Source organism: Caballeronia zhejiangensis (genome assembly GCF_000698575.1).
GTDB classification, from domain to species: Bacteria; Pseudomonadota; Gammaproteobacteria; order Burkholderiales; family Burkholderiaceae; genus Caballeronia; species Caballeronia zhejiangensis.
In genome coordinates, this window is the sequence record NZ_JFHD01000024.1 from 1 (window position 1) to 57,043 (window position 57,043).

Consider the following 57,043-nt stretch of genomic DNA (forward strand, 5'->3'; position numbering starts at 1 on the left):
TTATCTGTTCGTTGGCTCCGACAGCGGGGGCGAGCGGGCCGCCGCGATGTATAGCTTGATCGGAACGTGCAAGCTCAACGAAATTAACCCGCGTGCCTACCTGGAATACGTCCTGACCCACATCGCTGATCACAAGATCTCTCGCATCGACGAACTGCTACCCTGGAACGTGGCCGACAAGCTGAAACCAGCCAACCCGCTCACACTATCAACCGGCTAGATCTAAATAGATTTGGATAGATCGTGTCCATGATCGCCAATCGTGGGCACGATCTCTCGTGATCGACACGAATTCCATCACGCCATCACCAACACCATCTTGCCTCACTCGCGCGCGCATGAGGACACGGCCCAGCCGAGCCGCTTACAAATAACACCGACTCGTAGCTTCTTGACTCTGAGCGGCGTGGCCGCGCATCCAGCGCAACCGCCAGTGCGAAGCTCGGAATCAGCGTAGAACTTGTCTTTACATCCAAAGCTCACTGAGCGCGAGAGCTATAGCAAATGCGCCTTGGCCACCGCGACTAAACCCTGATTCCAGTCCAAGGACGCAATCATGTTTTCGAGCAGTTCTTGGCCCATTTCGTTTTTTTCGTAATAGTCTGGGCCTCGCTCGACAAGCCACTGTAGCGTGCGAGAGCAGTCGTGGCTCGACGCCAGCATCCATTCCTTCCGCTCTTCGTAGTGCCGCTGTCTAGCGGCCTCGTACTCGTCTTCGCTACCTCCAAGGAACGCGAGGTCTTCACGCGCGTCCTTCTTTCGAATCATTATGTTGTCAATACGCCACTTTTGCAGGGCCTCGGTAATTCCTTGATTGCCGACGACTGCGAAGTTGAAGCCTAAGCTTTCGATTGCGCCAGAGCGTTCAGCGTCGTTATTTTCAATCCCGTCTGAAATGAATTTACCAAATCTTGCCTCATATCCTTTCATTCCTCCTTCGAAGCGGCTTAGCCCGGTAAGGACAGCGGCAGCAACACGTGCGGTTCGAGCGTCCGCGACCCAAATGTCATCCAAAACATCGCATAGAAATTCACGGAGCATTTCTCGACGTCCTTCGTCTTTGCCTCCGCGAATTATTTCAGCTAAGCGTGCCGTGTTCGCGCGCTTGAAGTCCATTTCTTCCAAGATCAGGCGTAAGTCTCCTTTTTCCTTCACGAGAGGTAGCTTTTCGCTTAAAGGGATCGCCCGAAACACTTCTTGATTGAGGGAAGTTCGATAGAGACGAGAGCGAAAATAGTTCTCGACGAAATTGGAAACGCCTTCAACCGCTTGGTTGGCAACAGGAGTCGCGAACGCCACAACCCAGCCAAGTTCTGGGTTCTTTGCTGCCAAACCTAGTAAGCCATTTGAAAGTGATTGGCCCGCAACCTTGGTGACAGTTTTAAGGCGTTTCGGCTCAAGCTTCACGGCATCACCTCCGAGCTAATGTTCTCTCAATCCTACCGTGAAGTCGTGTACCCGTTAAATTGTTTCTGTGGGGAGCACACCTAGGGAAAGCAGCGGGGTTGAGGGCTAGCGTGAAGGCTTGGACCACACTGGTTTAGCCATTTGTCGGGGATCGGACGTGGTCCAGCTGCCTTTCGCTTACGTCTTGGACCGATAGAAACTTTTCACCGGCCTCGCATAGGACGATTTCGCACGAGCAAGGGATGCAGAGAACATGCTCGATCTACGCGAACCTCTTGTCGTCAACGGAGCACCTCCTTCGCTTATGAGGTGCGCTACCTAGCCAACAATACATACGAGTCGTGACGTGCCAACGCGCGAAAACATTGCGCGTCGGCGTTCGTTAAAACAGAACGCGCCGTTCTCAAGTCTCGAAGATGCGTTGCACGAGTGTTGATTTTCGCCCCTTCACGGACCCTGCGAAACCGCCCATCGACGCGTCTACAGTCGAACAATCTTGTGAGTATTTCTGGACTTGCAGCAAACCTCATGTGTCGTCGGTGTCGCACTCAAGAAACAGGCTCACTTGGAGCGCTGCGATATGGACGGTCAGCGACTGCGTCCAAAAGACTGCGCGTTATCGGGCGGGTTGGAAGCGCCGGCTGTACCATGTTCAAACAGGGTCGACCGAAGAAAAACGAAGGGAAGACCGACGCAGTGCTTCCCGCCACTATTCGCGCGCGCCCCCACGACTTCCATACACAATCTGTCGAGAAGAGACATGAACAAGCCCTGTATTATTTCGGTTGCCATCACAGGATCACTGCCGCGCAAAAAAGACAACCCGGCAGTTCCCATTACAGTGATTTAGCAGGTCGAATCGACTCAAGCGGCGTTCGAGGCTGGTGCGACGCTTGTACACCTCCATGTGCGCAACGACGACGAGACGCCCACGTCGAATTCAGATCGATTCGCGCTGGTTCTGGAGGGAATCCGTAAGCACGCGCCAGGCATGATTACACAGGTGTCCACCGGCGGTCGTTCCGGTGCCGGCAATGAGAGAGGAGCCATGCTTTCGTTGCGACCTGATATGGCGTCACTGGCGACGGGTTCCGTCAATTTACCGACTCGGGTCTACGACAATCCGCCGGACTTGATCAATTGGCTTGCCTCGGAGATGAAAGCCTACGGAATCAAGCCAGAAGTGGAGGCGTTCGACCTATCGATGATCTTCCACGCAGCTGCGATGCAGGCGGCAGGCGCCATCGTTGGTCCGTTGCACATCCAGTTCGTGATGGGCATTAAGAACGCAATGCCAGTTGATCGCGAGGTGCTTGAGTTTTACGTGCGAACCCTACAGCGCCTCTCACCCGATGCAACTTGGACTGGCGCCGGCATCGGACGGCACCAAGTGACGATGGCTCGGTGGTCTCTGGAGCTTGGAGGGCACTGTCGAACTGGGCTGGAGGACAACGTGCGAATGGACAAGAACACGCTTGCGCCGTCGAATGCAGCGCTCGTTCGTCAGATCGCTGAGCTCTGTCAAGAGCTTGGTCGTCCAGTTGCGACTGCCGCTCAAGCACGGGAAATTCTAAGCCTAAACTGAGCGACTTCCGAAACAGAAACAGAGTAGGGAGGAAGGGGCGTGAGGCTCGGCGACGCATTTGAGCGTTGCCGCCTTCTTTGCATAGTTGCGCCTAGGGCGCCCTGCTCAACCGTGGGCAATTCTAGCGATTGTTCGCGCACCGAAACCGAATTGGGTGAAAGAGACAAACTGGTGTAGCAGCCTCGACGCAATGCGAAGATGGCGGAGGCTTGGTTGTTGCAGCGCCTGGCAATGAAGGAGCGTTGCAGCTGGGTTTCCCTGTTGCGAGAGAACGGTTGTTTCGGCAGAAGCAATGGGCTGTTCTATGACGTCCCCCAAGGATTGTTATCTTGGTCTGCTTGTCGGTATGTTGACAGTGGTCTCCACAGTGCCAGGCGGCTAATTTCGGGGAAGGAATAGGACGGCTATGGCGTGTCTGGCAGTCGCAGCTAAGTGGCCTGTCCGAGGTCAGCTTGAGGAAATGCAGGTCTTTAGGATCACCTGAGAACAAGGCTCGGAACCGTTGCTATGAGAGGATTGCTATACACCGCGTGTAGCTCGCTTGGACTGGAAGCGGCCCGGCAGGGCACGAGGGAGCTACCTTCCTAACACGAGGTCAAAAAATGAAACGGTTTGTACTGTTGTTCATCGGAGACGGCGAGAAGCCGGCGGGCGATGTAAAACGCATCATGGCGCTCCCCGGACATCAAGGTAATTGATGCAGAGAATGCCAACATGATGGTGGTTGAAGGGCCAGTTGATGTCCAAAGAAAGGTCAATAGAATGGCGAACTGGATAGCGAGTGAACAGACGGTCATTCCTAGCCCACAACCACATCGTTATTTCTGAACTTAATCGACATGATTGAAGAGGCCGCGTGTGCGGCCTTTTTTCATGCATCAAACAACATGCGATAACCCATGATTGATCTCTAGGCGTGTCGCCGATACCATACACCAACGAGTTTTGAGGTTGGTTGGCGCGCACCATATAAATGGCGAACACCATCACGGATAGGGCAACGTAAGCCACGCGAATCAAACGCCCAAGTTCTCGCTGGATTTCAAGCGGCAGATCGTGAGGGCGGCGCTCGGTCCGGAGGCATCTGCCGCGCTCATCGCACTTGCGCACGCCAGCAATGCCAACCTGCTGTTTAAATGGTGGGCTCCGCTATCGGGCAGACGACTGCGGTGTCCTGGCTCGTCATCAATTGAACGTGGTCAACGACCAGCGCGCGGTGAGCATTACCTCGTCAGAGAGCGCCATCGTTCAGGCTGTGGGCGCGGTTGACACCGCTCGACAAGGGTAAGCCTGTGAATCTGCCGCTGCGGACATATCCGCACTTCACCTGCTTCGGTGAGGTTAAAGGACGTTCCCGTGTAAAGCCGTTTTCACATCAAAATCCCAATACTCACACAACCGGTCGATCCATAGCCAGCGAAATGCCGGCTTCGCGGACATGTGGCCGCAATTTAAAGTCTCGCTATACGGTTCATCTTTAACTGCCAGCCCTCAGTACCATGACCCACACGCCCAAGCTCGCTTGCGAACAAGGCCACTATCAATACTGGACCACGAGCGATGTTTACACCTTTGCCGTCTTCAACACCCGGTCGGGATGTGAGGAGCAGGATATTGAATTGCGTGCAACCCCGAATTTTGAGCGCTGGGAACGGTTCGTTACAGCGTTTTTTGAGGCACTGAATCACGCTGGTGAATCCTTGGTTGCAATGCCCAATTTTCGACCCGTTGACCATGCGTTTTTACGACGTCGGCTTGCCGCTGGTTTCTTGAAAGACTACATCGAAGAAAAAGCCAAGCGTCACCAAGCGCTGGATGTGTTGCTAAAAAATGGCCTCACCTTCGATGAGGCGTGGGCAATGATAAATGGTGTACGCTAGCGACCGCTTGCTTTGCTTGGTGCTGTTTGTCAGCGACGGGCTATCCGGACTTTCATGTGGAAACCGCTTCGCACGCAGCTCCATCTCACTGAAGCTGCTCATGCACTGAAATACGAATCGGACACGCTTGAGTCGGCGGGACTACTTGCGGCTTGGCGAATCGTTCAGCATGCTCGCATACCAGCCCAAAAGGAGTAAATCACGCGACGCCCTCCGGATGTCTGTTTGGCCGGAGAACGTCTCCGGCCCCGACTCCGCGCTGCATTGACGTCGGCGTGCTGAAGATGCCCGGACTGCCGGCACTTGAACGTGACTGAGCGCTGCGGTTTTCGTCCACGTTTCCGCAGGCTGAATTCGGCTCGGATGGTTACACGGCGATGACCTTGGTGCAGCGAAACCCGAGACGCGATTAAAGTTTCCTAAGCTTTGCTTCTATGGATGTAAGTTTGCGACTGGCGGCTGTTGAAAAAATTTCGTGGAACACTTAAAAAATCATTAGACCAGCCGTTAACCTCTATAGATCAAACTCTATAGAAGGGATTCATGGCGAAAATCTACTTGGTCGTCGTCAAACCCGATCACGTTGCATCTAGCGTTGTCGACACCGATCATCTTCCGGCAGGTGTAAATTCAGATTTTGTTGAACATCCGTGGCAACAGGGTGCAGATATCATGACCTATCTCCAAGAGGATCTCGGCCGCACGGCGTCCTGCCTGGATGAATTGGCAAGTAACAACTTGAGCTTGAAAGCGAAGGAATTTTTCTCGAGTATCGCAAGCCTTTGGGAAAATCTCCCGCCACCTGCCGATGGAGGAGCCAAAGACGGTATTTTTGCATGTATCGATACCGGAGAAAAGGAGAGTCACTTTCTCCGGACCTCACCAGAGGTGGCTTTAAAAATGTATCGGGATCTTCGCCAAATTCATCGACGAAACAAATAGTTATGTCTATCGTGCACCCACGGTGACTGCGCACGATCAATACATGAGTTTGAAAGTCCGAGAACTTTGGGTCGCTTGCGGCGACGCTTCATAGATTCGTGTCGCCGCAATGTTTGTAACCCTAACCGATCCTGTATTTTTGTAATGTCTTCCCCATGTTCAAGCGAGTTTGTTGCCGCTGTTGCCCATAGCCTGTGAACGCCTAATCTCTGCACTTTAATCTGTACGCTTACGATGAACCTGCGACCGGAATTGGACATCAGCGTTTTTGACCGCCGGCTCAAACAAAATGCACGGAAATCCAACCGCTCCACCATAATCGCTGCCGGCCTCGCATAGCAACGCCAGTTCAGGCAGCGAGTTACTTCGCTTTTGAGCCGGCCACGCAACACGCTGACGTCGCTTGTCGCTGATCACTTGGTCGGACCGGCAGGAACGGAAAGACGACCAGCTATGCGATGCACTTTACTTCTTGGAGTTTTAAAAGCTGTTCCCGTCTCGGCGGACGAGATCAACGGTTTACTCGACGCCGAACTCGAAACAGCTTGCGCCTGTGCACGAGACGAGGCGCAGGAGACCAACCATCCCGAGATCAGTACAAGAGCGGCTGCCACTCCGATCACGCTCTCAATCACAAGCCATCTACGTTGTTTTTTTCGATATGCCGCGAGTTCCGCCACGGACTTTGCGGTTAGTTCGTTTGCCCGCGCAGCATCGACCTTTGCTGACATAAGCTGGAGTTTCAGAGCGTGCACGAAATTGCGCAATTCCTTCAACTCACCGCGGATAGTTTGCGAGGAGGTTGCGAGTTGGTCTGCTCGTTCCTGCTGGGCTGTATTGGCCACTCTCAGTCCCGCCGCTTCCTGCTCCGCCTTATCGAGGAGCTTACGGGCGTGTTCACGCTCTGCCCGGAGGTCTGCATTTGCCGTGAGTAGCTTCTGTTCCAATCCCTGGACCAACACTTCAAGATAGGGTTTGGAGCGCCTGTCGCTGATCACGGTTCCTGCCAGAAAGTTGCCGGCCTTCTGAAGAGTGCTACATACCCAGGCAATATGCTTCTCCTCTCGATCCTTTGTGCTCTCATCTTCATATTGATATTTCGCGAAGTCAGGTAATTTGACTTCAACGACAGGCAACTCCAGCTCCCTTAAGCGCTTTTCCTTCTCTGCCGGCACGAAGTGCTGATGATAGACCTCAACATATACTTCACCGGCCCACCGCATTGCCAGATCTGTCGGTGAAGTGAACCGTAGGTATGCATCAGCGAAGTAAGCGTTGCCATCACGCTCGATTTTCTTCTCTATTTCACCATGTTCAACACTGACTTTGTGACGGCCGAGGTCACCAAGCCTGAGCTCAGTTTCTGTCAGTCTCGCGATCGCTTTTTTGAATAGTAGATGTGACAGTGATTCACCCGGCCCACCTTTGGACTCGTCAGCTTTGTTTCGATATTTAAAAAATGTCGTGCCGCTCTTCAGAACCACGTGGTCCATTGGCAATCTCGCTCCCGACCTGTGCGGGCTCCAATATGTTTTGCCAAGCGGCTTGCCCCCATGCGGAATTCGCGCAATGCGTTCCTGACAAGCGCTCACATGGTCTGATCCAGTGGCATTTACATACGCCCAAGGGTGCTCTACATTAGCCATCTTCTTATTCCGTACGTTCTGGCGCTTCACGCATTTATTTAGTTCACTCGACCTGAGGTCAATCGGATTGCTGACTACGCAATGTGCGCTTTGCAGGCGTTCGCGCTTCAATCCATTTTAAAAAACGGAACGAAGCTCGCGGACGTATTTCGACGCGGTTCGTCGTAGACTGAGTTCGGTTCGATAGGTCAGCGCCACCTACATTACATTAGTATGCTTATCGAATTGAGTGTTTATTATTCCCGTGCAGACAAGAATCTTTCTTCTTAAAAGAAGACTGAGGAGCTCAATATGGCGTTATGCATATCGAATGCCCATGGTTCGTCAGTAGGCGGTTAGCGCTTGAGTAGTCCCGTGGGCAAGCACGGGACCACGCCATCCGCCGGGTTGTAAGGCGTTACGCTCTGCGCTCTGGGCATTTTGAGCAGTCCTGGAGCGCACCAGACGAGGATCGTCCCAAAAACAAGGCACGACGAGAAGTCGTGCCTTATCAAACCAGTAGAAGAGTTCTCTTCGCGAGTCGTCAGTGGATACCGCTTGCGCCTGCAGAAGCTGCCGTTGTCAGAACCGTCCCTCGGCGTACTAGTTTGGCTTGAGCGGAGCCTTTATACTGCTCTGTTACCAAGATGTGGACGAGTACCTGACTAAGAGGAATTCTAGGAATGTCTGTGGTTGCCTGCAACTGGACAATACCGCTTGCAGCTAAATCAATCATTTTGTCCCATCCCTCTTCGAGGGTGTTGGTGCTAGTCCGCCCTCTGAGCAAGTTGGTCTTCGGCGCTTCGCTCGAAATGTGAGCTTTCCCGAAAGCAACCGTCTTGCTGCGACCAAGACCATTCACCACCTCAAAAGCATACGGAACAACCTGACGCTTGAGCCATTTGTCGAGCGCCTGCCACACCTCTGCATCGGTCACATCTGCAAGCCAATAAATCTGGGTGCCGCCAAGTTGAAGACGAAGTGTAAGGATGTCGAGGTCGTCGATCGCCATTTTTCCGAAGCCGAAACAGGTCGACTCGTGTTCCGTGCCAATCGCTTTGAAGGTTTTGGCATTCGTGGGCGACGTGAGAATCGGCAGGTCCGAGGGTAGTCGGCCTTTGAGGCCGTTTGCGATGCCTATGTGACGGGCAAGGCGGAGTTCGCTGAAGGCAAACAGCGTGTCACTTGCGTGCTGCATTTGAGAATGTCCTGTCTAGTTGAGCTGTTGGCTGCATCTGCTACTGCGACGTGATTTACCCGCGTACGTCGCGCTCGGCACCATGGGCATGGTGCGCGAGTACGTCCAGTCACGCTACATATAGCGAGTGCCATCGAACCGACGCTTTATCTAAAATTTTGCCTTCGTTGCGGTTGGTCGAAGATCCACGCGGCGCGCGCTAGGGCGGCGAGCAGCGCAGGATGTAGGCTGATTGTGAAGCTGGTCAGCGGACATCGGATAGGCAAGGTCCCGCTGCGAATCCCTGCGCGTTCATTTTCCTTGCTACTTTCGGTAACCGCTGCGCTTAGCTCAACCGTAACCAGGATTCGTCAATTTCCGACGCAAGTTCATCAGATTTAGGTTACGACGCGTGCAACTAGAAGGGAATGTCAACAAGGTCTATCATCTCAGCGGCGCTCTCGGCGCGGCTTGACTGGCCGCTTTCAAGGAACGTTTGACGCCAAGCGTCAAGCCGTGCCATCACGGCTGTATCGAAGGTTCCGGTAGTGCGCACAAACTCTTCGCCGAATTGTTCTTTCGCGCGAGCTTTCAAACCGCTGTGGGTCTCAGCGGATGTGATGGTGCGGACATAAGGATCGACCCATATTTCGGCCTCGTTCGGGGTCAGAAAGGAAACGATTCCCTTTAGGACGCGCAGTGTTCCAAAAGTATGGACGCGGGTAGGTCGCCCAAGGAGGAACTCCGTGACAAGCGGTTGGTGTTGTTTTGCCACATATTCGATATCTGACGCGACGAAAAACGCCTCGCAGTAGCGGGCGACGAAATCGCCATCCTCCTCACGGAGGATTCTGACAAACTCCGCCGCGACTCTGGTTTGGACTTCGTGTGATACCTGCTCCAGCGCGACTCGGAACGCGCCACGGAGCCGCTCCGGCTCGTCATCGAAGAAATCTGATTCGTAGTTTCCCGTCATGTATGCGTCCGGAATCAGACTCAGAACCAGCCGCTCCCGCTGACTTTCGTTTGCCTCGAGAATGAGGTGTTTAACAATGGTCGTTGAGTTCGCATCACGTCGCACCTTCGACACAATTTGTTCAGCGGTCAGCCCGACCGATTTCCTCCTGCTTCGAGCCAATTCCTCGACAATCATCTCGATGAGTGTTTTCGCGATTGTGGCACTGCTCTGGTCCGGCGCTGGCTCCTCTAGGCGTACCACGCGGCCTGGATGAATTAGATTCCTGTACGATCGGATCACACTACACAGGTCTGCGGTCCGATCCGACAAAACTTTCTCTTGGCGACAAATCGTGATGGCTTCGGCAAGGTCCATTCGAAGGGGGTCTTTTGGAGACCGCGACGGATGGCTGCTTGAAAGCAAATAATCGATCAACAAAGACTCTACAACACTGCCTGCGAGTACTTGGACGCTCTTCCACGCTCCTACCTCTAGACATCGCTCCATTTCGGAAAAATCGCGCTCAAGAGAAAGTCTAAATTCTTTAAGTGATATGAAATCGAAGCTTGCCAAAGGAGTTCCCCGGTTTTGCGGATCGGTTGCGAATCTGGTGTCAGTGCGAAGCATATTGTAGTCAGACGCGGCAGGTCTTCTGTTCTTGGCCTCCGAGGCGCGGCTAGCGTAATTCTAAATCATGCATCGAAAGCGACAGTAGGGTGCGTCCTATACAGATTCAACGCGAAACTGTTGATTTGTTTGCAAATTCTGTATCGCGCGCAAGGAGGTACTTATGACGCTTCAAGAGGTCTACCGCCGCAAGACGGGCGCAGCAAGCGAAGCAACGGAAGCGGTTGGCGCCGTTGAAAGCCTTGAGCTCGAGTTAGCCCTAAGCGCCATTGCAAACTTCGCGCATGCGGATGCGACCGTGGTAGCACATTGCCTTGCCCTAATTTGCGATTGTGAGATTGATTCCTTGCGAGCGGCATTGGCCGACCAGCCGATTCTCAGCTGTTGGCGAAATCAAAAACCTTGGCGTCTAGGTCTTGAGATTTGGGAGCAAGAGACTAGTCTCACAAAGAGGGATTGCCATGACTAGCCCATCCAGCGTTGACAATATCAAGATGCTGAAAGAACAATGCGTAATCATAGTCGGCGCAACAATCAGGGAAAGGCTGCTGGCTGAGACTGCGGCGACTGAGGATGAACGCAGTTTGCGCAAGCACGCTGCGAATCAAATGCGCCTAGCCGCCGATAGCCTTGCTCACGGCATTGCATTTTTGAGGTCTGTACACTGATGTTGGTGGGCATGCTCCAAATGAACACGCGAAATCGTCTTTATCAGATCTTCGGGCATCTGCGCGCTAGGGAGTCTGCATCAAGATGGCGACGAAATAGCGCCCGCATTTCTTAGGCCTGCTGGGATCAAGTCCGTCATGCGAGCGCCACTTGGCGAATAAAACGGAGTGCCTGCATCAGGAAACGAAACATCCCTCAACGACAGATTTTCCGATTGGACAATCCGTATATCGTAGATGCCGCAGCCGAACTCATCAACGGGCTCTACGCTCAGCACTTATCAAGCACCGCGTGCGAGTCGCAGGCTGAAGGTTCTCCAGACCTAAACGCCGGGTTGTTGCGTGCAAGCGTCCGTCTCGACGGAGCATCCGCAATATTCGACGTGCTCACGCGAGGAGACCTCTCTATCTAACAGAGGGCAATACCTAAACGTCGGTGCCATCACGAAACGGGGTAATGTCGGGTTCAACGACTTTTAGGGCTGAGTGCATCACTGCAACCTCTGTAGTAAAGATTTCTTTTGCAAACACGAACTACGGGTTCAGTTTTGTTTGCACCGTGTTTGCTAAGTCTTTGATTCCAAAGAGTACGAAAGCGATGGTTCAACCGGCGGCACCAGTCAGGTGTCGCGCAAGCGAAGCCGGGCGTGTGATTGCCGAGGGCACAGAGGTCAGCGTAGACGTAGTGTGGAAAGAAAAAACAACGTAGATTCAACGGGTTAGGGATCTGAAGTCAGGTTTGTTTGCAAATGCGGGTCTGAGGGAATTGGTGGCAGGACAGTTTTAATAGCATCAAAACGCAAGAACAGGTCTGTTTGCTCCGAAACAGTTTTTCTTTGCAAACAACCATCGAGCTGAACATCGTTGCGGATATCGACTCGTTGCCATCGCTTTTGCTTATCGCGCATTCGGGCAGAGCCTGCACGATTCTGCCTTCGTCCGCGATCGTGCAATGGAACGAGGCGTTGCTGCCGAAAATGCGCAGAATCGTCGATCCGATCATCAGGCGCCCGGCCAGCATTTGCTGGCCCAACGATGCGCCGATGAACTCAGCGACCGTCGCCGTGCGCGAGACGTTGATCGAGTTGATCGCCGAGCACATTGACCGCGATCGCTGGCAAGGCGTGACGATGCGACGAACCTAGATCGCCTTCGCCGCGCGCAAGCGTTCGATGGCTTCGCTGTTCAGCCCCAGTTCGCGCAACACGGATTCCGTGTGCTCGCCGAGCGCGGGCACGGCGTCCATGCGCGGTTCATCGGCGCTGAAGCGTCCGGGCGGATAGAGCGCGGGAATCTTGCCGGCGGGCGTATCGACCTGTGTCCAACGATTGCGCGCTTCGAGCTGTTCATGCTTCCAGACATCGTGCATGTCGTTCATCTGCGCATTCGCGATGCGCGCTTCTTCAAGCCGTTCGATGACCTGTGCGGCCGTCAATGAGGCGAATGCATCGACGATGAGGCGCATCAACTCGTCGCGATGCTGCGCGCGAAGGCTGTGTGCACAGAAGCGCTCGTCGCGCTGAAGCTCGGGCATACGAAGAACGATTTCGCAAAACTTCTTCCACTCGCGCTCGTTTTGCAGGCCAAGCATGACGGTCTTGCCATCGCCTGCGGGGAAAGGGCCGTAAGGGAAGATCGTCGCGTGCGATGCGCCCGCCTTGCGCGGCGGCGTCTGACCGTCGATCGCGTAATAGAGCGGATAGCCCATCCATTCGACCATGCTTTCGAACATCGAAATGTCGATGCGTTTGCCGCGCCCGGTGCGTCCGCGTTCGATGAGCGCCGCGAGTATGTTCGTGTAGCCATACATGCCGGCGGCGATATCTGCGATCGAGCAGCCTGCTTTCGCCGGTGCGCCTTCCGAACCCGTGATGCTCAGAAAACCCGCTTCGCTTTGAATCAGCAAGTCATACGCTTTCTTGTCGCGCATCGGGCCATCGGAACCATAGCCGGAAATGTCGCACACGATGAGCCGCGGATAGCGCTCCTTCAACGCGTCGTAATCGAGGCCGAGCCGTTGCGCCGCGCCGGGCGCGAGATTCTGCACGAATACATCGGCATCGGCGAGCAGCTTGTGCACGACATCGAGTGCTTCAGGATGCTTGACGTCGAGCGTCACGCTTTCTTTCGAGCGGTTCGTCCACACGAAATGCGATGCGAGTCCCGACACACGTTCGTCATAGTTGCGAGCGAAATCACCTGTGCCTGGACGCTCGATCTTGATGACGCGCGCGCCGAGATCGGCGAGCTGACGCGTGCAGAAGGGCGCTGCAATTGCATGCTCGAACGTGACGACCTTGATGCCTTGCAGCGGGCGCATGACCGGCCTCCTTCAGAACGAACGTGGCAGGCCGAGGATATGCTCGGCGACGTAAGAGAGAATCAGGTTGGTCGAAATCGGCGCGACCTGATACAGACGCGTCTCGCGGAATTTGCGTTCGACATCGTATTCCGCCGCGAAGCCAAAGCCGCCGTGATATTGCAGACAGGCGTTGGCCGCTTCCCACGATGCATCGGCGGCGAGCAGCTTCGCCATGTTCGCCTGCGCGCCGCAAGGCTTGTGCGCGTCGAAGCGTTCGCATGCCTTGAAGCGCATCAGGTTCGCGGCTTCGACATTGACGTACGCGCGCGCAATCGGAAACTGCACGCCCTGATTCTGCCCGATGGGACGCCCGAACACGATTCGATCGTTCACATACTGCGTGACCTTGTCGATGAACCAGTAGCCATCGCCGATGCATTCCGCCGCGATCAGCGTGCGTTCGGCGTTTAGGCCATCGAGTATGTACTTGAAACCCATGCCTTCTTCGCCGATGAGATTCTCGGCAGGAATCTCCAGATTGTCGAAGAAGAGCTCGTTGGTTTCGTGATTCACCATGTTGAGGATCGGCTGCACCGTGAGGCCATTGCCGATTGCTTCACGCAAATCGACGATGAAGATCGACATGCCTTCGCTCTTCTTCTTCACGTCTGCCATCGGCGTCGTGCGCGCGAGCAGAATCATCAGATCCGAATGCTGCACGCGCGAGATCCACACCTTCTGGCCGTTTATCGCATAACGATCGCCTTTTCTTTCCGCGGTCGTCTTGATCTTTGTCGTGTCGGTGCCGGTGGTCGGTTCGGTCACGCCCATCGATTGCAGACGTAACTCGCCCGATGCGATCTTCGGCAAGTAGCGTTTCTTCTGTTCCGTCGAACCGTGACGCAACAACGTGCCCATGTTGTACATCTGCCCATGACACGCGCCCGAATTGCCGCCCGAGCGATTGATCTCTTCCATGATGACGGACGCTTCGGTAAGCCCCAGACCCGAGCCGCCGTATTCCTGCGGAATCAATGCGGCGAGCCAGCCCGCTTTCGTGAGGGCATCGACGAATGCTTCGGGATAACCGCGTGCTTCGTCGATCTTGCGAAAGTATTCGCCGGTGAACTGGCCGCAGAGATCGCGCACGGCCTCACGAATGTCCTGATAAGCGTCGGATGTCGATTCGATCATGATGTGCCTGCGGATGTGTGGAGATCGTCAGCCGAGCGTGGCGCGCGCCGTCATGCCGAGCCAGCCTTCGTGATCCTTCGACCAGAGTTCGACAGTCCTGCCATCCGCCGATGGCTGCCCGCACAGATGCAGCGTATTGCCCGCGAAACACGGGCGCTGCGCCTTGAACGCGAAGTCGATGACGGTCGCGTCGGGCAACTCGCGGCGCAGCAGGTCCATCAATAAGGTGGCAATGAGCGGCCCATGCACGACAAGTCCCGGATAACCTTCGACTTGCGTCACATAAGGCTTGTCGTAGTGAATGCGATGCGCGTTGAAGGTGAGCGCCGAATAGCGCAGCAGCAATGTCTCGTCGGGAACGAGGTCGCGTTGCCATTGCGCATCGCGAGGCGCGGCGACCGGAGCGGGCGCGGGCGCACCGGGCGCTGCCGGCTCGCGATACACGATGTCGTGCTCTTCCTCGATCGCGGTGGCATCGCTGCGGTAAATGCGATGCCTGACTGTCACGAAGCCGAGCTTGCCGGTGCGTCCTTGCTTCTCGCTGACATTGAGAATCGTCGATTCGCGCGTAATGCGTTCACCGACGATCACCGGCGCGGGGAAGCGCAGGCGTCCGCCGGCCCACATGCGGCGCGGCAAACCGAGATCGGGCAGAAAGCCGCCTTTCTTCGGATGACCGTCTTCCGCGATGAGCGACTGTTTTGCAATGGGCCGGAAGAAGATCCAGTGCCACAACGGCGGAAGGGCATCCCCTTCATGCGGGGCGGCATCGTGATCGAGTGTGGCCGCGAGGGCCGCGACGGATGTGGGCGCAACGATATCGACGGCGCGCTCTGTTTTCATTGTGTCGTCTCCATTGCCGGGCGGGGCCGGTGAATTACGACTTTAGAGAAATATCGGGCGGGGCGGAAATATCGCTTTCATGTGCCGGGCATAGGTTCAACCTATGACGCGGTGTCATCAATCTCATGACGCGCGGGCCATTTTTCTTCGCGACGCAGCGCCATAACATTCGATCCGTCGAAGTCAAACGCATCACGAGAAAGGAGCCGGATCATGTATGTCGTCACGGGAATCACAGGACAAGTCGGCGGTGCGCTCGCAAACGCGCTGCTGAAAGCGGGCAAGCCCGTACGCGCCGTCGTGCGCGATGAGAGGAAGGGCGCGCTTTGGTCGGCGAGCGGCTGCGAACTCGCACGCGCCACGATGACCGATGCCGATGCGCTCGCTCGCGCCTTCGAAGGCGCGCAAGCCGTGTTCGTTCTGCCGCCGCCGGAATTCGATCCCGCGCCGGGTTTTCCGGAAGCGCGCGAAGTCATCGATGCGATCGTCGCGGCCATCGCGCGTGCCAGGCCGCGCCGGATCGTGTGCCTGTCGACGATCGGCGCGCAAGCCGCTCAAATCAATCTTCTTACGCAGCGCACGCTGCTCGAAGAAGCGCTTCGCAAGCAGCCTGTTCCCGTCACGTTTCTGCGGCCGGGCTGGTTCATGGAGAACTGCGCATGGGATGTCGATTCGGCGCGCAACGAAGGCATCGTGCATTCGTTTCTGCAGCCGCTCGATCGCGCGATTCCGATGACCGCCACCGACGACATCGGCGAACTCGCCGCGAAGCTCATGCAGGAAACATGGACGGGCATGCGCGTCGTCGAACTGGAAGGACCGCAACGCACGAGCCCGAACGATATCTCGGCTGCGTTTTCATCCGTGCTCGGCAAGCCGGTGCGCGCGCAGGCAGTGCAACGCGAGACGTGGGAAGGACTGTTCGCGAGTCAAGGCATGAAGCATCCGATGCCGCGCATTCAGATGCTCGATGGCTTCAACGACGGATGGATCGACTTCGAAGGGCGTAGCGAAGATATCGTCAAAGGCAAGGCGCCCATCGTCGATGTGATCCGCAAGCTCGCCGGACGTCAATCGTGAACGCCCTCGGCCCGCGACGCGCACATCCGCCACGATGACGCCGGCTTCGGCGCATCGACGGTATCACGCCACCAGCGCTCGCCGCGATGCGGCGCTTCGAGATCGAGCCGCTCGCCCATGCGCGGTGTCGCCACCGCGACGCCTCGCGCGAGCGCCAGGCCCGTCACGCGCTCGAAAGGTTCTTGCCACGGATGCATCGCGAGATCAAACGTGCCGTTGTGAATCGGCACGAGCCAGCGTCCGCGCAAGTCGATGTGCGCCTGCACCGTCTCCTCGGGCTGCATGTGCACGTACGGCCATTGCGGATCGTATGCGCCGGTCTCGATCAGCGTGACGTCGAACGGGCCGAGGCGCTCGCCGATGGTCCCGAAGCCGTCGAAATAGCCGGTGTCGCCGCTGAAGAACACGCGCACGTCATCGTCGACGATGACCCACGACGCCCACAGCGTGCTGTTGCCATCGAAGAGACTGCGGCCGGAGAAGTGCTGCGCGGGCGTGGCGGTGAACGTCAGGCCGTCGATCTGCGCGCTTTGCCACCAGTCGAGCTGACGCACTTTTGCGGCATCGATGCCCCATTCGATCAAACGATCGCCGACGCCCAGCGGCGTGAGAAAGATCGCTGTCGTCGAGGCAAGCGCAAGCACGGTTTCGCGATCGAGATGATCGTAGTGATCGTGCGACAGGACCACGCCGCGCAACGGCGGCAGATCGCCAAGCGCGATGGGCGGCGCGTGAAAGCGCTTCGGCCCGACGTTCTTGAACGGCGACGCGCGCTCGCCGAACACCGGGTCCGTCAGCCAGTATTCGCCGCGCAGCTTGAGTAGCATCGTCGAATGGCCGAGGCGGAAAAGGCTGCGGTCGGGCGCGGCATCCAGATCGGCGCGGGTGAGGGTATCGACGGTCGGCGCTTGCGTCGGCATCGTGTTGCGCGGTTTGTGGAGCAGCATGTTCCACATGATGCGCAGCGTCTTGCCGAAGCCTTCGACAGGACGCGGCTTCACATTGCGAAAGCGCTCGCCGTCATGTTGCGGCGATGCGCTCGACAACGCGCGTCCGCGCTTTGCTGCGGCGAAACCCAGGGCACGGCTGATGCGATCGGCGAACGAAGTCATGAACGTGAAGGGACGTGAGCCCGAAGCGGAAAGTAGACTGCACAGTGTAGTTTAATTTTGAGAGAAAAGTAAACCGATCGGTGTAAAATGTGGGGATGGATTCAAGCGACATCAACGACATTCCCCAGCGTCTGACTGACCGGAAGCGCGCCGCGATCGTGAACGCGGCCGTTGCGGAGTTCATCGCCGCGGGCTACGACGCCACCAGCATGGACCGCATCGCCGCGCGCGCGGGCGTTTCCAAACGCACTGTCTATAACCACTTCGAGAGCAAGGAGGCGCTGTTCGCCGCGATCCTGCATCGGCTATGGGATACGAGCGAGACCGGCGATGCGGTGGCTTATAGCGCGAGCGAACCGTTGCGCGCGCAACTGCTCGCGATGCTCACGCGCAAGCTGCGCCTCATGAACGATGAGGCCTTTCTGTCGCTCGCACGCGTGGCGATCGCGGCGGGCATTCACTCGCCCGAGCGCGCGCGGGATATGGTGGCGCGCATCGGCGAACGCGAGGAAGACGTGACGGCCTGGATTCGCAAAGCCGCCGCCGATGGCCGGCTCGCAGTCACCGACCCTGTTTTCGCAGGGCAGCAACTGCATGGCATCGTCAAGGGTTTCGCGTTCTGGCCGCAAGTGACGATGGGCCAGCCGCCGTTATCGAAGAGCGAGCAAAAGAAAGTGGCCGAAGCCGCCGCCGACATGTTTCTAGCACGCTACGAACGCGCTGCGCCCAAACACGGGTGACGCAGCATCCGCGAAGAAGCCGAACGTTCATGCGCGAACCCGAATAAGCAGATTTCGCCGCGATTAAGGTATAGGGTCTAAAAGTGCGCGGATTCTTGCGCACGGCGTTCACCTGGCGGTTTTTATCGTCGGGCAGCGGTAAGCCTTCGTCGAAGGAGAAAGTCATGAAGACCGTCCTCGTTACGACCACGCTTGTGGCCGCGTTTTCCCTCGTCGCCCTCACTCAGGCGCAAGAGCCGAGCGATACCCTGCAGTCCATCCCCGCACCCGTTCAGCAGAACGCGCAGGGCGCCGCGTCGTCCGGCGACACGGCCTATGGCGGCGTGGCACCGGGGCAGAGCAGGAGCGGGAGAACAGCGAACTGGACCGGCGGCACGCAGAGCAATTGCAGTCCGCGACCGTTCTGCAACGTCTATTCGGGCGGACAGTAAGCGCGACGCTGAGAGGGCGGTTTTTTCGGACCGATGCTCGCCCGAAAAAGCCGCCCGCAACGAGGCCGTCACCGGAGGCTGTTAAAATCGCGATACGTTTTCTACGGGCACGATGTGATGGGCTTCGAACAACTCGCCGGACTGAAAGAGCAACTCGCAAAACAGGCTGCTGCCAGCAACGCAGCGAAGAAGAAGGCGCCGCGCGTGCGGCGTCCCGCGCCGGCGGGCGCGAAGGCGGCGGCTCCGTCCAAACCCGCGGCGGCCGCGTCCAGGCCTGCCGCGGCGCCATCGAAGCCGGTTGATCCTGTCGTGCATACCATCGGTAAGCTGCAGAAGCGTTTTCCGCTCGCATTTCCGAAGAATCCCGCGCCTAAGGTTCCGCTGAAGGTCGGCATTTTCGAAGATCTGATGAAACACGCGGAAGAACTCGGACTCAACGAGAAAGAACTGCGTGCGGCGATCAAGGTCTGGTGCCGCGGCAACCGTTACTGGACCGCGCTCGTGCAAGGTGCGCCCCGACTCGATCTGACTGGCGCGCAAGCGGGCGAAGTATCGTCGGCGGATGCGGAACGCGCCGTTTATCTGGAAACGAATCGACTGGCGCGCTCGGCTTCGGCGTCGGCGTCGGCTTCGGCCACCGCTTCCGCTCCGAAAGCCGCAGAGTCCGCGGAATCCGCCAAGTAACGCGAGACGCGACACCGCGCGCAGTTCGCATCGCGCGCGGGTTTCCCTTTTCCTTTCGCGCTAGTCCAAAAGTTCGTTATAGCGTGGCCCGAATGCTTCGCTATCCGAATCATAAAGGGCGCAAAAAACGCGACGCCTTTCAGCGTCGCGTTTCTTCGAATCAACCTTCGATCAGAACCGGTGACGCAGACCGACGCGCGTCACGAACTGCGTGTTCGCGCCCGCACTGCCGATGAACGACGCCGACGAGCCGATCTCCGCTTGCACCGGCGTGCCGTTGTTGCTGCCCGACGCCTTCTGATACGCGCCGCTCGCATAAACATCGGTGCGCTTCGACAGCGCGTAGTCGACCACGGCGTTGATCTGATGCCACTTGCCTTCGAGGTTGCCGCCGAGATCGGAGAACGTGTAGCCGAGGCCCGCGTTCAGCGCCGGCGTGAACGCGTACTTGCCGCCGATTTCATAGTTGTTCAGGTTCGACGATGCAGCCGTGATCGGCTCGAAGCGCGTATGCGTCCAATTCGCCCAGATCGTCGCGGCGGCGATCGTGTAACGCGCGCCGATACCGTACGTTTCCAGATCGCGCAGCCCTTGCGTGTTCACGTTCGCGATGCTCACGCTGAACGCCGGCGTCGCCCCATTCGGATAGCGGATGTTCGTGTACGCCGCGCCGATGCCGAACGGGCCTTGCGCATAGTTCAAACCGAAGCTGTACGCGCTTGAGGCGCCTTGCACGGCAGACGTGCCCGTTCCCGTCGTGGGCGAACCCGCGAAGTTCGTCGAGTTCGAGAAGCCATACATCGCGCCGAACGTCACGCCGTGGAAATTGGCGCTGCTGAACTTGACCGCGTTGTTGATGCGGCTCGACGTCAGCTGATCCAGATCGTTGATGTGATACGCGTAATTTCCGGCGGCCGTCTGGCTGCCCATCGTGTAGTTGCTGCTGAGATAGTCGGTCGAGAACGAGTATTGACGGCCGAAGGTCAGCGAGCCGAAATCGGTCTTCGCCAGACCGACATACGCCTGACGGCCGAACAACGCGCCGCCCTGCCCGAGCGTGCCGTCGCCGCTGTTGAAGCCGCTTTCGAGCACGAAGATCGCCTTGAGACCGCCGCCCAGATCTTCCGTGCCGCGCAGGCCCCAGCGGCTACCCGACGCGACGCCGTCGCCGTACTTCACTAGGCTGTCGTGGCCGCTCGCGGTCGCGACTTTATTCGCATAGGTGATGCCCGCATCGATGATCCCGTATAGCGTGACGCTGCTTTGCGCGTGTGCCGCGATGCCGAACATGCCGAGAACGGCCGCCGCTACGATGTGCTTCTTCATTCTTCTTTCTTCCTTGGTGTTGTCCGCGTGAAGCGGATGCCGCTCGACGCGGCCCGGTTCAGGAATCGCCGCCACGCATTCGTTGAGCGCGAGCGCGGCCATCCCGGCTTCGCGAAGGAATTTCGCAAAGGTCGAGTGCTTCGTGATGGGTAGGGCACTTCGTCAGACGAAACGAGCGATGTCCCGTTGCAAGAACGCAGGCAAGTCGCGTTGCCTCGGCACCTTCGGCCGGCGACTGACGCTATAGCCGGTGGAATATAGCGCGTCGTCAGGTATCGGTAAATTCCGCGAAGCGCCTTGTAGCGTTTCTTCCACAGCAGCGTCACGAGCGGCACCCGATTCTCCATGCACCGTCTGCAACTAACGGTCCATCCCGCCGCACCACGGCCTGCGAACAGGCGCGCGCATTGCAACGCAGGGCAGGCGATCATGCAAGCAACGCGGGTGTGTCTTTAGATCGAACTCAAAAAACAAGGGAGACGGTATGACCGAGCAAAAACACCATGACGCCTGCCGAGCGGGCGTCGCGTTCATCGACGCGCAATTGACCGCGCTCCATGCCTACGCAAGCCTGCTGTCCGACTGGATCGAGCGCGGCGCGCCGCCGCCGGACTTCGCGAAGGCGCAGCCCCTACTTACGCGCAAGCGCTCGCATCCGGAAGCGCACGCGCACAGCGAGGACGGCACGCCCACCAAAAGCCCGCCGCCGGAAGACGCGCGGTCGTGGCCATCGTTCGATACGGCCGATGCGCGCATCGCGTTCGCGCTGACCGTGCCTTGCTCGAATGCGATCCTCGCGGTCGCCGAATACTTCGATATCCATCGCTTGTCGGCGTCGCGCGCGCCCGAAGTGCAGTTCCTGATGCGTCTGCGCGATGCGGCCGTGAACGGCAATACGTTCAGCCTCGCCGGCGACGACTACATGCCGCACGCTGCTTACGCCGGCTTGATCGTCGATCACTCGCTCGACGGAACGTTGCTCTTCAGCGATGGTGTGAAGCCGGGTTTCATCGAATTCGGCGATACGGTCGGCCTATTGCGCTATCTGACGAAGCTGTTGAGGAGCATGCAAACCGCGATCAGCGCGGGCGATGCGGGATGAAGTATCCACGAACATGATCGGGCGCGAAGTTTGCGCGTATGACGGCGACACCAACCGGTCATACGAACATGGACGAATCGCTGAAACGCCTGCGGGAAAGAATCGCGAAGCAGATCGCCGAGCGCGAGGCCACGCTCGTCTCGATGCGTGAAAGCGCGACGCTCGCGCGCACGAATCACGATCGTGAACGCATTCTTCTGACGCTTGCCGTGCTCGACGAAGAGCTCGCCGGATGGAAAAAGATCGCGGCGCGTGTCGAGCAGGCGGTTCTGTTCGAGCCGCGGAATCATCGCGCCATTCGCATGCCGGCAATGCGATAAGTCACTGCCGTTCGACGAGGAGCCCGCAAGCACGCGCGTTGAAATTGCTTCAACATGTAGCGAGATCCGCTTACATGGAGAACCGCAATGACAGCTTCGAAAGGCAGCCACGATACGCCCGTCTGGTTCATCACTGGATGTTCGACCGGCTTCGGCCGCGAACTCGCTTCCGCCGTGATCGACAAGGGCTGGCGCGCTGTCGTGGCCGCGCGCAATCCGGATAGCGTCGGCGATCTCGTCGAGCGTGGCGAAGGACGAGCGATCGCCGTGCGTCTCGACGTCACGCGTGCCGATGAAATCAAGTCTGCAATCGCCGATGCCTACGCCGCCTTCGATCATATCGACGTGCTCGTGAACAACGCGGGCTTCGGCTATCTCTCGGCTGTCGAAGAGGGCGAGGAAGACGAAGTGCGCGCGATGTTCGAAGCGAACTTCTTCGGCGCGGCCGCGATGATCCGAGCCGTATTGCCGCGTATGCGCGAGCGCCGCTCGGGACATGTCGTCAATATCACATCCGTGGGCGGGCTGGTCGGCAATCCGGGCAGCGGGTATTACGCCGCGACGAAGTTCGCGCTCGAAGGTCTCGGTGAAGCGCTCGGACGCGAAACGGAAGGGCTCGGCATCAAGGTGACGGCGGTCGAGCCCGGCCCGTTTCGCACGGACTGGGCGGGCCGCTCGCTGAAGCAGACGCGCAATCCGATCGACGATTACGCGCAGACTTCGGGCACGCGACGCGCGGCGATCGCGGAGCGAAGCGGCAAGCAGCCGGGCGATCCGGCGCGCGCGGCGCAGGTCATCATCGAAGCGGTCACATCGCCGGAGCCGCCGGGACATCTCGTGCTCGGCGGCCCCGGACTCGAACTCGTGCGCAACAAGCTCGCGAAGCTCAACGCCGATATCGACGCGTGGCAGGCGCGCAGCCAGTGGGCCGATAACCCGGTGCAGTGATCATGAAGCGGCTCGCCGCGCAGGAACAGCGCATCCTCTCGCTCGTCGCCGACGATGCCGCTCTTCTGCACGTTGCAACGCCGCGCGTGCGCTTCGTGAATACGTCGAACGGACCGTGCTACGAAGCCTTGTTCAATCGCATCGAACTTGATCGCGCCACGCTCGCGTTGCCGGAGCCGTTGCTTCGTATCGTCGTGGCGCACGAAGTCGGGCACGCGACGCAACGCAAGACGATGCTGCTCGATTTCGCATGGACCGTGCTTTCAGTGATGATGCTGTTATCGGTACCGTGCATCGTCTTCGCGATTTCATCGGAAGATGATCTCTGGCGCATAACCTTTCCCGGTATCGGCTTCGCGTTCACTTTGTTCGTCTGTCTGAAGATTTGGAGCGTGCGTGCCGCAAAACGCGCCGCCGCCTTCGAACTCGATGCGGATGCGAAAGCCGCCGCGCTTTGCGGCCCGGCATTGGCCCTGGCTGCGCTCGAAGCAATGGCGGCGCGCGGACATGTCGATGCAGCGCGCCTCGATGCGATGCGTGCGCGCCTCGTGTCGACGTCGCAATAGTTGCCGCGCGTAATGCCTCGATGGGTAGCGTCGGGCTGGCGCTCGCGAAGCATCTCGTCGAATTGCATGGCGGCGCGATTTCCGTCGAAAGCGAAGGTCCGGGATCATCTCGTGAAGCCGGTCGATGGCGATGTGCTGGAACGCGTGCTGAATCTCGTGGCGCAACGAATCGAAGCGGCCTGACAAGACGCGTCATCCAACGAAAAGGCACGGGCGTCCTTAACGGACGCCCGTGCCTTTATGAGCCGTGCCGTCTTATTGCGTCTGCGAAGCGGGCGGTGTCGCCGACTTCTTGTGATGATGCTTCTGGCCTTTCTTTTTATAGGCGGGCCGCGGCTTGTTGTCGGGATACTCCGCGGCCGCGAACGACAGCGTCGGCGCGGCAAACGCCGCCAGCACCAGAAGCACGAGAGATTTCTTCAAGGACGTTTTCATCGGGGACTCGCTTGGAGGAGATGGCCTTAGAAAGATGAATCGACATGCGCTTGAGAGACGCGCGGCATCGCCCGGTTCCTCGTCGTGTCGACGCCGCTGAGGCAACAGTATATTGCACAAAAAAAGGCAATTCATCAGTGGGCGGGCATAAGGCGTTGAAGCAGCGGGATTTTTGTCGATTCGCACTGCTTTCATAAACGCCGATCCGCTGCCTGCCGTCCGCGACAAATGTCATCAACTGCATCTACTATCGTGCCTGTTCTCAACTCAGGGACGATCCAGTGAAAGAAGACGACATCCGCAGGAATGCGTTCGCCATGCCTGTGCTCAATCCCGCTTATCCGCGTCCGCCGTTCCGCTTTCTCAATCGCGAGTACTTCATCATTTCCTACGAGACCGATCCCGACGCGCTGCGCGCCGTGGTTCCGGAGCCGCTCGAAGTGGATAACGGTCTCGTACATTACGAATTCATTCGCATGCCGGATTCATCCGGTTTCGGCGATTACACCGAAAGCGGCCAGGTGATTTCCGTCATCGATCCGGATGGCAAGAAGGGCAGCTATACGCATGCGATGTATCTCGACGACGAAGGTCCGATCGCGGGCGGCCGCGAAATCTGGGGCTTTCCGAAGAAGCTCGCGTCGCCGCGTCTTGGCGTCGATGGCAAGGACACGCTGCTCGGCACGCTCGACTACGGCACGCAACGCATCGCGACGGGCACGATGGGCTACAAGTATCGTCCGCTCGATCTCGAAGCCGAACGCAGGAAGCTCGCGGATACGCCGAACTATCTGCTGAAAGTGCTGCCGCATGTCGACGGCACTGCGCGCGTGTGCGAACTCGTGCGCTTCTTTCTGCGCGACGTGAGCGTGATCGGTGCATGGGAAGGTCCGGCCGCGCTCGAACTGCACGCTCATGCGCTCGCGCCGGTCGCTGATTTGCCGGTGCGCAAGGTCGTCGGCGCGCGGCATGTCATCGCGAATCTCACGCTCGATATCGGCGAAGTCGCATACGACTATCTCGCGCCGCCCGATGAACTCAAGCTCGCGGTCAACCAATAGCAACGGCAAAGGAGTATTCACATGGCACTGCAAGGAAAAGTCGCGCTCGTGACGGGCGCTGCGAGCGGCATCGGCGAACAGACGGCGCGCAAGCTCGCGACCGATGGCGCGGCGGTCGTCATCGCCGATCTGAATCTCGCGAATGCGCAGAAGGTTGCGGACAGCATCGTCGAAGCGGGCGGCAAGGCGATCGCCGTGTCGATGGACGTGACGAGCGAAGATGCCGTGAACGCGGGCATCGAAGAAACGGTGGCGAAGCTCGGCGGTATCGACGTGCTGGTATCGAACGCGGGCATTCAGATCGTCGCGCCGATCGAAGAGTATGCATACGCCGACTGGAAGAAGATGCTCGCGATCCATCTCGACGGCGCGTTTCTCACGACGAAAGCCGCGATCAGACATATGTACGCGTCGGGCAAGGGCGGCTCGATCATCTACATGGGATCGGTGCATTCGCATGAAGCGTCCAAGCTGAAGTCGGCCTATGTGACGGCCAAGCATGGTTTGCTCGGGCTCGCGCGCGTCGTCGCGAAGGAAGGCGGTCCGCGCGGCGTGCGCGCGAATGTCGTGTGTCCCGGTTTCGTGCGCACGCCGCTCGTCGAAAAGCAGATTCCCGAGCAGGCGAAGGCGCTCGGCATTTCGGAAGAAGAAGTCGTGAAGAACGTGATGCTGAAGGAAACGGTCGATGGCGAATTCACCACGGTCGCCGATGTCGCGAACACCGTCGCGTTCCTCGCGGGCTTCGAATCGAATGCGCTGACCGGGCAATCGGTCGTCGTGAGTCACGGCTGGTTCATGCAATAACGACAAGGAGAATCCATGCGCCGCAGTCAACGCAACACACTCACGCAGGCGAATCACGTCGCGCTGCCCGACTACGATGACGTTTGCCTCGTGCTGCAAGGCGGCGGCGCGCTGGGTTCGTATCAGGCCGGCGTGTTCGAAGGGCTCGCCGAAGTGGGCGTGGATCCGACATGGACCTCGGGCATTTCGATCGGCGCGTTGAATACCGCGATCATCGCGGGCAACGCGCCCGAGAATCGCGTGGCGGCGCTGCGTGGGTTCTGGAACACGATCTGCCAGCCCGCGGATCTCGTCGGGCATGTGGGCGCGTTCATGCCCGCCGCGTTCGGCTTCGCGAATATCGGCCGCAAGTTTTCGAGCATGTGGGCCGCGGCGCGCGCGCTCACCGAAGGGCAGAAGGGCTTCTTCTCGCCGCGCGTTCATTTGCCTTTGACGCATGCGAAGAGCAGGCGCCCAAGCGACGTGAGCTTTTACGATACGTCCGCGTTGCGCGCGACGCTGCTGCAGTTCGCCGATTTCGACCGCATCAACGATGGCGCGATGCGTGTATCGGTGGGCGCGGTGAACGTACGCACGGGCAATCTCGTCTACTTCGACAACACGAAGATGCGGCTCGAGCCCGAGCACTTCATGGCATCGGGTGCGTTGCCGCCGGGCTTTCCGGCTGTGGAGATCGACGGCGAGTTCTACTGGGACGGCGGGCTCGTATCGAATACGCCGTTGACGGAGATCATCCGCGAAAGTCAGCACAAGGACACGCTCGTGTTTCAGGTGGACCTGTGGAGCGCGCGCGGCACGTTGCCCGGCGATTTTCTCGATGTCAGCGAGCGCACGAAAGACATTCAGTATTCGAGCAGAACGCGCGCCATCACCGATTTCGTTTCGCATAACCAGAAGCATGCGCGGCTCATCAAGGAGCTGCTGGAGCATGTTCCGGAAAAGACGCGCCGCTCGCATCCGCTGCTGCGCGAGGCGCAGAAGGTCGCGGATGGCGGCGCGGTGAACGTCGTGCATCTCATCTACAAGAACAAGTTTTTCGAAGGGCACTACAAGGATTACGAGTTCAGCAACGATACGATGGACGAGCACTGGGCGAGCGGTCTGGAAGACATTCGCCGTTCGTTCGGACATCCGGAGTGGTTCGAGGTGCCGAGTCACGATCTCGGCTTCGTGACGCATGACGTGCATCGTTACGAACCCGCGCCGCAGGCGACCGCTGACATGCCGAAGGCGGCGGCGAACAAACTGGATGACGTGGTCGAAGGCGTTTGAAGCGTTGCGGCGTTTGAATTACTCTGGTTAGCCTCGTCACAACGCCTGCGAGGCAAGCCATGCCCGACTGGAAACCCGCGACTTACGCGTCCGTCAGTCCCTATCTCGTCTGCGCAAACGCGCCGGCGATCATCGCATTCCTCGAACGTGTCTTCGATGCACAACTGCTGCGCCGCTTCGATCGTCCCGACGGCTCGCTGATGCACGCCGAATTGCGTATCGACGATAGCGTCGTGATGATCGGCGGCGGCGCGACCGATCAGCAATCGCAGGGTCCGCACATCCACGTCTACGTGCGCGATGCGCAAGCCGTCTACGATCGCGCGCTCCGGCACGGCGCGCAAAGCGTGCAGGCGCCCGCGCGCAAACGCGACGACGACGACTTTCGCGGCGGCTTTCGCGATGCCGCCGGAACGACGTGGTGGGTCGCGACGCAATGACGGGTCAGCGCTTTTTTCGCTTCGCGCGCGCGGCCGGCGCACCGAGACTTTCGCGCAACGCATCGGTCAGCGTCTTGAGAAACTGATCGACGGCAGGCGGCAGACGCCGCTCGCGCATCACCGTGACCTGCAGCAGGCGCTCGTTGAGCAAAGGCTCGTCGATGGGCGTCGCGACGAGCGTCGGCGGGCCCGGATCGCCTTCGAGCGCGACCGCGCTGCCGAGCGTGATCGCGCCGGTGAGCGCGGCGAAATGATGCATCGCGCTCGAGTTGTTGCTCGTCAGAACCGGCTCGAGATGCACGCCGCGCGCCGAGCAGCACCAGTCGATCAGCTGGCGCACCGTCGTGCCGCGATCGAGCACGGCGGTCGGGTACTGAAGCACGTCATCGAGCGTGATGCTCGCCTTGCCCGCCAGCGGATGCGTCGGTGGCAGCAGCGCGCAGACCGGCGCCTTCACGCTGTATTCGACGCTCAGCGCGGTAGATGTCGATGTCGAAAACGCAAGGCCTACATCGACTTCGCCGCTCGCCACCCAATGCTCGACCTGTCCCGGCGTACCCGAACGCATCACGAAACGCGTGCCCGGATGCGCGCGATAGTGCGACGCCATCACGCTCGGCAAAAAGCAGCGCGTGAAACCCTCCGTGCAGCCGATACGCACGATCCCGAGCCCGAGCGCATGCATCTCCGATATCTCCGCGAGCACCGCGTCGCCGTCCATGAGCGCGCGGCGCGCGTGCTGCACGAGCAACTCGCCCGCTTCCGTCAGGATCATGCCGCGCGGCATGCGCTCGAATAGCGGCGTGCCCGCCTGTTCCTCCAGCTTCGCGATCTGCCGGCTGATCGCCGACACCGCGACGTGAAGCTGTTCCGATGCCGCCGCCAGCGAACCCGAGCGCGCGACTTCTACGAAGTATTTGAGAGCGATGCCATGCAGCACGATGCCTTCCCCGAGCGTTGCCTTTTTGGCAATGCTAGTCGCAAAATTTGAAATTGTCGCGAATTTTTGGCGTTTCTAGACTGGCCGGAATGAGTAGCCACAATCGCCCGGAGACGTCGTGAAAGAACATCAAGAAAGTCGTGAAGCCGCCATCGCCATCGCTTGCAAGATGTTCGATTCGGGCGCGTTCTTCGCGGATCTGCAGCGCCGCGTCGCGTTTCGCACCGAGAGCCAGAACGGGCGGAATCCCGCGCTGAACGCCTATCTCACCGATGAGATCAGCGACACGCTCGCGCGCCTCGGTTTTACGGCGCGCGTCGTCGAGAATCCGGTCGCGGGCGGCCCGCCGTTTTTGATCGCCGAACGCCACGAATCCGACGACTTGCCGACGGTGCTGACCTACGGTCATGGCGACGTCGTGCGCGGCTACGACGAGCAATGGCGCGCGGGCCTGAAGCCGTGGGACATCGTCGTCGACGAAGACCGCTGGTACGGCCGCGGCACCGCCGACAACAAAGGCCAGCATTCGGTCAATTTCGCGGCGCTCGCCGCGGTGTTGCAGGCGCGCGCAGGCAGGCTCGGCTACAACGTCAAGGTGATCTTCGAAACGGGCGAGGAGGTCGGCTCGCCGGGTCTCGATGAAGTCTGCGCCGCGCACAAGAATGCGCTCGCGGCGGATGTATTCATCGCGTCGGACGGGCCGCGCGTATCCGCCGAACGTCCGACGCTCTTTCTCGGCTCGCGCGGCGGCGTGCCGTTCGAACTGACGGTGAACCTCCGCGAAGGCGGACATCACTCCGGCAACTGGGGCGGCGTGCTGCGCAATCCGGCCGTCGTGCTGTCGCATGCGATCGCGAGTCTCGTCGACCGCAACGGCAGCATCGTCGTCGAAGGATTGCGGCCGCCGCCGATTTCCGATGCGGTGCGCGAAGCCCTCGCCGATATCGAACTGGGCCGCGACGAAAGCTCACCCGAGATCGATCCGACGTGGGGCGAGCCGGGCCTGACGCCGACCGAACGCGTGATCGGCTGGAACGCGCTCGAAGTGCTCGCGATGAAATCCGGCAACGCCGATGCACCCGTCAACGCGATTCCGCCGCTCGCGAAAGCGGTGTGCCAGTTGCGCTTCGTCGTCGGAACGGATTGGGAGAACCTGCAGACGCATCTCGAACGTCACTTCGCGCAGCACGGCTTCACCGAAGTGACCGTCAAGGCGACGCGCGGCACGCCCGCGACGCGCCTCGATCTCGACGATCCGTGGGTTCACTGGGCACTCGATTCGATGCGCGCGACGACCGGCAAGAAGCCCGCGCTGTTGCCGAACCTGGGCGGCACGGTGCCCAACGATGTCTTCGCGAAGACACTCGGCCTGCCGACGCTCTGGGTGCCGCATTCGTATCCCGCGTGCAACCAGCACGCGCCGAACGAACACGTGCTCGGCTCCGTCATGCGCGAATCGCTCGGCGTGATGGCGGGCCTCTGGTGGGACCTCGGCGAGATGGGCGCGGCGATCGTCGCCACGCGCGACGCGCATTGATCGAACGCCACTCATGACACGCTGACATCATGAACAAAAAGCCCCTGAGCCTGACGCAAATCGTGCTCGCGACTTCGGTCGGCAACGCGCTCGAATGGTTCGATATCGCGATCTATGCGTTTTTCGCGGTGTATATCGCGAAGAACTTCTTCCCGGCCGCGAACGAGACGGCGTCGATGCTGCTCACGTTCGGCTCGTTCGGCGCGTCGTATTTGGTGCGGCCGATAGGCGGCATGGTGCTCGGCGCATACGCGGACAAGCGCGGGCGCAAGGCTGCGTTGATGATGTCGGTGGGGCTGATGATGATCGGCACGGCGATCATCGCGGTGATTCCGCCGTATGCGTCGATCGGATTGATCGCGCCCGCGGGCGTGTTCATCGCGCGCCTGATCCAGGGCTTTTCGGCGGGCGGCGAGTTCGGGCCGTCGACGGCCATGCTGATCGAGCACGCGCCGGATCGCCGTGGCCTGCTCGCGAGCTGGCAATTCGCGACGCAGGGGCTCGCGACCTTGCTCGCGTCGATTTTCGGCTTCGCGCTCGCCAAGCTGATGCCCGCCGCCGAGCTTGCCGCATGGGGCTGGCGCATTCCGTTCTTCTTCGGCTTGCTGATCGGACCGGCGGGTCTTTTCCTGCGCCGCTATCTCGAAGACGCGGCCGATTACACCGAAGCCGAGCACACGTCGACGCCCGTGCGCGATGTATTCACGCAGCAAAAGGCGCTGCTGCTCATCTCGATCGGCGCGCTGACGGTATCGACGGCGGTGAACTATCTGCTGCAATACGTGCCGACGTTCGCGATCCGCGAACTGCATCTCGATGCATCGACGGGTTTCGCCGCGAGCACCGTCGCGGGCCTGATGCTGACGCTGGTGACGCCTTTCGCGGGGCATCTCTCGGACAGGATCGGCCGCGTGAAGCAGATGTCGACGGCGGCGCTCCTGCTCTTCGTGACGGGCTATCCGGCGTTCGCGTATGTCGTTTCGCATGTGTCGGTGGCGTCGCTGTTCGCGCTCGTCGCGTGGCTCGCGCTGCTCAAGGCGATCTATTTCGGCGCGCTGCCGGCGTTGATGTCGGAGATCTTTCCCGTGTCGACGCGCGCGACGGGCATGTCGATCGGCTACAACATCGGCGTGACGGTGTTCGGCGGCTTCACGCCCGCGATCATCATCTGGCTCCTGAGCGCGACGGGCAGCAAGGCCGCGCCGAGCTTCTACATGATGTTCACGGCGGTGATCAGTCTCGCGGCGCTCGCGGCGGTGAGCCGCGGCAAGGTGCAGATGCGAGCGGCGAGCGCGGCCGCCTGAGTCCGCTTCTCTTTTTGATACGAACGCGCCGATTGCCGATGACATCGACAATCGGCGTTTCGCTTTGTATCGCACTGTATCTGCACCGAATCCCGACACACGGCGTTTCATAATCCGCTTTTCGCGAAACAAGCCAGATACGTCCGCGAGTTCAAATACCTCCAAGCCGAACGATTCGCAACACACGGCGAATCGCCAAGACGGCCTTCCATCAAAATTCACTGGAGGTAAATCATGAAAGTCATCCAATCGCTGATCGTCGCCGCTGCCGTCGCGCTTCCGGTTCTTTCGTTCGCTCAGTCGAATCAGCCGATCACCCGCGCCGAAGTGCGTGCGCAACTCGTCGAGCTGGAAAAGGCGGGCTACGACCCGGCAAGCGATCAGACGCAATATCCGCAAAACATCCAGGCCGCGCAAGCGCGCGTGGACGCCGCGAAGGGCCTGACGGCATACGGCGCGCCGGCGAACGGCAACGTCGCGTCGGGCACGCGTTCGGCGGATACGGATGTCATCGGACTCGGCCCGGTTTTCGCGAAGCCGTAATCGCACGGATTTAACGAATTAGAAAGCCCGGACGAAATTGCTCGTCCGGGCTCGACGCGTTTCTGTCAATAACGTATTACGCCACGGTTTCAAGGTCCCGCAGACGATACACTCTCGCTACAAAATCCTATTTTCGACGGCATGCGACGTGCTTCGATTGGTCGAGCGCGGAAAATGGGTATCATCCATCTCCGCCCCGCGCGGATTTAGCCGAACGTAACAATGTATCGCAGTGTTTTGAGTGCGACGCCACTGATTTTCGAGGCGCTTATGCCCACAGACGTAGACAACATCACCGACGAGCAAATCGCGTCGATCGCCGATCGACTGACCGAAGAAGGTCGCAAGGTTTCTCCCTTGACGGTTTGGGCGGAGGCCGGAAACGGCTCCGTCGTCGCCATCGCGGCCGGCCTGCAGCGCTGGCGCGAGGCGCGGTCCCCGGACATGCCGCAGCAGCAGGCACCGACCGGACTGCCCGACGACCTTGCCGAGACGCTCGTGAATGTCGCGCGGCGGCTTTGGACCGTCTCGCGCGACGAAACCGAGCGGATGTCCGGACAGCGGCTGTCCGCCGTGAGCCAGCGGCTCTCGACCGCGCTTGCGGAGCGCGACGAGGCGCTCGCCGAATTCCAGAAGACCGGCGACGAGGCCGCGAAGAACCGCCAGCAAATGATGGAAATGCTGAGCGCATTGCGGGCGTCCGAGGAATCGGTCGTTCGACTGCGCGAAGAGGCCGATGCAGCCACGATACGCGCGCAGACCGCAGAGACGCGCATCGAGGAAGCGGCGCAGCGCGCGTCGGCGGAGCGTGCCCAATTGGAAACCGTGAACGCATCGCTCGAAGAAGAGCGGCGGGCGAAAGAAGCGCTGAACGCGGCGCTGGCGGCCAAGGACGAGGACATCGCACGCATCGCGCAAGAGCGCGATCAGGCACGCGAGCAGCAGGCGAATCTGCATGCGTCGCTTGCGGGCAAGGACGAGGAGCTTGCGCGCATCGTTGACGAGCGCAATCAGGCACGGCAGCAGCACGAGCAATTGAGCGCGTCGCTTGCGAGCAAGGATGAAGAACTCGCGCGTATCGCGGAAGAGCGCGATCAGGCGCGGCAGCAGCACGAGCAATTGAGCGCGTCGCTTGCGGGCAAGGATGAAGAACTCGCGCGTATCGCGGAAGAGCGCGATCAGGCGCGTCAGCAGCACGAGCAGTTGAGCGCGTCGCTTGCGGCCAAGGATGAAGAACTCGCGCGCATCGCCGAGGAGCGCGATCAGGCGCGTCAGCAGCATGAAGCGCTTGGCCTCGTATCGCAGGAAAAATCGGCGGAAGCCGAGCGCCTGTTGCAGGACCTCAACGCGGCGCATACGCGTGCGCAGGCCGCCGAAGCGCAGGCGAGAGAAAACCTCGCGCGCATCGCCGCGCTGGAAGCGGAACTGAACGACGCGCGCAGCGCACTGGCAGCGGAGCGCGAAAGCGCGGCTGCGCGCGGCGCGGAAGTTTCGGCGCAGCGGGAACATGCCGAGCGCATCGGCGCCGAGCTGGACGAAGCCCGCAAGCAGGTCAGCGCACTGATGGAAGAAAAGGCCGAGCAGGGCGCGGAACTCGCGCGCGTATCGAACGATGTCAACGCGTTGCGCGAACGCGCCGAAGCCGCCGAGAGAAACGCGACCGATCTCGCGAAGCGTCTCGTCGAAAAGGAGCAGGGCGACGAGTCCGAGCTGGCATCGCTGCAGCGTCAGGTGGCGGCGCAGGCGAAGGCGCATTCGAAGGCCTACGACGACCTTCGCGCCAATGCCGAGCAGTGGGTCACGTACGCGAAGGACCTGCGCCAGCGCCTCGACGTGGCGAACGAGAAGATCCTTTTCATCGATGCCCGCAGCACGGGCGAGGTCGCGCTGATGCGGCGGCTCGCGGTCGAACTGGAGCGCCTGAAGCCGGATCACGAGCTCGTGTTCCGCGAGGCGCAGCAGAAGCTGATCGGCGACAAGATGGCGCAACAGCTCGCGCAGAAGGGCTATCGCTACGATCCGGCCACGGCGGTGATGTCGAAGATCGAAACGTGAGATCCGCGTGACGATGCATACGCGGACCCTCACCGTCACCGTCGATCGCGACTGGCGCGAGCTTTACGACGCGATCTGGCGTCCGGAAGTCTTCCCGACGTGGGCGTCCGGACTGGCGCAGTCGACGCTCGAAGACATGGGCGATCACTGGCGCGCACGCGGTCCGGCAGGCGAAGTGACGATCCGCTTCACCGAGCACAACGCGTTCGGAATCATGGATCATCGCGTCGGTCTGCCGGATGGCGGCGAGGTCTACGTTCCGTTGCGCGTGTATCAGAACGGCGCGGGCGCCGATATCGCGCTCACGCTGTTCCGCCAGCCCGGCATGTCCGATGACACATTCGCCGCCGACGCCGACTGGGTCCGCCGCGATCTCGCCGCGCTTGCGGCCCGTTACGGCAAGCGCTGATTTTCGCGTATCCCTTCCAGTCAACGCCGGCAAGCTATCATGTGGTCATTCCAAACATGCCGCACGGGCTGGAGAACCATATGGCTGGACCTCAGGAAAGCGTCAGCATGGCGTTGTTCTGCGACTTCGAGAACGTCGCGCTCGGCGTTCGCGATGCGAAGTACGAAAAATTCGATATCAGACCCGTGCTCGAACGCCTGCTGCTGAAGGGAAGCATCGTCGTCAAAAAGGCTTATTGCGACTGGGACCGCTACAAGGGCTTCAAATCGGCGATGCACGAGGCCAGCTTCGAGATGATCGAGATTCCGCACGTGCGTCAGTCCGGCAAGAATTCCGCCGATATCCGTCTCGTCGTCGATGCACTCGATCTCTGCTACACGAAAGCGCACGTCGATACGTTCGTCATCATCAGCGGCGATTCGGACTTCTCGCCGCTCGTGTCGAAACTGCGTGAGAACGCGAAGAAAGTCATCGGCGTGGGCGTGAAGCAATCGACGTCGGATCTGCTCGTCGCGAACTGCGACGAGTTCATCTTCTACGACGACCTCGTGCGCGAGCAGCAACGCGCCATCGCCAAGCGCGAACAGCGCGATGCGAAGCGCGCGTCCGACGAAGAGCGGCAACCGAAGCAGGAGATGGAATCGCGCAAGTCGCACGCGATCGCGATTACCGTCGAGACCTTCGAGGCGCTCGCATCGGAACGCGGCGAGAGCGGCAAGATCTGGGCATCGGTGCTGAAGAGCGCCATCAAGCGCCGCAAGCCGGGTTTCAGCGAGACGCAATACGGCTTTCGCGCGTTCGGCAATCTGCTCGACGAAGCGCAATCTCGCGGTCTGCTTGAAGTCGGCCGCGACGATAAATCCGGCGCGTTCGTGTTTCGTTCTGCTCACACGGCTCAGGTCGCGCCGATGGACGTGAGACCGAGCGAGCCGCCAGCGGTCGCGCCCGCTAAAGAACTCGAGGGAGCGGCGAACGGCCGGCGCAAGGAGAAACGCGGCGGGAGAAAGTCTGCACGCGTGGCGGCGCCCGAACCTGTGTTCGTCGTCGAAGAAGCGCCGGCGCCCGTCGAGGTCGAAACGCCCGAGCCGTCGCAGGAACACGCGTCCGCTCCCGAGCCTGCACCGAAAAAGCCCGCCGCGCCGCGCCGGTCGCGCAAGACCGCGGCGAAACGAAGCGCCGCCGCCGACGTGCCGCATGAAAGCGCCGCGCCCGTCGCCGAGCCCGATGCCGAAGCGAAGGCGCAGAAGCCATCGCGCAAGCCGTCATCGCGGGGCAACCGCTCGCGCAAGACTGCCGACAAGCCGGTCGAATCGTGATGCCACGGCGCGTCAGCCGGTACGCTGCTCCGCCGTCGCCGACGCATCTTGCTCTTGAACGCGCACGGCGGCGTGCTCTTCGGCGCGCCAGCGCTGCCGCGAGCGATACATCGTCGCGACCGCGATGCGCGCCATCTTCACCCAGCCCGAGTGACGCGGGTCCGCGAGCATGCTGAGCGCGCGCGCATAGTCGAGCGTGAGGCCGGGCGTCCAGGCCATCGTCGCAGCGCGTTTGCGAACTTGCGCGGCGACCCACAACTCGGGCGTCGTCATGATACGCACGAGCGGCTTCCATCCGCCGCCTTTGCCCCACACGCGCGCCGACGCGCCTTCGATCGCCGCTTCCAGCGCCCGCGCCACGGAACTCGAACAGTTGCGGTACGTGAGGTTGTACGTCGTGTCGCGCCGATACTCCTGCCAGAAGCGCGCGAGCCGCGCCGGATCGTAATTGCGGATACGCACCTGCTGCGTCGACGGACACCACGCCTTCGATTCCGTTTCGTAGTCCGGCTGAAAGAGGCCGGGCACGTCGTTCTCGCGCGTCGCGCGCAACGTGCGTGAGAATTCGTCCGGCGACCGGTCGATTTCGACCGCCGGATAGAGGCTGATGTACACGCCCTCGGGCGTCTCCAGCGCCGCATGGCCGGTCGAGATCGTGCCGTTCCTGTCGACGGCGGCGATATAGCGATCGATGATCAATTGCCTGCGCGGTTGCGACTTCGCCGTGCCGACGGGCGTCCACACATGCACCGTCAGCGCGGCTTCGCCGGGCGCGGGCGGGCCGTCCCAGACCGCGCCTGCGAACGATGGCGCGGCGGGCTTCGCGTCGTCGTGAGCGGAGTGGGTTGCACCGTCATCGACGGCGGGGTTCGCCGCCATGCGCCGCACGCGCGCCGCGAGCAGGATCATGTTCCAGCCGCCGAAGAAAAGCCCGAACGCGACGCAATACGCGACCGTGCCCGCATAGTGATCCGGATACGGCTGATAGAAGAAGATCGCGATGGCGATCTCGAGCACGCCGCCCGCCATCGCGATACGCCATTTGCGAAAGCGGACCACGCGCGCGGAAATGATCTGGAGCGCGCCATCGACGAGAAAAAGCGTGCCGAAGATGAGCGACAGCACGAAATTGCCGTGCTCGCCGCCGAACAGCACGAGCAGCGCCGAGAGGCAGAAAGTCGCGCCCTTCACGTAGCGCAGCTTGCGCTGGCCGCCCATGCCGGTCCACGCGACGGCCAGCGTGGCGAGGCCTTCGAGCAGCATCAGCAGCACGAAGGGGACGATGGGAAAGTACAGGGAACCGTCGAGCGCGTCGATGAAGATGACGCCGCCGAGCGCGATGCTGAGCAGGCCGAGCGTCATCACCGAGCGCCAGCGCGTGCGCAGATAGTCGACGCCGAGAAGAATCATCACGAGCCGAACCATCGCTTCCTCCGTCTGGTCATTCGACGCCTCGTGCGCGACACGCGCGGCCACACACTATATAAGCCATGGACGGCGGATACGGCAAGAAGCGCAAACCCCAGACGAATGTGCGCGGCGTCGTGCGTGCTGCACGACGCCGCGCGATTTTCACCTACTGCACCGCATGCTTCGCGGCATCTTCGATCACGGCCGCGACCTGCTGCGGCTTCGATTCGTACACGGAATGGCTCGCGCCCGGAATGACCGTGATGTGACTGTGCGCGCGTTCGTAGTACCAGCGTTCGAGATCCGGATTGATGATCTTGTCGCCGCCCGCCACGATGCCCCAGCTCGGTTTCGTCGTCCACGCCGCGGCGGAGAGCGGCGTCGTGAAGACTTGCGCCGCAGTCAGGATCTGCGAGCGCGATTCGAACGTCGCTTGCCTGAGCGGAAGATCGGCGGCGAAGTCTTTCGGGAAGACGGCGGGATTCAGATACGTGTAGCCGTCCGCGGTCTTTTCGACGGCGTTCGTCTGCTTCGCGAGGAAGCTCGGCGTCTTCTTGCCGAGCGCGCCTTCGTCCTCGCCGACGTTCGGCGCATGCGCCGCGACATAGACGAGCCCGGCGACGTTCGGATGCACGCCCGCTTCCGTGATGACCGACCCGCCGTAACTATGACCGACGAGAATCGTCGGACTGTTCTGCAGGTCGAGCACGCGCTTGGTCGCGGCGACGTCCGCGTCGAGCGAGGTGAGTGGCTCCTGCACCATCGTGACGTGATAGCCGTCGCGCGTCAGGATGTCGTAGACCGGCTTCCATCCCGAGCCGTCGACCCATGCGCCATGCACGAGGACGATGTTCTTGATCGGCGCATGCGTTTGCGCGGATACATTCGCCGATGCCAACACGCCAGCCGATAACGCCAGTGCCGACGCGACTTGCAAAATTCGCTTCATGAAAGACTCCGCTAGTGCGAACGATGGATCAGCTGCCGAAGAACGGCTGGCAGAAGTCGGCCGGACCGACGCACGCGTTGTTCATCGCGGCATGCTTCGACGCGCTCGCTGCCGATGCGCTCGTGCCGGTCCGTACGCCGCCATAGGCTTGCGATGCGTCGGTGTGTTGCGCGGCGATTTTGCCTTCCGCTGCCTGAATGTCCGCGGGGTAATACGGATCGCTCGCAATCGCGGGGTTATAGCCGGCTTGCTCGACGGCGACGAGATCGGCACGGACTTGAGCGCGCGTAACGGGGCCGTTCGATTGCGCGAATGCGATCGCGGGCGCGGCGAGCGTGGCGACAACGAGAGAGAGGCTGACGAGGTACTTGTTCATGATCGACTCCAAGGTGGATTGAGTGATGCGATTGATCGGGTATCCGAAATAATGGATGTTCTTCGGTTTCCCTCGATAAGGCCGTTGGTCTGCGTTCGCGTTTCGACCTTGACGACACTGTATCGGCCACGGAACGGCTCGACTACACCTACGAAGGAGCGTGCGTGCACCAACCTTCGATGCATCGATTAAACGTTCGCGTGGCGTGCGCGCCGTGAATCCAGCCGTCTGTCTGATGCGCTCATACGAAGGTGTTAGTTTTCGCGGGCGCAGCCGCCGCGCGCATTAAACCTTGATATAGGCCGGCGCAACCATCGGGCAGTTGGCGCGCGATTTCGGTTTCATTACCTTGGAGTGGCGATGCCGATTCCACGTATTTCTTCGACAAGGAGCCGAACATGGCTGAAGCTGCACTCGCCCTCGATCCGTGGGCGCGAACGATCTTCCTGCTGACATCGTTGAGTGATGGCGCGAGCTTCGAAGCGCCTTCGCCGAGGCGTCCTTTCGCGCAAGGCGGCGATCAACGCGTCGCGGTGAAGCTGATCGAGCGGCCATCGAGCACGACGGCGACGATCGAATGGCGCGACTCGACGCGCTGCTGTTATGGCGATCAGGTGTGGCGTGCGATGCGCGCGCGCACCGTCGGCGTATGCGCGATGAGCGGCGTCGAGATTCGTCGCGGCGATCGTGTTTATGCGCCGAATCCGCGTCCGGTTCCGGGCAATGCGGGCGCGATGATTCTCGCGTCGGTGCTCGATGAGCTGACACCGTCCTGAACTCGTCAGACGAAATCAGTCGATGCCGACGCCCCAGAAACGCGTCATGCCGAATCGATCGATCCTGAAGCCCGTCACATTGTGCGCGACCGGCTGATAAACGGTCGCGTGCGCAATCGGCGTGAACGGAACCTGTTCCTTGAAGATTCTCTGCGCTTGCTGATAGCGCGCGGTGCGTGCATCGATATCGAGCGTGGCCCGCGCTTCCTTGATGAGATCGTCGTAGGGCTTGTAGCACCACTTCGCGAAGTTGCCGCCCTTCACGGCGTCGCAGCCGAGGAGCACGCCGAGCCAGTCGTCCGGATCGCCATAGTTGCCGCTCCATCCGATGAGTAGCGCGTCATGCTCGCCGGCGCGCGCACGGCGTACGTACTCGCCCATTTCGTACGTGACGATCTCCGCCTGCACGCCGATCTTCGCCCAGTCCGCCTGAATCATCTCCGCCATGAGCCGCGCGTTCGGGTTGTACGCGCGTTGCACCGGCATCGCCCATAGCCTGAGTTTGAGTCCGTTCGCGTGACCCGCTTGCGCGAGCAACGCTTTCGCGCGTGCCGGATCGTACGGCGCGTCGCGAATGCCGAAGTCGTAGCCCCATTGCATCGGCGGCATCGGATTGGTTGCGGCGCGCGCGGTGCCTTGATAGACGGCGTCGAGTATCGCGTGCTTGTCGATCGACATGTCGAGCGCGCGGCGCACGGTCACGTCGTCGAGCGGCGCTCTGGACGTGTTGTAGGCGAGATAGCCCAGATTGAACCCCGGTTGATTCACGTCTTGCAGGCGCGCGTCTTTCCTGATCGACGCGATGTCGGCGGGACGCGGATAGCTCATCACCTGACATTCGCCCTGCCTGAGCTTTTGCAGGCGCACCATCGGATCGGTGGTGATCGCGAACGTCAGCGATTTCAGCCGGACGATGTTCGCCTTCCAGTATTGCGTGTTGCCCGCGAAGCGGATCGTCGCGTCTTTCGCGTAGTCGATAAACACGAAAGGACCGGTGCCGACCGGATGCCAGTTGATGTCGCTCGCGCGGCCCGCGGCGAGCAGCTTGTCGGCGTATTCGCGCGAAAGTATCGACGCGAAGGGCATCGCCATTTTCTGCAGGAAAGGCGCATCGATTCGTGCGAGCGTGAAGCGCACCGTATAGGGATCGGGCGCGTCGATGCGCTCGATGTTCGTCGCGAGACCGAGGTCGCGGAAATACGGAAACGACACGGGATAAGCGCGGCGAAACGGATGCTGTGCATCGCGCATGCGCTCGAACGTGAACACGACGTCGTCGGCGTTGAATTCGCGCGTCGGCGTGAAGTAGCCAGTCGTATGAAACTTGACGCCGTGGCGCAGATAAAACGTGTATTGAAGGCCATCCGGTGAGCGTTCCCACGACTGCGCGAGCCCCGGCTCGATATCGCCGTTTTCCCGATCGAACTCCACGAGCCGGTTGTAGACGGTATAGCCCGCCGCGCTCGCTTCGATCGACGACGTGAATTGCGCATCGTCGAATCCGGCGGGGCTGGCTTCGGAGCAGTACACGAGGCTTTTGTCGGGCACGCGCTGCTGCGCGGCGGCGAAATCGGCGATGCAGGCTTGCGCGACCAGCAGCGCATGAATCGCCCGCCATGCGCGCTTGCTTTTGCCTGTCATATGCGTGGCCTCGCAGTGTGCCGATGGCGAATGCAGTATAGGCAGCGCAGCACGCTCTTACAATTTGCGCACGGCATGCGCGCTTCGCATGACGAACGTTCGACCATCGCGCATGAGCGCGCGAGTCGGTATAGCATGCATCGCATGAAGATACTGTTGACCGGACCGGCGGGGCTGTTTCGCGAGGGCGTCGCGGCGCTCCTGCGGGGATTCGCGCAGGATGCCGAAGTGCACGCGGCCGACCGTCTTCCCGATCGATGGCCGGACGAACGCAAGCCCGATTGCATCGTCATGGACGGCGATCGTCTGAACGATGTCCGCGCGCAACTCGACGCCGCGCGCGAACGTGTCGGAACGACGCCCGTGATCGTGCTGTTGAGCATGGCCACGCGCGAGCAAGTCGATGAACTGATCGCGACGGGCGTCGCGGGATGTGTCGAGAAATCCGCTTCGGCAGAGCTTCTTTTTGGTGCGATCGGCCTCGTGCTGGCAGGCGGCGTTTCGCTGCCGCGCTCGCTGCTTTCGTCGGAGAGAAGCGAATTGCGCATGCCGTCCGGAAACGTCGCGCCGGACCCGAACCTGCATCTGACGCCGCGTCAGCTCGAAGTGCTCGCGCTGCTCGCTCGCGGACGCTCCAACAAGACGATCGCGCGCGAACTCGATGTCGCCGAGGCCACGGTCAAGACGCATCTCACGACGATATTCAAGGCGCTGAACGTATCGAGCCGTGGCGAAGCGAGCGCGGTTGCGGCGCGCATGGCGAAGATCCGCGAGACGCAGGTCGATCACGCCATCAGCGGTCAGCTTCCGGTCGCGCGCCTGCTCGCCAGAATGGAAAGCCAGCGTTTCCGGCCCGGCGAAGTGCTGTTTCGCAAAGGCGATCCGAGCGGCCAGATGTTCTACGTCGAGAAGGGCACGGTGCGGCTTTCGGAGCTCGGCATCGAACTGGGCGCGGGCACGGTGCTCGGCGAAATCGGGCTCTTTTCGCCGGAGCATCGGCGCACGTCGACGGTGATCTGCAAGACGGACTGCGAGATGCGAACCGTTTCCGCCGCCGATGCCATTCGGCTCTACTATCAGGAGCCCGAATTCGCGCTTTATCTGGTCCAGCTCATCGCGAGCCGGCTACAGGCCGACAAGGATCGAGGCGCTTAGGAACGCTTCCGTACATAGTGCGGAAAAGGCGCCTTGCTATTCACCGATGCAATGACTACGTTATGGTGTGCGGCAGACATTTCGTGACCCGAAACATCGGACGCGAGTAAAAGATGCCGGGCGTCGCGGCCATTCAAATCATCATCAAACACCGCGCGAGACCCGCGTCTGCCGTCCTGCTGCGCTTGATGCGATCTCGGTGAGAGCATGGGCCATCCGTTATCGAACGGACGCGCCGTCGATCGGTCTTGAAAGTATGAACGCGGAACTTGCCGGTACGGCCAATGTGTTGCAACGCGTCGTGCGTACGATCCTGTTCGCCGATCTCGTCGAGTCGTGCCGGCTCGCCGAAGCGGACGAAGCGGGAACGGCCGCGCGCTGGCGCAATCTGCGCGCGGTCATTGAAAACCGCATCGTGCCGGAGCATCAGGGGCGGCTGATCCGCACCGAAGGCGACGGCCTCATGATGCTGTTCGAGCACGCGTTGCCGGCGGCGCGTTGCGCGCTCGACATTCAGGCGGCGTGCAGGGCGAGCGCGGCCGATCGCGGCGACGGCAACGCCGGGGCCGAGCCGCTCATGTTGCGCGAGAGTCTGCACGAGACCGAGCTTTTCGCGGACGAGCGCGACGTCTACGGACGCGGCGTGAATCTGGCCGCGCGTCTCTACAACCTCGCCGGACCCGGCGAAATCGTGATGTCGGATTGCGTGCAGGCGCGGCTCGCGGGCGTTTTCGACGCGTGCATCGAGGATCTCGGCGAGTGTCATCTGCGGCATCTGGCGCATCCGGTGCACGCGTTCCGTCTCGGCGGACCGGGGCCGCGTCCGGTGATCGCGCCGAACGCCATCGGCGCGGCGGTGCTGCGGCCTTCGATCGCGGTGATTCCGTTCGCGTCGCGCTGCCTCGACGCGAGCCATGACGTGCTCGGGGAGATTCTCGCCGACGACATCATCATCGGTCTCTCGGGCAGCGACGAACTGCGCGTGATCTCTCGGCTATCCACGAGCGCGTTGCGTGACCGGAGCGCGAACGCGTCGCAGGCGGGCGCGCTGCTCGATGCGCGCTACGTGCTGTCGGGCGCGTATCGCACGCATGGCGGCAAGATCGTGCTCGCCGTCGAACTCGCCGATACCAAACTCGCTTGCGTCGTCTGGGGCGAAACGCTCACCGACAGCATCGACGCCGTCATCGCGGGCGAAAGCACGCTCGTCGCGCACATTCATACGTCGGTTGGCACGCGGATCGTGGCGCACGAGCTCGAACGCACGCGCAGCCAGTCGCTGCCGACGCTCGAAAGCTCGACCTTGCTGCTCGGCTCGATTGCGCTGATGCATCGCGGCGTGCGCGACGAATTCGAGCGCGCCGGCCAGATGCTCGACGTGCTCGCGGAACGCGCGCGCGGCCAGGCGACGCCTTACGCATGGCTCGCGAAATGGCACGTGCTGCGCTTCAATCGCGGCTGGACGACGGACCGCGTCGGCGAGGCGCATTCCGCGCTCGCCTGCTCGCGGCGCGCGCTCGACGCCGATTCGCGCTCGTCGATGGCGCTCGCGGTCGAAGGTTTCGTCCGCACGAATCTGCTCAAGCAGCTCGATGCCGGCGAGGATTGCTACGAGCGCGCGCTGGAGGCGAATCCCAACGATTCGCTCGCGTGGCTGCTCAAGGGAACGCTTCATGCATTCAAGGGCGAGGGCGACGAAGCCGTCGCGGCGACGGGACATGCGCTCGCGCTCTCGCCGCTCGATCCGCTGAAGAGTTTCTACGAGTCGCTCTGCGCGACGGCGGCGCTTTCCGCGCGCCAGTACGAGCGCGTGATCGAACTCGCGGAGCATTCGCTGCGCAACGGGCCGAATAACACGTCGACCTTGCGCGCGCTCGCGATCGCGCAGGCGGAACTCGGTCTCGTCGACGATGCGCGGCTCACGATCCGCAAGGTGCTCGCGATCGAGCCGCATCTCACCGTGCGCGGCTTTCTGGAGCGTTCGCCGAGCGCGGCGTTCGAGACGGGCCGCATCTGGTCGGACGCGCTGCGGCGCGCGGGTTTGCCGTTGCAGTAGCCCGCAGGCATTCCTGACGAAGCAAAGAGGTGAACGAATGGCGACTCTCGGCGGAGTGGGCGGCGTAGGTGGCGTGGGCGGTGTGGGCGGCGTGGGCGGCGTCGGTGGCGTGGGCGGCGTCGGGGGAGTGGGAGGCGTCGGCGGAGTCGGCAGCGCCGACATGCTCGGCGGCGCCGAATCGCAGACGATGGGTCTCATCGGCCATCGCGACGGCATCTGCGGGCCGTGGCAGCCGGGTCAGCCGTTTGGGATCAATCCCGAAGAGGACGAATTCCGCACGGACGCGAACGGCAATCCCGTTCGCAATCTCGACGACAACGGCCAGCTCTGGCGCTGGGACGACTGGGTGCGGGCGAGCGTGTTCGACTTCGAACTGGTGTCGAATCTCGCCTTCACGCTCTCGCCAAAGGATGCGGAAGAGGAGGCTGGCGGGACCGGCGTGACGCTGTGGGATCGCGGTTTCAGGATCGACCCGAACGACACCGCGCCCAAGTTCGATCCGCCCAAGCTGATCGTTCAGATGCATCGGCCGGGCAAGGACGTGTTCGTCAAGCAGCTCACGTTCATGGATCGCTACTCCGACCTGCGCGCCGAACGGGCCAATGAAACGCTGCTGCAGATGGGACCGCAAGCAGCCTTCTGGAGCTCGATTCTTTTCCTGAGTCCGCAGCGCACGCCGAAGACGCTCGAACTGCTCGCGACGGCGGTGCGTTTCGCGATCGCCGTGGAAATGCGTTTCAAGCACGCGCTCGCGTGCAGCCGCGCGATCGACTATTCGCCGCAAGTTCAGCCGATGATCCCGACGCCCGGCCACGGCTCGCTGCCGAGCGGACATTCGACGCAGGCGTACATCGTCGCGGGCGTGATGAACGATTTCTTCCGAGATTTACGCAACGCGCCGATGGCGACCGGCGCGCAGCCGTCGACGGCGCTGCACACGCAGCTTTACGCGCAGGCGCGGCGCGTCGCGCTCAACCGCACGATCGCGGGCGTGCACTTCCCGGTGGACACGGCGGCGGGGCATCTGCTCGGGACGACGCTCGCGGAGTATTTCGTGCATCGCTGCAAGATCGACGGCGATCGGGGCACCTTCACGCCGCGCACGTTCCGGGGCGACCAGTTCGACGGCGAAGAGGACTTCAACGATCAGGAGCCGCTCCTCTGGCCCGCCAACGCCACCGCCGCGCAGCAGACCGATCCGCCGACGATGGTGTCGCCCGATTACCCGCATATCTGGCTCGGCAAGCCGAAGCCGACGGGCGCAGGTTCGCCGATTCTCGCCTGGCTATGGAACGAGGCGAAGAACGAGTGGAACGGCAAGGGCTTGAGCGGAAATCGCGTGCCGACATGAACGCGATCTGGCAGGTCCATTCGGATGCCACGCCGCTGCTGGACGAAACCGAAGCCGGCGTGCTGGGCGTAACGCGCGCCGATCCATACCTCGTGTGGGCCGTTCTCACGCGATTCGCAGACCTGGGCGGCCCGCCGCCGGGCTTCGTGCCGATCGCCATCGAGACGGCGCAGGGCACGACGGCGCGCAAGCTCGCCGAGACGGTGCAGGGCAAGAGCGGGATATGGATGTCGGCGCTCTATCGTCATCCGGCCGCGGGTCTCGAAAACACGCGCTTTTGCACCGCATTCGTGACGGCGGCGTTTCTCGATCATCTGAAGACCGATCTCGCCGGCATGATCGAGCGCTTCACGCTCGCGATGCCGGTGCTGGCCGGCGAGCCGCCGCGCAGCGATCCCGTGCCGGTCACGAATCAGGACAAGCTCGCTCACGCGCCGCGTCGCCATGGCGCGCCCAAGGTCGTCGTGGTCGGCGCATGCGACGACGCCATCGCGTTCGCGCACGCGCATTTTTACGCCGATGCAGCCGGCACGGACTCGCGCGTGCGCTGTTTCTGGAATCAGGACGATCCGGCCAACGACGCGCAAGGGCTCGGATACGGGCGCGAGTTCCTCTCGGCGGACATTCACAAGCGGATGAACGACGCGCGGCGCGACGGCGTAATCGACGAAGAGGCGCTCTATCGCGATGCGGGCGCGACGGCGCTCGCCCGCGGATGGACGCACGGCACCGCGACGCTGGACCTCGCCGCGGGCGTCGATTTGCGGCGGCCCGATCTTTCGGCGCCGAATCCGAATCGAGCGCCGGATCCGCCGCCCGAACTGGTCGCCGTGCAATTCCGTCAGCCGGGCCGGACCGTGCGCGACACGTCCGGTCTCTGGCTCGACGCGCAGGCGCTCGATGCGTTGCGCTACATCATCGCGCGCACGCGGGACATCGCCGGCGACGTGAGCCGCGCGTTCATCAATATGAGCTATGGCTATTTCGCCGGTCCGCACGACGGCACGTCGATGCTCGAATGCGCGATGGACGAGCTCTCGCAAACGCGAGCCTGCTCCATCACGCTCCCGGCGGGCAACAGCAATCTCGACCGCTGTCACGGCACGCTGTCCATCGCAAAGGACGCGACAGAAGAACTGCGCTGGCGCGTGTTGCCCGAGTGTCTGACGCCGAGTTTCGTCGAAATCTGGCTGCCCGATATAGGAGATTCGAACATCGAAGTCGCGGTGCGGCCGCCCGGCGGCGGCGCGAGCGCGGGAATCCAGCCCGGCAGCGTCGCCGCCTGGACGCTCGGCAGCGAGCGCCTGTGCACGGTCGTGCATCTCGGCCGCGGCGCGCGCGGCAAACCGCCGATGATTCTCGTCGCGCTCGCGCCGACGATGACGCGCGACCCGAACCGGCGTCCCGCGCCGAGCGGCGACTGGATGATCGAGCTGAAGAATGCCAACCAGAACAGTGACATCGAAGTCCAAGCCTGGGTGCAGCGCAACGAGACGCCCTTCGGCTTCCCCGTACGCGGACGCCAGTCCCGCTTCGACGACGATGCTTACGTGCGCTTCGACAAATACACCGCGCCGCAGGACTACGACGGCCCCAATCCGCCGAGCTGGATCCGTCGCGAGGGCACGCTCAGTTCGATCGCGACGGGCTTTCAGACGTGCGTCGTCGGCGGCTATCGCAAGCAGGACCTGGCCACCGCGCCGTACTCCTCGTCGGGCTTCGACCGCGCGGGCAAGCCGCCCGATCGCGCCGGGCCCGACGTGGCCGCCGTATCGGATCGCTCGATCATCCGCAAAGGCGTGATGGCGGCGGGCACGCGCAGCGGCTCGGCGCTTGCGTTCGAGGGCACGAGCGCCGCCGCGCCGCAAATCCTGCGCAAGATCGCGGTGTCGCCGCCCCAGGGCGCCACCTTTTCGACGACGCCCCGTCAAGACACGCGCAACAAGGCGACGTTGCAGACGATCACGTCCGCCGGCGTCACCGAGCAAGGCCGCAAGCTCGACGCGGACGAGCGGGGCCGGCGCGTGTCGCAGGGCAACGTCGGCGCGGGCATCGTGAAAACGCCGCCGACGGACATCGAAGACCGCTGACGCCCGCTCATTCGTGCGCTTCTAGCGCGAGCAGATTCAGCACGATCAGGATCGCGTCGCGGTTCTCCGGCGCGATCGCGATGCCGAGCGTGTCCTCCATCCAGCGGCCGATTTTCGTCGCGGCGAAGGATTTCGGCGTCGCTTTCTTCTTCATCGTCACGCCGAGCTTGCGGGCGCGATAGTGATACGACGGCACCTCGTACCGGTCCGCGACGGCCTTGAGCCCGCCCTTGCGTTCGCCGCACGCGCCGAGACTCCCTGCGAGGACGATCCGGTCCGGCGCATCGAGCGCCGCGACGAACGCGCGCGCGAGACCGCGCACGTCCGCCTCGCTCAGACCGAATTCGGCGAGCGCGGCTGCCACCGGATCGTCGGGAGCGTGCGCGCGCGAATCGACTTCGGCCTGCACGCCGTCGATCTCGATCGACAGATTGCGCTGCAGGCTCGCGCTGCGCAGACAGTCGATCAGGAAGCGGCGAAAGTACGCGCACAGCGCATGCGCCGTGGACGGCGCGCTCTCCGGCGACGCGTGCGACGGGCGCTGCTCGAAGTCGAGCCGCAACACGCGCGAGAAGAAGAATTGCGAGATCAGCTCCTCCTTGTCCTCGGGCAGTCCGCGCAACTCCGACGGGTAATAGCCGCGCAGCGCCGCCAACACCAGCTTGTAGATCTGGCCGATTTCGCTGTCGGAGAGACTCGTCCGGCGATGCCACAGTTCGGCGAGCGTCGAGGTTTCGAGCGCGAAGGCGCTTGCGTCGCGATGAGTCAGCGCGTCCATGATGACGCTCCCGTTCCCCTGAATCCTCTGTGCGTGAACATGGCCCCTCCTGCGTTTGCTGCGCCGCCCGGCGCGTGGCCCGAGGCGTGTCGGCTTTTCAGCCGTTCCTGCGAGCCGGCGCTTTCAAATTAGTCACGGCGGGGCGCGCGCAAAATCGGCTGGATGGCCTACATCGAAAGTCGTAGAAAGGGGATGGCCATAAAGTTTTCGGCTGACCGGCCGATAGCGCATGAGGAATCGAGCGCCGGGCGTCATCTCGGCGTGGGCCTGAGGCGGTCGAACCGCAAGAAAAAGCAGTCGCAAAAGACTGACAAGAAACGAGAGAGGGCCGATGACTGGTGTCTACAATCCGCTGCTGGTCTGCCTGTCGCTGGTGGTCGCGTTCCTCGCGTCCTACACGGCGATGGAGCTGTCCGGCGGCCTGAATGCGCTTGCGAGCGCGAAACGCCGCCCCGCCTGGCTTGCCGGCGGCGCGGTGTCGATGGGCGTCGGCATCTGGTCGATGCACTTCATCGGCATGCTCGCGTTCTCGCTGCCGATTCCCGTCGGCTACGACGTGTCCATCACGGCGGCGTCGCTCGTGCTCGCGATCGGCGTGTCGTTCATCGCGCTCGCCACCGCGAGCCGGGGCGCGCTATCGTGGCCGCGCCTCGTCGTCGGCGGCGCGATCATGGGCGTCGGCGTCGCGGCGATGCACTTCACCGGCATGCGCGCGATGGAGATGTCGCCGGGAATCGACTACACGGTCTGGAAAGTGGCGCTGTCGGTCGCGGTCGCGATCTTCGCGTCGATGGCCGCGCTCTGGCTCGCGTTCACGCTGCGCGCGTCGAACGTGGAGAACCGCGTCGTCAAGCGGCTCGGCGCGGCGATCATCATGGCGGTCGCCATCACCGGCATGCACTATCTGGGCATGGACGCGGCCAATTTCGCGCCGGGCAGCCTCTGCCTCGCCGATGCCAAACTCGACGCGAACTGGCTCGCGCTCGTCGTCACGGCGATGTCGTTCACCGTGCTCGTCGGCACGCTCGCGCTGTTCGCGCTCCACACGAGCAGCCTGTCGATCTCGCTGAAGCGCGCGAACCGGCAACTGCGCTATCTCGGCACGCACGACGCGCTCACGAGGTTGCCGAACCGCCAGCAACTCACGCTGCGCATCGCGCAGGCGATCGAAGACGGCGCGCGCCGCGCGTCGCCGTTCGCGGTGCTCTTCATCGATCTCGACGGCTTCAAGTCGATCAACGATTCGCTCGGTCATGGCGTCGGCGACGATCTGCTGCAGGTATGCGCCGAGCGTCTGCGCGAGGATTTGCGCCATACCGACATGGTCGCGCGGCTCGGCGGCGACGAATTCGTGATCGTGGTCGGGAACGCGGCGGACACCTCGGCGGCAATGACGGTCGCCAATGGCGTGCTGGGGCGTCTCTCGCAGGAGATCGTCGTCAACGGCTTGCCGCTGCGCGTGAGCGCGAGCATCGGCATTGCGTTTCATCCGCGCGACGGCGCGAACGCCGACGAACTGCTCCACAGCGCCGACGCCGCCATGTACGCCGCGAAGCAGAGCGGGCGCAATACGGTCCGTGTGTTCGAGCCGCAGATGAATCACACGGCGCTCAGGTCGCTGATCCTTCAACGTGACCTGCATCGCGCGTTGAGCGACGACCAGTTGAGCCTGTCGTTTCAGCCGAAGTTCAGCGTCGCGTCGCAATCGGTGACGGGCGTCGAGGCGCTGATTCGCTGGCGTCATCCGGAGCTCGGCGAAATCGCGCCGCTCGAATTCATTCCGATCGCCGAGCGCTCCGGCCTCATCGTCGAAATCGGCGACTGGGTGTTGCGCGAAGTGTGCCGCAACATCGCGCGATGGGACGCGGACGGCCTGCCGGCGATCTCGGTCTCGGTGAATCTGTCGCCGATCCAGTTCAACGTGCCCGATCTCGTCGCGCGCGTCGATGCGCTGATCGCCGCGTCCGGCGTCGATCCGTCGCGCCTCATGTTCGAGATCACCGAATCGACGGCGATGCAGAACATCGAACGGACGAGCCGCACGATCGAGGCGCTGCAAGCGCGCGGCTACGCCGTGGCCATCGACGATTTCGGCACCGGGTATTCGAGCCTCTGTTATCTGCAGCGCTTTCGTTTCGATCAGATCAAGATCGACGGCTCCTTCGTGCGCGATCTCGATTCGTCCGGGCAGCGCGGCAGCGCGTTGCTGTCGGCGGTCGTGACGCTCGCGCGCGCGTTGCAGATCGAGGTCGTCGCGGAAGGCGTCGAAACGCAGTCGCAATTCCGCACGCTCGGCGAACTCGAATGCGATCAGATGCAGGGTTTTCTGCTGAGCCGGCCGATGCCCGCGGCGGAACTTCCGGGCTTCTTGAGCAGCATGGCGGGACGGATCGTCGCGTCCGGCCGCGCCTGCGCCGCGCCTATCGGCTGACGCGCGGCGCGCCCGCCCACAACGCGATTGCGCTCAGATTGTCCGCGCCGGCGGGCGCGTTGCGGCGCGCACGAGCCGCGAGCGCGGCGAGCCAGCTTGCGGCGTCGCCGGCATCGTCGATCGAATCGATCATCGACGCTTCGTCGAGATGTTCCCAGAAGCCGTCGCTGCAGACGAGAAACGCGTCGCCATCCTCGATCGGAAAGGGCACGCGCGCGGCTTCGATCTTCAGTTCGTCGTCGGTGCCGAGCGCCGTGTGCATCACGCTGCGCAGCCGGTATGGCTGCGCGCTGCCCTGATCGAGCGTCTGCAGGACGATGCGTCCGTTCCTGAAACAGTAGATGTGCGTGTCGCCGCAATGCGCCCAGTTCGCGTGTGCGCCTTGCGGGTCGATCGTGAGGATCGCGGCGGTCGAGCGCATGCGTTCGCGCGTGCCGCCGGCCGATTGCGCATCGACGATCGCGCGGTTCGCGGCGAGCATCGCATCGGCGAGTTGTCCCGTTTCGACGCTCTCGCCGCGCGTCGCGCAATCGCGCAGCACGTCGCGCATGGTGTCGACGACGAGTTGCGCCGCGACGTCGCCGCCGCCGAGACCGCCCGCGCCATCGGCGACGATGCCCGCGATCAGCCGGCGATGCGCGACCAGCACGAGCCGGTCTTCGTTGCTGTTGCGACCGCCCGGATCGGTGAAGCTGGCGAGATCGAATCGCATGGGGCTACCTTGAAGGCTTGTCATGGTTGGCGAACGTCGATGAGCGATGCGCGGGCCTTCCGCGCGGGCTACGCGATCAAGACGAACGCGCGTCCGCACTTTTGAAACTCAAGGCGCGAGCCAGCCACGGCGAATCGGCCACGACGCGGCCTTGCGATAGAGCGCAATCAGCAAGCGCATCAGCGCTTCTCCGGCACGCGCCCAGAGCGGCGCGACGAGCGCATACGCGATGCACGCGACACCGATTGCGCCCGCCATATCGAGCGGAAAATGCACGCCGATGCGGACCCGCGCCCACGCGACCGCGACGCCCGCGAGCGCGGCAAGCAGGCCGTCATGCCAGAGACGCGCAAGCAGCAATGTCAGCGCGACGCTGGCGAAGAGCGTCCCGTGATCGCTCGGAAACGACGAATCGGGCACATGCTCGATGAACGTATGGCCGAGGCCGATCATGAACGGCCGCGGATGCATCCACAGCATGCCGATCAACTGATTGAGCCCGAGCGCGAGAAACGTGACGCAGCACGCGCGCACGGCCGCGCCGCGTTGAAGGCGGCCGCCGAAGAGCCACATGAACGCGAGCAGCGCGGGAATGAGATAAACGAGATCTTCGGCGATGGCGATGGCAACGTCGATTTGCCATAGCGGCGTGGCGGCTCGCGCGTTGATCGCAAGGAACCACGCGTGGTTGAGCGCTTCGAGTGCATTCATGCGGCAGTTTCGCTGGTTACGATGATCCGGCCGATCGTATCCGGCGAAACTTATGCGACCCTTAGCCGTGGCTCGCGCGCGCTATTTGCCCTTTGAATTCTGCGCGATGGCTTCGTCGGTTTCCCAGCCGCCGCCGAGCGCGCGAAAGAGGTTGACCTGATCGATCGCGACCTGACCTTCGGCGGCCGCGACCTGCGCCGCGACGCCGGTGAGCGTGCGCGTCGCATCGAGATCGTTGAGGAAGGACTCGCGTCCCGCGCGATACAGGCGATTCGTCTCATCGGCGGATTCGATCGCCGATTTATACGCGGTGCGCAATGCATCGGCGCGCGTGGTGTCGGATGCGTAGGTCGCGAGGCTGCTTTGCGTTTCCTGCAGCGCCTTCAGCACGACGCCGTCGAAATGCGCGAGCGCGCCGCTCGCCGATGCTTCCGCCTGCGTCACGCGCGCGCGCTGACCGTTGATCGGAAAGCTCCAGCTGATGAGCGGCCCGAACGCCCAGCGGTTCGTGTTCGCGCCGAACAAGTCTTCCGCGATGCCGACGGAACCCACCGATGCGCCGAGACTCACCGACGGATACAGCGCCGCCGTCGCGACGCCGATGCGCGCCGTCGACGACGCGAGCTGCCGTTCGGCCTGACGCACATCGGGACGGCGCTTCAGCAGCGCAGCGCCATCGCCGACCGGAATCGGCGCGCGCAGCTTCGGCAGCTTCTTGCAGGCGAGCGCGGCTTTGGGCAAGTCGGACGGCGCGCGCGCGAGCAGCATCGCGAGCCGATACTGCGCGACGCGGCGGCGCGCGACGAAGCGCGGAATGTCGGCGGCGAGCGTATCGGCCTGAGTCTGTCCGCGCGTGACTTCCGACTGATTGCCGCGGCCCGCGTCGCGCAAACGCTGCGTGAGCTTCACGCGCTCTTTCTGCAGGTTGAACGACTTCTGCGCGATCTCCAGCTCTTCGCCCGCCGAGCACGATTCGACATACGCGCGCACGACATCCGCGACCACCGTGATGCGCGCGAGATCCTGCGCGGCCTCGACGGCTTCGTCGTCCGCGTTCGCTGCTTCGACACCGCGCTTCAGCTTGCCGAAGAGATCGATCTCGTAGGAAATGGACAGATCGAGCGCGCCTTCGTTGACGACCGGAAGCTTCTCCGACAACAGATATTGCTCGGCCGATTCCTGCGCGCGCTGAAACGCGGCCGAGGTCTTGCCGGAGAATCCGCCTTGCTTGTTCGCGAACTCGACTTCGGCGCGCGAACGCGCGAGATTCGCGGCGGCGACGCGCAAATCCGTATTCGATGCGAGCGCCTGCGTGACGAGCTGATCGACGACGGGATCGTCATAGAGACGCCACCATTTCGCGGGCACTTCGCCTTGCGTGACGGGCGCGCGATCCGCGCCGTCGATGGCCGCGTTCGCGTAGGGCGCCTTGATCGCGGCGTTATCGGGCAGCGTGTAGTTCGGTCCGAGGGTCGTGCAGCCGAAGAGCGCGAAGGCCGACGAAGCCGCGATGGCGATCGCTTTCATGATGCGCGTGCCGTTCATCGCGATGTGCCCGACGTGCTCGAAGTCGGCGCGGGCGCCGATGCGGGCGACGCCTCCGACGCCGCGCGCTTGCCGATCTTCGGCCCGATGCCCCGCACCGAAACCGTCGCCGTGCGTCCCGCGATCATGCGGAAGTCGGCGGGGATCTCATCGAGCGTGACGCGTACCGGAATGCGCTGCGCGAGACGTACCCAACTGAACGCGGGGTTCACGTTCGGCAGGAGACTCGGGCTTTGCTGACGGTCGCGGTCTTCGATCGCCGCGACGATGCTCTGCACATGACCGCGCAAAATGTTGGCTTCGCCCATGACCTTGATATCGACGGGCTGGCCGATATCGATGCCGCCGAGCTTCGTTTCTTCGAAGTAACCCTCGACGCGGAACGATTGCATGTCCACCACCGACAGCACCGCGCGTCCCGCCGACACGAATTCGCCGGTGCGCGGCGCGCGATCGTTGAGATAACCGTCGACGGGACTCACGATCTCCGTGCGCTGCAGATTCAGGCGCGCGGTATCGATGGCGACTTCGGCATCGGCGAGGGCGGCTGTCGCCTGCTCGACGCGCGAATGCGTTTCCTCGACGACTTCGCGCGCGACGAGATTGCCGAGCGCGCGATTGCGCGCATCTTCGCGACGCGCCTGATCGAGCGTGGCGCGGCGTTGCTGCGCGGTCGCCTGCGCATTGCGCAGCGCGAGCGTGTAGCGCGCCTGATCGATCACGAAGAGCACGTCGCCTTTCTTCACCTGCTGATTGTCGGCGACCTTCACGTCGGTGATGAGGCCGGACACGTCGGGCGCGACTTGAATGACATCGGCGCGCACGTGGCCGTCGCGCGTCCACGGCGCGAACATGTAGTAATCGACGAGCTTCCACAACACGACGCACGCAATCGCGACGACGATGAGCGTAAGCAGAATCTGTCCGAGAGAGAACCAGGTTTTTTTCACGAGATGAGCCGCTGCGAAACGATGACGACAACGCCCAGCACCAGAACATAGATGCCGAGATCGAAGATGGAACGGTGCCACACGAAACGATAAAAGCCGACGCGCGCGAGCACGTTGCGAATCGCCAGATTCAACAGATAGGCGATGAACATCAGCACGAGCACGGCCGGCACGAAGACGCCGAGAATGTCGATTTCGCCGATCATGTATGGCGTTCCGATGAAGAATGAGTGACGAAGATCATGCCGGCTCTTCCTGCGTCGCGGGCGGATGCAATGAGAGCCGCATGCCGACGAGCGCGTGCAGCGTGTCGCGCAGCCATCTTTCCGCGGCCGCATTCTGCGACTGCTCGAGCGCGCGCGACGTGACCTGAGCGCTCGTCGCATCGATGCTGCGAATCAGCTCGGGCGGCACCGGCTGTCGTGCGCGCCGCGCGATGCAGGATTCGAAGTAACGGCGCAGTGCGTCGAGCGTATCGTCGACGGATGTCTGTATGTCCAGCGGCAGCTTGCGGCGCGTGCGGCGCAGATCGAGTGCATTGAGCGCGACACGAAAATCGCGAAAGCTTTCGATCGACGGATGACGATGCGAGTCCGTCGCGGCATGACGCGGCAAGAGCTGCATCAGACGGTCGAGCATGCGTGCGTAGAGATTGCGCTGATCCGCGATCAGCACCGAAGGCGACGCGCTCAGCACGATATCGGCCCACGCCGAGCGCGTGAGACGCGCGGCCGCGAGTTCGGCGCCGAACGGACGCGTCATGCGCGTCCAGATGAATGCGAAGAGCAGGCCCGCGACGCCCGCGAGATTGCTGTTGGCGAACACGAAGAAGTCCGCTTCGTAGGCGCTCTGGATGCTGATGAAGGTTGCGGTGTTCACGGCCGTGAGCATCGTGACGAGCGTGAAGCGCGGGCGCGGAATCAGCGTGCCGATAATAAGGAACGGCACCGCGAAAATCACGACGAGCATCGGGAAATCGTGTACGTGCGGCAAGACGGCGAACACGTAGAGTCCGGCGAGCACGACGCTCAGACACGTCGCGAGAAAGAACGTGAACACTTGCGGCGCGGGCTCGTCGAGCGCGGCGAAGAAGCAGCACGCGACGGCGGCGAGCGTCACGGCGGCCGCGCCGTCGTTCCATCCCGATTCGATCCACAACCCGCATGCAACGATGATCGCGCTCACCGCGACGCCGGTCGAAAAGAGCATCATGCCGCGATCGAAAAAGCGCGCGGTGCCGCCCAAACGCCAGTGACGGAAGTGCGGACGCCATTCGCTCGTCTCGTTGAGAATGGCCGCACGCAACGCGCGAATGTCCTGCCATACGTCGATGACCTGACCGAGACGCCACAGCGCATTCGAGAGCAGCGCGCCGTCCGCGCTCGCGAGCGCTTCGACGGGCGGACGCATCGCATTGATGCGCTCGCGGAAGGCATCGGGCGCACGGTCGTTTGCGACATCCTCTTTGGCGCGCGGCGTGGGCGAGCCGACCCACGCGGCGACGTCCTTCAACAGCGCTTCGAGCCCTTCAGGATGCTCGCCGTGCTTCCCGATCAGTTCGATGAGCGGATCGGCCATCGATGAAATCAGCGGCAGAAAGATCTGCATGCGTCCCTGCAACGCGCGCGCACGCCGGATGATGTCGGGCCGCGTGTGATCGTAGGTCAATTGGCTCAGCAGGAATTCGAGTCCGTTGACGGTCGCCGCGAGCCGCTGCCGCGCCGCCGATATGGAGGCGCCCGCGATATGCCCCGAGAGCGTTTCGCTCGCGTAGAAGGCGGCGTCGCGGAACCATGCGTCCGTTCGTTCGATGAGCGTCGGCGCGAGGCGGCTCGGAAACACCACGCTGCCGACGACGCTCGCCACCACGATGCCGAGCAGGATCTCTTCGGTGCGCGTGATCGCGAGATCGAAGACGGCCGTCGGATTCGTGACGGCGGGCAGCGCGATCAGCGGCAGCGTGTAGCCCGCGAGCAGAAACACATAGCTGCGCGCGCTGCGGTCGAACATCGAGAGAAAGAGCAGCGTGCCCGTCCACAACGCGACGCTCACGCTGAAGAGATACGGCGATTCGACGAACGGCGGCACGATCAACACCGCGCCCGCCGCGCCGATCATGGTGCCGAGCGCGCGATACAGCGCCTTCGAGCGCGTCGCGCCGACGAACGGATTCGACACGATATAGACGGTCGCCATCGCCCAATAAGGACGCGGCAATTCGAGTCTGAGGCCGATGTAGAGCGCGATCATCGCGGCGGCGAAGGTCTTGGCGGAAAAGAGCCACTCGCGCGCGGATGGAAAGGACATGGCGCTATGCTCCGCGCTTTGCGGCGGACCGCGCCGGCTTTGCGGTTTGATCGCCGGCTTCGAGTGCCGCGAGCAGCTTCGCATCCGGCGACGCGCTGAACACGTTCAGCACGCGCAATGTCGTTTCCAGGTCTTCGCGGCTCACGCCCTTCAATAACCGCGCGCGCAGCGC

52 protein-coding genes and 1 pseudogene (1 of these 53 cut by a window edge) are annotated in these 57,043 nt (G+C 61.9%); 29 read left to right on the forward strand and 24 right to left on the reverse strand.

Going from position 1 to position 57,043, the window contains the following annotated elements; genetic code table 11:
- Positions 1-220 (forward strand): transposase domain-containing protein (locus tag BG60_RS24740; RefSeq protein WP_034473148.1); only part of this gene is annotated, 220 nt, incomplete at its 5' end.
- Positions 221-495: 275 nt separating this feature from the next.
- Here BG60_RS24740 and BG60_RS24745 read toward each other — a convergent pair.
- Positions 496-1,407, reverse strand: coding sequence for a hypothetical protein (locus BG60_RS24745; protein ID WP_140401789.1), 912 nt, complete (start codon positions 1,405-1,407; stop codon positions 496-498).
- A gap of 760 nt (positions 1,408-2,167) precedes the next feature.
- Between BG60_RS24745 and BG60_RS24750 the strand changes: the two are divergent.
- The 3 genes and pseudogenes from BG60_RS24750 (at position 2,168) to BG60_RS38320 (ending at position 5,814) form a co-directional block, all read left to right on the forward strand.
- Positions 2,168-2,992 (forward strand): annotated as a pseudogene (locus BG60_RS24750) (3-oxoadipate:acetyl-CoA acetyltransferase).
- Positions 2,993-4,491: 1,499 nt separating this feature from the next.
- Positions 4,492-4,872 (forward strand): hypothetical protein, encoded by a 381-nt coding sequence (locus BG60_RS24755; RefSeq protein ID WP_033536243.1) that lies wholly within the window; start codon positions 4,492-4,494, stop codon positions 4,870-4,872.
- 543 nt (positions 4,873-5,415) lie between these two features.
- A complete protein-coding gene (locus tag BG60_RS38320; protein WP_140401790.1) occupies positions 5,416-5,814 on the forward strand; it encodes a hypothetical protein in 399 nt (132 codons plus the stop codon).
- Between the two features lie 413 nt (positions 5,815-6,227).
- Here the strand turns inward: BG60_RS38320 and BG60_RS24760 are convergent, their stop codons facing one another.
- The 3 genes from BG60_RS24760 to BG60_RS24770 all read right to left on the reverse strand — a co-directional run bounded on the left by BG60_RS24760 (position 6,228) and on the right by BG60_RS24770 (position 10,147).
- Positions 6,228-7,307 carry a hypothetical protein gene (locus BG60_RS24760; protein ID WP_033536242.1) on the reverse strand — a complete coding sequence of 360 codons (1,080 nt, stop codon included), beginning with the start codon at positions 7,305-7,307 and terminating at the stop codon, positions 6,228-6,230.
- Positions 7,308-7,983: 676 nt separating this feature from the next.
- A complete protein-coding gene (locus BG60_RS24765; protein ID WP_033536241.1) occupies positions 7,984-8,637 on the reverse strand; it encodes a hypothetical protein in 654 nt (217 codons plus the stop codon).
- A 397-nt stretch (positions 8,638-9,034) separates the two neighbouring features.
- Positions 9,035-10,147: a hypothetical protein gene (locus BG60_RS24770; protein WP_140401791.1), complete on the reverse strand. Its 1,113-nt coding sequence runs from the start codon at positions 10,145-10,147 to the stop codon at positions 9,035-9,037.
- Between the two features lie 217 nt (positions 10,148-10,364).
- Here BG60_RS24770 and BG60_RS24775 point away from each other — a divergent pair, with 217 nt between their 5' ends.
- On the forward strand, positions 10,365-10,670 hold the full coding sequence (locus tag BG60_RS24775) for a hypothetical protein (protein WP_033536239.1): 306 nt from the start codon (positions 10,365-10,367) through the stop codon (positions 10,668-10,670).
- 932 nt (positions 10,671-11,602) lie between these two features.
- On the opposite strand, the gene BG60_RS38805 is transcribed toward BG60_RS24775, so the two are convergent.
- The 4 genes from BG60_RS38805 to BG60_RS24795 are packed head-to-tail and all read right to left on the reverse strand — an operon-like array spanning position 11,603 to position 15,208.
- Positions 11,603-11,971, reverse strand: coding sequence for a hypothetical protein (locus BG60_RS38805; protein WP_160172910.1), 369 nt, complete (start codon positions 11,969-11,971; stop codon positions 11,603-11,605).
- Positions 11,972-12,010: 39 nt separating this feature from the next.
- Entirely contained in the window at positions 12,011-13,189 is a 1,179-nt protein-coding gene (locus BG60_RS24785) for a CaiB/BaiF CoA transferase family protein (RefSeq protein WP_034473151.1), read from the reverse strand.
- A 12-nt stretch (positions 13,190-13,201) separates the two neighbouring features.
- On the reverse strand, positions 13,202-14,365 hold the full coding sequence (locus BG60_RS24790) for an acyl-CoA dehydrogenase family protein (protein WP_008348445.1): 1,164 nt from the start codon (positions 14,363-14,365) through the stop codon (positions 13,202-13,204).
- Between the two features lie 27 nt (positions 14,366-14,392).
- Positions 14,393-15,208, reverse strand: a complete 816-nt coding sequence (locus BG60_RS24795) for an HTD2 family dehydratase (protein ID WP_034473152.1) — start codon at positions 15,206-15,208, stop codon at positions 14,393-14,395.
- Positions 15,209-15,421: 213 nt separating this feature from the next.
- Here BG60_RS24795 and BG60_RS24800 point away from each other — a divergent pair, with 213 nt between their 5' ends.
- Entirely contained in the window at positions 15,422-16,288 is an 867-nt protein-coding gene (locus tag BG60_RS24800) for an NmrA family NAD(P)-binding protein (protein WP_034473153.1), read from the forward strand.
- Here BG60_RS24800 and BG60_RS24805 read toward each other — a convergent pair.
- Complete coding sequence (locus BG60_RS24805) at positions 16,279-17,400, reverse strand: MBL fold metallo-hydrolase (protein WP_008348437.1); 1,122 nt, start codon at positions 17,398-17,400, stop codon at positions 16,279-16,281. The genes BG60_RS24800 and BG60_RS24805 overlap by 10 nt on opposite strands.
- A gap of 95 nt (positions 17,401-17,495) precedes the next feature.
- On the opposite strand from BG60_RS24805, the gene BG60_RS24810 reads away from it, so the two are divergent.
- From BG60_RS24810 to BG60_RS24820, 3 genes are all read left to right on the forward strand, one after another.
- Positions 17,496-18,140: a TetR/AcrR family transcriptional regulator gene (locus BG60_RS24810; RefSeq protein ID WP_008348435.1), complete on the forward strand. Its 645-nt coding sequence runs from the start codon at positions 17,496-17,498 to the stop codon at positions 18,138-18,140.
- A gap of 164 nt (positions 18,141-18,304) precedes the next feature.
- Positions 18,305-18,571: a hypothetical protein gene (locus BG60_RS24815; protein WP_008348433.1), complete on the forward strand. Its 267-nt coding sequence runs from the start codon at positions 18,305-18,307 to the stop codon at positions 18,569-18,571.
- Between the two features lie 117 nt (positions 18,572-18,688).
- Positions 18,689-19,255: a ProQ/FinO family protein gene (locus tag BG60_RS24820; protein WP_008348430.1), complete on the forward strand. Its 567-nt coding sequence runs from the start codon at positions 18,689-18,691 to the stop codon at positions 19,253-19,255.
- Between the two features lie 171 nt (positions 19,256-19,426).
- Here BG60_RS24820 and BG60_RS24825 read toward each other — a convergent pair whose 3' ends face one another.
- Positions 19,427-20,581, reverse strand: coding sequence for a porin (locus BG60_RS24825; protein ID WP_034473164.1), 1,155 nt, complete (start codon positions 20,579-20,581; stop codon positions 19,427-19,429).
- Positions 20,582-21,065: 484 nt separating this feature from the next.
- On the opposite strand from BG60_RS24825, the gene BG60_RS24830 reads away from it, so the two are divergent.
- From BG60_RS24830 to BG60_RS24845, 4 genes are all read left to right on the forward strand, one after another.
- Positions 21,066-21,683 carry a hypothetical protein gene (locus BG60_RS24830; RefSeq protein ID WP_008348427.1) on the forward strand — a complete coding sequence of 206 codons (618 nt, stop codon included), beginning with the start codon at positions 21,066-21,068 and terminating at the stop codon, positions 21,681-21,683.
- 38 nt (positions 21,684-21,721) lie between these two features.
- Complete coding sequence (locus BG60_RS24835; RefSeq protein WP_235366229.1) at positions 21,722-22,003, forward strand: hypothetical protein; 282 nt, start codon at positions 21,722-21,724, stop codon at positions 22,001-22,003.
- Between the two features lie 87 nt (positions 22,004-22,090).
- Positions 22,091-22,951 (forward strand): oxidoreductase, encoded by an 861-nt coding sequence (locus BG60_RS24840; protein WP_008348423.1) that lies wholly within the window; start codon positions 22,091-22,093, stop codon positions 22,949-22,951.
- A gap of 2 nt (positions 22,952-22,953) precedes the next feature.
- Positions 22,954-23,517: a M48 family metalloprotease gene (locus BG60_RS24845; protein ID WP_033536229.1), complete on the forward strand. Its 564-nt coding sequence runs from the start codon at positions 22,954-22,956 to the stop codon at positions 23,515-23,517.
- Between the two features lie 255 nt (positions 23,518-23,772).
- On the opposite strand, the gene BG60_RS24850 is transcribed toward BG60_RS24845, so the two are convergent.
- Complete coding sequence (locus tag BG60_RS24850; RefSeq protein ID WP_033536228.1) at positions 23,773-23,952, reverse strand: hypothetical protein; 180 nt, start codon at positions 23,950-23,952, stop codon at positions 23,773-23,775.
- 281 nt (positions 23,953-24,233) lie between these two features.
- On the opposite strand from BG60_RS24850, the gene BG60_RS24855 reads away from it, so the two are divergent.
- The 4 genes from BG60_RS24855 to BG60_RS24870 are packed head-to-tail and all read left to right on the forward strand — an operon-like array spanning position 24,234 to position 27,529.
- Positions 24,234-25,013 carry an acetoacetate decarboxylase gene (locus tag BG60_RS24855; RefSeq protein ID WP_034473154.1) on the forward strand — a complete coding sequence of 260 codons (780 nt, stop codon included), beginning with the start codon at positions 24,234-24,236 and terminating at the stop codon, positions 25,011-25,013.
- 21 nt (positions 25,014-25,034) lie between these two features.
- Positions 25,035-25,817: a 3-hydroxybutyrate dehydrogenase gene (locus tag BG60_RS24860; RefSeq protein WP_008348415.1), complete on the forward strand. Its 783-nt coding sequence runs from the start codon at positions 25,035-25,037 to the stop codon at positions 25,815-25,817.
- A gap of 15 nt (positions 25,818-25,832) precedes the next feature.
- Positions 25,833-27,089 (forward strand): DUF3734 domain-containing protein, encoded by a 1,257-nt coding sequence (locus BG60_RS24865; RefSeq protein ID WP_008348413.1) that lies wholly within the window; start codon positions 25,833-25,835, stop codon positions 27,087-27,089.
- 59 nt (positions 27,090-27,148) lie between these two features.
- Positions 27,149-27,529, forward strand: coding sequence for a VOC family protein (locus tag BG60_RS24870; RefSeq protein ID WP_008348411.1), 381 nt, complete (start codon positions 27,149-27,151; stop codon positions 27,527-27,529).
- 4 nt (positions 27,530-27,533) lie between these two features.
- Here the strand turns inward: BG60_RS24870 and BG60_RS24875 are convergent, their stop codons facing one another.
- Positions 27,534-28,469, reverse strand: coding sequence for a LysR family transcriptional regulator (locus BG60_RS24875; protein WP_034473156.1), 936 nt, complete (start codon positions 28,467-28,469; stop codon positions 27,534-27,536).
- Between the two features lie 169 nt (positions 28,470-28,638).
- Between BG60_RS24875 and BG60_RS24880 the strand changes: the two genes are divergently transcribed.
- From BG60_RS24880 to BG60_RS24905, 6 genes are all read left to right on the forward strand, one after another.
- Positions 28,639-30,006, forward strand: coding sequence for a M20 family metallopeptidase (locus BG60_RS24880; RefSeq protein ID WP_284502750.1), 1,368 nt, complete (start codon positions 28,639-28,641; stop codon positions 30,004-30,006).
- A gap of 26 nt (positions 30,007-30,032) precedes the next feature.
- A complete protein-coding gene (locus BG60_RS24885) occupies positions 30,033-31,310 on the forward strand; it encodes an MFS transporter (RefSeq protein ID WP_033536226.1) in 1,278 nt (425 codons plus the stop codon).
- Positions 31,311-31,544: 234 nt separating this feature from the next.
- Complete coding sequence (locus BG60_RS24890; RefSeq protein ID WP_008348405.1) at positions 31,545-31,853, forward strand: DUF4148 domain-containing protein; 309 nt, start codon at positions 31,545-31,547, stop codon at positions 31,851-31,853.
- Between the two features lie 270 nt (positions 31,854-32,123).
- Positions 32,124-33,908 carry a DNA-binding protein gene (locus tag BG60_RS24895; protein WP_033536225.1) on the forward strand — a complete coding sequence of 595 codons (1,785 nt, stop codon included), beginning with the start codon at positions 32,124-32,126 and terminating at the stop codon, positions 33,906-33,908.
- A 13-nt stretch (positions 33,909-33,921) separates the two neighbouring features.
- Positions 33,922-34,317 (forward strand): SRPBCC family protein, encoded by a 396-nt coding sequence (locus BG60_RS24900; RefSeq protein WP_008348401.1) that lies wholly within the window; start codon positions 33,922-33,924, stop codon positions 34,315-34,317.
- Positions 34,318-34,397: 80 nt separating this feature from the next.
- Positions 34,398-35,633, forward strand: a complete 1,236-nt coding sequence (locus BG60_RS24905) for an NYN domain-containing protein (RefSeq protein ID WP_034473157.1) — start codon at positions 34,398-34,400, stop codon at positions 35,631-35,633.
- 12 nt (positions 35,634-35,645) lie between these two features.
- Here BG60_RS24905 and BG60_RS24910 read toward each other — a convergent pair whose 3' ends face one another.
- The 3 genes from BG60_RS24910 to BG60_RS24920 all read right to left on the reverse strand — a co-directional run bounded on the left by BG60_RS24910 (position 35,646) and on the right by BG60_RS24920 (position 38,368).
- Positions 35,646-37,058: an HdeD family acid-resistance protein gene (locus BG60_RS24910; RefSeq protein ID WP_033536287.1), complete on the reverse strand. Its 1,413-nt coding sequence runs from the start codon at positions 37,056-37,058 to the stop codon at positions 35,646-35,648.
- Between the two features lie 151 nt (positions 37,059-37,209).
- Positions 37,210-37,992 (reverse strand): alpha/beta hydrolase, encoded by a 783-nt coding sequence (locus BG60_RS24915; RefSeq protein WP_008348395.1) that lies wholly within the window; start codon positions 37,990-37,992, stop codon positions 37,210-37,212.
- A 28-nt stretch (positions 37,993-38,020) separates the two neighbouring features.
- Positions 38,021-38,368 carry a DUF4148 domain-containing protein gene (locus BG60_RS24920; RefSeq protein ID WP_008348393.1) on the reverse strand — a complete coding sequence of 116 codons (348 nt, stop codon included), beginning with the start codon at positions 38,366-38,368 and terminating at the stop codon, positions 38,021-38,023.
- A 398-nt stretch (positions 38,369-38,766) separates the two neighbouring features.
- On the opposite strand from BG60_RS24920, the gene BG60_RS24925 reads away from it, so the two are divergent.
- A complete protein-coding gene (locus BG60_RS24925) occupies positions 38,767-39,144 on the forward strand; it encodes a DUF3331 domain-containing protein (RefSeq protein WP_008348391.1) in 378 nt (125 codons plus the stop codon).
- 15 nt (positions 39,145-39,159) lie between these two features.
- Here the strand turns inward: BG60_RS24925 and BG60_RS24930 are convergent, their stop codons facing one another.
- Positions 39,160-40,785, reverse strand: a complete 1,626-nt coding sequence (locus BG60_RS24930) for an ABC transporter substrate-binding protein (protein ID WP_034473158.1) — start codon at positions 40,783-40,785, stop codon at positions 39,160-39,162.
- Between the two features lie 144 nt (positions 40,786-40,929).
- On the opposite strand from BG60_RS24930, the gene BG60_RS24935 reads away from it, so the two are divergent.
- The 4 genes from BG60_RS24935 to BG60_RS24950 all read left to right on the forward strand — a co-directional run bounded on the left by BG60_RS24935 (position 40,930) and on the right by BG60_RS24950 (position 47,437).
- On the forward strand, positions 40,930-41,940 hold the full coding sequence (locus BG60_RS24935; RefSeq protein WP_033536286.1) for a LuxR C-terminal-related transcriptional regulator: 1,011 nt from the start codon (positions 40,930-40,932) through the stop codon (positions 41,938-41,940).
- A gap of 256 nt (positions 41,941-42,196) precedes the next feature.
- A complete protein-coding gene (locus BG60_RS24940; protein ID WP_008348385.1) occupies positions 42,197-43,996 on the forward strand; it encodes an adenylate/guanylate cyclase domain-containing protein in 1,800 nt (599 codons plus the stop codon).
- 37 nt (positions 43,997-44,033) lie between these two features.
- A complete protein-coding gene (locus BG60_RS24945; protein WP_051996625.1) occupies positions 44,034-45,347 on the forward strand; it encodes a phosphatase PAP2 family protein in 1,314 nt (437 codons plus the stop codon).
- Positions 45,344-47,437, forward strand: coding sequence for a S8/S53 family peptidase (locus BG60_RS24950; protein WP_008348382.1), 2,094 nt, complete (start codon positions 45,344-45,346; stop codon positions 47,435-47,437). Before BG60_RS24945 ends, BG60_RS24950 begins: the two co-directional genes overlap by 4 nt.
- A gap of 7 nt (positions 47,438-47,444) precedes the next feature.
- On the opposite strand, the gene BG60_RS24955 is transcribed toward BG60_RS24950, so the two are convergent.
- A complete protein-coding gene (locus BG60_RS24955; RefSeq protein ID WP_008348380.1) occupies positions 47,445-48,215 on the reverse strand; it encodes a hypothetical protein in 771 nt (256 codons plus the stop codon).
- Positions 48,216-48,546: 331 nt separating this feature from the next.
- On the opposite strand from BG60_RS24955, the gene BG60_RS24960 reads away from it, so the two are divergent.
- Positions 48,547-50,646, forward strand: a complete 2,100-nt coding sequence (locus BG60_RS24960) for a putative bifunctional diguanylate cyclase/phosphodiesterase (protein WP_008348378.1) — start codon at positions 48,547-48,549, stop codon at positions 50,644-50,646.
- Here BG60_RS24960 and BG60_RS24965 read toward each other — a convergent pair.
- The 7 genes from BG60_RS24965 to BG60_RS24995 form a co-directional block, all read right to left on the reverse strand.
- Entirely contained in the window at positions 50,636-51,358 is a 723-nt protein-coding gene (locus BG60_RS24965) for a PP2C family protein-serine/threonine phosphatase (protein WP_008348376.1), read from the reverse strand. The two genes, BG60_RS24960 and BG60_RS24965, sit on opposite strands and share 11 nt — an antisense overlap.
- A gap of 108 nt (positions 51,359-51,466) precedes the next feature.
- Complete coding sequence (locus tag BG60_RS24970) at positions 51,467-52,069, reverse strand: phosphatase PAP2 family protein (protein ID WP_008348374.1); 603 nt, start codon at positions 52,067-52,069, stop codon at positions 51,467-51,469.
- 81 nt (positions 52,070-52,150) lie between these two features.
- The gene (locus BG60_RS24975) at positions 52,151-53,596 is read right to left on the reverse strand and encodes an efflux transporter outer membrane subunit (protein WP_033536283.1); all 1,446 of its coding nucleotides are present in this window, start codon (positions 53,594-53,596) and stop codon (positions 52,151-52,153) included.
- Between the two features lie 14 nt (positions 53,597-53,610).
- Positions 53,611-54,564: an efflux RND transporter periplasmic adaptor subunit gene (locus BG60_RS24980; protein ID WP_034473159.1), complete on the reverse strand. Its 954-nt coding sequence runs from the start codon at positions 54,562-54,564 to the stop codon at positions 53,611-53,613.
- The gene (locus BG60_RS24985; RefSeq protein ID WP_008348368.1) at positions 54,561-54,770 is read right to left on the reverse strand and encodes a DUF1656 domain-containing protein; all 210 of its coding nucleotides are present in this window, start codon (positions 54,768-54,770) and stop codon (positions 54,561-54,563) included. The genes BG60_RS24980 and BG60_RS24985 overlap by 4 nt, the downstream gene beginning before the upstream one ends.
- Before the next feature lie 34 nt (positions 54,771-54,804).
- Positions 54,805-56,871: an FUSC family protein gene (locus BG60_RS24990; RefSeq protein ID WP_008348367.1), complete on the reverse strand. Its 2,067-nt coding sequence runs from the start codon at positions 56,869-56,871 to the stop codon at positions 54,805-54,807.
- A 4-nt stretch (positions 56,872-56,875) separates the two neighbouring features.
- Positions 56,876-57,043, reverse strand: the 3' end of a protein-coding gene (locus tag BG60_RS24995) for a MarR family winged helix-turn-helix transcriptional regulator (RefSeq protein WP_008348365.1). Its footprint extends 342 nt past the window's final position; 168 of the gene's 510 nt are visible here — the last part of the coding sequence; the start codon falls outside the window, past its right edge; its stop codon occupies positions 56,876-56,878.

What these genes read in the sequence shown, in the direction of transcription:
- BG60_RS24985 (WP_008348368.1), bottom strand. Translation starts at nt 54,770, where the DNA reads ATGATCGGCGAAATCGACATTCTCGGCGTCTTCGTGCCGGCCGTGCTC.
- BG60_RS24860 (WP_008348415.1), top strand. Translation starts at nt 25,035, where the DNA reads ATGGCACTGCAAGGAAAAGTCGCGCTCGTGACGGGCGCTGCGAGCGGC.
- BG60_RS24990 (WP_008348367.1), bottom strand. Translation starts at nt 56,871, where the DNA reads ATGTCCTTTCCATCCGCGCGCGAGTGGCTCTTTTCCGCCAAGACCTTC.
- BG60_RS38805 (WP_160172910.1), bottom strand. Translation starts at nt 11,971, where the DNA reads ATGTGCTCGGCGATCAACTCGATCAACGTCTCGCGCACGGCGACGGTC.
- BG60_RS24865 (WP_008348413.1), top strand. Translation starts at nt 25,833, where the DNA reads ATGCGCCGCAGTCAACGCAACACACTCACGCAGGCGAATCACGTCGCG.
- BG60_RS24940 (WP_008348385.1), top strand. Translation starts at nt 42,197, where the DNA reads ATGAACGCGGAACTTGCCGGTACGGCCAATGTGTTGCAACGCGTCGTG.
- BG60_RS24785 (WP_034473151.1), bottom strand. Translation starts at nt 13,189, where the DNA reads ATGCGCCCGCTGCAAGGCATCAAGGTCGTCACGTTCGAGCATGCAATT.
- BG60_RS24805 (WP_008348437.1), bottom strand. Translation starts at nt 17,400, where the DNA reads ATGACTTCGTTCGCCGATCGCATCAGCCGTGCCCTGGGTTTCGCCGCA.
- BG60_RS24760 (WP_033536242.1), bottom strand. Translation starts at nt 7,307, where the DNA reads ATGGACCACGTGGTTCTGAAGAGCGGCACGACATTTTTTAAATATCGA.
- BG60_RS24775 (WP_033536239.1), top strand. Translation starts at nt 10,365, where the DNA reads ATGACGCTTCAAGAGGTCTACCGCCGCAAGACGGGCGCAGCAAGCGAA.
- BG60_RS24900 (WP_008348401.1), top strand. Translation starts at nt 33,922, where the DNA reads ATGCATACGCGGACCCTCACCGTCACCGTCGATCGCGACTGGCGCGAG.
- BG60_RS24945 (WP_051996625.1), top strand. Translation starts at nt 44,034, where the DNA reads ATGGCGACTCTCGGCGGAGTGGGCGGCGTAGGTGGCGTGGGCGGTGTG.
- BG60_RS24930 (WP_034473158.1), bottom strand. Translation starts at nt 40,785, where the DNA reads ATGACAGGCAAAAGCAAGCGCGCATGGCGGGCGATTCATGCGCTGCTG.
- BG60_RS24800 (WP_034473153.1), top strand. Translation starts at nt 15,422, where the DNA reads ATGTATGTCGTCACGGGAATCACAGGACAAGTCGGCGGTGCGCTCGCA.
- BG60_RS24910 (WP_033536287.1), bottom strand. Translation starts at nt 37,058, where the DNA reads ATGGTTCGGCTCGTGATGATTCTTCTCGGCGTCGACTATCTGCGCACG.
- BG60_RS24795 (WP_034473152.1), bottom strand. Translation starts at nt 15,208, where the DNA reads ATGAAAACAGAGCGCGCCGTCGATATCGTTGCGCCCACATCCGTCGCG.
- BG60_RS24975 (WP_033536283.1), bottom strand. Translation starts at nt 53,596, where the DNA reads ATGAAAGCGATCGCCATCGCGGCTTCGTCGGCCTTCGCGCTCTTCGGC.
- BG60_RS24905 (WP_034473157.1), top strand. Translation starts at nt 34,398, where the DNA reads ATGGCTGGACCTCAGGAAAGCGTCAGCATGGCGTTGTTCTGCGACTTC.
- BG60_RS24965 (WP_008348376.1), bottom strand. Translation starts at nt 51,358, where the DNA reads ATGCGATTCGATCTCGCCAGCTTCACCGATCCGGGCGGTCGCAACAGC.
- BG60_RS24765 (WP_033536241.1), bottom strand. Translation starts at nt 8,637, where the DNA reads ATGCAGCACGCAAGTGACACGCTGTTTGCCTTCAGCGAACTCCGCCTT.
- BG60_RS24925 (WP_008348391.1), top strand. Translation starts at nt 38,767, where the DNA reads ATGGCTGAAGCTGCACTCGCCCTCGATCCGTGGGCGCGAACGATCTTC.
- BG60_RS24830 (WP_008348427.1), top strand. Translation starts at nt 21,066, where the DNA reads ATGACCGAGCAAAAACACCATGACGCCTGCCGAGCGGGCGTCGCGTTC.
- BG60_RS24850 (WP_033536228.1), bottom strand. Translation starts at nt 23,952, where the DNA reads ATGAAAACGTCCTTGAAGAAATCTCTCGTGCTTCTGGTGCTGGCGGCG.
- BG60_RS24935 (WP_033536286.1), top strand. Translation starts at nt 40,930, where the DNA reads ATGAAGATACTGTTGACCGGACCGGCGGGGCTGTTTCGCGAGGGCGTC.
- BG60_RS24870 (WP_008348411.1), top strand. Translation starts at nt 27,149, where the DNA reads ATGCCCGACTGGAAACCCGCGACTTACGCGTCCGTCAGTCCCTATCTC.
- BG60_RS24810 (WP_008348435.1), top strand. Translation starts at nt 17,496, where the DNA reads ATGGATTCAAGCGACATCAACGACATTCCCCAGCGTCTGACTGACCGG.
- BG60_RS24955 (WP_008348380.1), bottom strand. Translation starts at nt 48,215, where the DNA reads ATGGACGCGCTGACTCATCGCGACGCAAGCGCCTTCGCGCTCGAAACC.
- BG60_RS24880 (WP_284502750.1), top strand. Translation starts at nt 28,639, where the DNA reads ATGTTCGATTCGGGCGCGTTCTTCGCGGATCTGCAGCGCCGCGTCGCG.
- BG60_RS38320 (WP_140401790.1), top strand. Translation starts at nt 5,416, where the DNA reads ATGGCGAAAATCTACTTGGTCGTCGTCAAACCCGATCACGTTGCATCT.
- BG60_RS24815 (WP_008348433.1), top strand. Translation starts at nt 18,305, where the DNA reads ATGAAGACCGTCCTCGTTACGACCACGCTTGTGGCCGCGTTTTCCCTC.
- BG60_RS24825 (WP_034473164.1), bottom strand. Translation starts at nt 20,581, where the DNA reads ATGAAGAAGCACATCGTAGCGGCGGCCGTTCTCGGCATGTTCGGCATC.
- BG60_RS24890 (WP_008348405.1), top strand. Translation starts at nt 31,545, where the DNA reads ATGAAAGTCATCCAATCGCTGATCGTCGCCGCTGCCGTCGCGCTTCCG.
- BG60_RS24960 (WP_008348378.1), top strand. Translation starts at nt 48,547, where the DNA reads ATGACTGGTGTCTACAATCCGCTGCTGGTCTGCCTGTCGCTGGTGGTC.
- BG60_RS24755 (WP_033536243.1), top strand. Translation starts at nt 4,492, where the DNA reads ATGACCCACACGCCCAAGCTCGCTTGCGAACAAGGCCACTATCAATAC.
- BG60_RS24915 (WP_008348395.1), bottom strand. Translation starts at nt 37,992, where the DNA reads ATGAAGCGAATTTTGCAAGTCGCGTCGGCACTGGCGTTATCGGCTGGC.
- BG60_RS24840 (WP_008348423.1), top strand. Translation starts at nt 22,091, where the DNA reads ATGACAGCTTCGAAAGGCAGCCACGATACGCCCGTCTGGTTCATCACT.
- BG60_RS24920 (WP_008348393.1), bottom strand. Translation starts at nt 38,368, where the DNA reads ATGAACAAGTACCTCGTCAGCCTCTCTCTCGTTGTCGCCACGCTCGCC.
- BG60_RS24970 (WP_008348374.1), bottom strand. Translation starts at nt 52,069, where the DNA reads ATGAATGCACTCGAAGCGCTCAACCACGCGTGGTTCCTTGCGATCAAC.
- BG60_RS24845 (WP_033536229.1), top strand. Translation starts at nt 22,954, where the DNA reads ATGAAGCGGCTCGCCGCGCAGGAACAGCGCATCCTCTCGCTCGTCGCC.
- BG60_RS24835 (WP_235366229.1), top strand. Translation starts at nt 21,722, where the DNA reads ATGACGGCGACACCAACCGGTCATACGAACATGGACGAATCGCTGAAA.
- BG60_RS24895 (WP_033536225.1), top strand. Translation starts at nt 32,124, where the DNA reads ATGCCCACAGACGTAGACAACATCACCGACGAGCAAATCGCGTCGATC.
- BG60_RS24950 (WP_008348382.1), top strand. Translation starts at nt 45,344, where the DNA reads ATGAACGCGATCTGGCAGGTCCATTCGGATGCCACGCCGCTGCTGGAC.
- BG60_RS24820 (WP_008348430.1), top strand. Translation starts at nt 18,689, where the DNA reads ATGGGCTTCGAACAACTCGCCGGACTGAAAGAGCAACTCGCAAAACAG.
- BG60_RS24790 (WP_008348445.1), bottom strand. Translation starts at nt 14,365, where the DNA reads ATGATCGAATCGACATCCGACGCTTATCAGGACATTCGTGAGGCCGTG.